Consider the following 56,249-nt stretch of genomic DNA (forward strand, 5'->3'; position numbering starts at 1 on the left):
ATCGCCACCGTGTGCTCCGCGTGGGCCGCGCGGGAACCGTCGTTCGTGGACAGGGTCCAGCCGTCCGGGGCCGCGTGGTAGTCGTCCGTGCCGCCCGCGATGAGCATCGGCTCGATGGCGAGGACCAGGCCGTGCCGCAGCGGCATGCCGCGGCCGAGAGGGCCCTCGTTCGGTACCGAAGGGTCCTCGTGCATCTTGCGGCCGATCCCGTGCCCGCCGAAGCCGTCCGGGATGCCGTATCCGGCCGCCCGGCACACCGAGCCGATCGCGTGGGCGATGTCGCCGATACGGTTGCCGACGACGGCCGCTTCGATGCCCGCCGCCAACGCCCGTTCCGCGGTCTCGATCAGGCGTACGTCCGCCGGGCGCGCCCGGCCGACCGTGAAGCTGATCGCCGAGTCGCCCGCCCAGCCGCCCAGTTCGGCGCCGCAGTCGATGGAGACCAGGTCGCCGTCGCGCAGGCGGTAGCCGGTCGGGATGCCGTGCACGATCGCGTCGTTCACCGAGGCGCAGATGACCGCGGGGAAGGGGACGGGGGCGAAGGAGGGGCGGTAGCCGAGGAAGGGTGACGTCGCCCCCGCGTCGCGCAGCACCTCCCGCGCCACCTCGTCCAGCTCCAGCAGGGAAACCCCCACGTCGGCGGCCTTGCGTACGGCGGTGAGGGCCTGGCCCACGACCTGCCCCGCCTCGTACATCGCATCGATCGACTCGTTCGTCTTCAGCTCCACCATGCCAATTACTATACCGGTATTAGAATGGTGTCATGGTGCGCACCCCTCTCACCCCCGAAGAGCGTGAACGCGGCGAGCGGCTCGGCCGGCTGCTGCGTGAGGCTCGCGGCGGCCGCAGCATGACGGATGTCGCGGCGAGCGCCGGTATCTCCGCGGAGACGCTCCGCAAGATCGAGACCGGGCGGGCGCCCACGCCGGCCTTCTTCACGGTGGCGGCGGTGGCGGATGCCCTCGGCCTGTCGATGGACGACCTGGTCGGACGCTGTGCACCGGTTACCGAAGTGGCCGCCTGAACGCGCTGTTGGCCTCACCGCGAGAGGGTGCGCACGTCACGCTCCGGCAGCCACGGCGTACTCTGCGTTCGGACGGAAAACTCCCCGTAGCACGTTCGTAACATCACTGGTGTTGCCTAACGGACCGGAGTGCTCCGGTCTGGCGGGAGTTGGGCGATGTCAGTGGATCAACTCCCGGCTCGGATGCGGGAGTTCGTGAACTACCTGGACGGCCTTGTGGCGCGCCTGGATCAGGGCGGCGGCTGGTGCGGGGTGTTCTGGCAGCGCGACCCGGAGGGCATGCATGCCTGCCTCGACGGACGCGAAGTGCCGCCCTGGGACGTCGTGGAGTCACTCCTGCACGACCTCGCCGGCCAGTACGGCCCCGGCGGTGCCGTTCCCGAGACCGAACGCGCCCGCGCCCTGCATGCCGGCGCCCTCGCCACGTACGACGCCCGGCCCGGCGGCCGTGACGCCCTCGGGGACCGCCTCGACGTCATGCTCCGCGAACAGCGCTACGCCGCGGAACGGCAGGCGGAACTGAACCGGTTGCTGGCCTCGGCCACCGACCCCCAGGACGCCGCCACCATCCGCCTCGACCTCGCCTGGGCCCGCGACGACCACGAACGTGCCACCGCCCGATGCGCCGAACTCCGATTGCGGATGGCCGGTTTGGATCACCGGGCGGCCGGCGCACAGGGGCAGGCGATACGGCGGGAGCGGTCGGGGGAGGAGGGGTTCTTCCAGGCCGACGGGTTCGAGGACGAGGGGGGCGGCGGGTTCGGTGACGCCCGCGTCGGGCGCCCGCGGTTCGGGGAGGAGGCGTTCGGGGACGCCGGAGCCGGAGGCGACCGACCCGGGGGCCACGGCCGGGAGCGGGGTCGGTCCGGAGGCGGCGGGTCCAGTGAGGGCGGGCCCGGAAGCGGCCCGTTCGGACATGAGGGCGTCGGGGGTCACCGCCGGGAAAGCGGGCCCGGACGCGACCTCCATGCGGGTGGCGGCACCGGCGGCGAGGGCTTCGGCGACGAAGGGCCCGCGGCCGTCGACCCTACGCAGCGCGGGAGGGCGTCTGCGTCGCCGGAAACCTGGGGCGGAGGTCGCGGAGAGGCTTCCTCCGCCCGATCGGCGGCCCAGCCGGTGGCCGACGCGGCGCGCCCGGCCGAGCAACAGGGGAACGCCACCGTCCGCGAAACCGGTCGGCCCGACGAGCGACCGGCGCCGCGCAAACGCCGCCGAGGCGGCGCCCGCTTCGCCGGGATCGTGGAGGAGGCGGCCGCCCCCGTGGCCGTACCGCCGACCGACCTGCCCAGCCTTCCCGCGCAGCCCGTCAGCACCCGCCGCACCCCGCGCGGAGCCCGATTCGCCGGTGCCGGCGAAGAAGCGCCCGCGCCCCCGGACCCGCGGTCGCACGCCGAGCCGACCGACACCGAGGAGCTGCGGGAGGTCGTCGGTGTCGTGGCGACGCTGCTGCGGATGCGCGGCGCGGGGCGTAGTGGTGAGGCGCATGCGCTGCTCGTCGAGGCCGCGTACTGGCCCGCCCGCCGCATCCCACTGCTGGCCGCCGAGATGCAGCGCGCCGGGCTCGGAGCCGACTGGGCGTCCCTGCTGTGGGAGGCCGCCTCGCTGCCCGCGGAGCGGCTCGTGGCCGCGGCCGACGCACTGACCGCGGCGGGCCGTGCCGACGACGGGGAGCAGATCCTGCGCCAGGGCGTGGTGCGGCCCGCGGACGAGATCGGGCAGGCCGTCGTGGGGCTGGCCGGCGCGGGGCGGCACCGTGAGGTCCGTGCCCTGCTGGACGCGTACGTCCGCGTCCGCACCCCCGAGGAGGCCGCCCGCAGCGCCGCCCCCGCCCCGAAGACGCTGGTCCCGCTGCTGGTGGCAGCCGCCCAGGGCGTCTCGGACGAGTGCCGGTGGGACCTCGTCCACGCCCTGCGCGTGGCCGGCTTCACGGCATGACGCCCCGGCACCGAACCTGGCGCCACTCCCGTCACACCCACCCCACCGGCCCCATCCATCACCCACAGGAGTGTGAAACGTGATCGACTCAGCGGGTTAACGACGATGGTCTTGGCAAGGCTGTTCCAGGGGCTTACTTTCGAGCCTCTACGGCCCCCCTCTACGGGCGTAGAGGCTCTGACGTCCCGTCGAAGGAGCAGCTCATGGCCAACGTCGTACGCGCCGCTCTGGTTCAGGCCACCTGGACCGGCGACACCGAGTCCATGGTGGCGAAACACGAGGAGCACGCCCGTGAGGCGGCCCGGCAGGGCGCCAGGATCATCGGCTTCCAGGAAGTCTTCAACGCTCCCTACTTCTGCCAGGTCCAGGATCCGGAGCACTACTCCTGGGCCGAGCCGGTCCCCGACGGGCCGACCGTGCGGCGTATGCAGGAGCTCGCCCGCGAGACGGGCATGGTGGTCGTCGTCCCCGTCTTCGAGGTCGAGCAGTCCGGCTTCTACTACAACACCGCCGCGGTGATCGACGCCGACGGCACCTTCCTCGGCAAGTACCGCAAGCACCACATCCCGCAGGTCAAAGGCTTCTGGGAGAAGTACTACTTCAAGCCCGGCAACATCGGCTGGCCCGTCTTCGACACGGCGGTGGGCAAGGTGGGTGTCTACATCTGCTACGACCGCCACTTCCCGGAGGGCTGGCGGCAACTCGGGCTCAACGGAGCCCAGTTGGTCTACAACCCGTCGGCCACCCACCGCGGTCTCTCCTCCTACCTCTGGCGCCTCGAACAGCCCGCCGCGGCCGTCGCCAACGAGTACTTCATCGCCGCGATCAACCGGGTCGGCGTCGAGGAGTACGGCGACAACGACTTCTACGGGACGTCGTACTTCGTGGACCCGCGCGGCCAGTTCGTCGGGGAGACCGCGAGCGACGAGGAGGAGGAACTGATCGTCCGCGACCTCGACTTCGACCTCATCGAGGAGGTGCGGCAGCAGTGGGCCTTCTACCGTGACCGCCGCCCCGACGCCTACGAAGGGCTGGTGCAGCCGTGACCAAGGACCTGCTGGGACGCCACCGCGCCGTCATGCCGGACTGGCTCGCCCTGTACTACGAGGAGCCGCTGGAGATCACCCACGGCGAGGGCCGCCACGTGTGGGACGCGGCCGGCAACCGGTACCTCGACTTCTTCGGCGGCATCCTGACGACGATGACCGCGCACGCGCTGCCCGAGGTGACGAAGGCGGTCAGCGAACAGGCCGGGCGGATCATCCACTCCTCGACCCTGTACCTCAACCGGCCGATGGTCGAACTCGCCGAACGCATCGCCCGGTTGAGCGGCATCCCGGACGCCCGTGTCTTCTTCACCACCTCCGGCACCGAGGCCAACGACACCGCTCTGCTGCTCGCGACGACCTACCGGCGCAGCAACACGATCCTCGCGATGCGCAACAGCTACCACGGCCGCTCCTTCAGCGCCGTCGGCATCACCGGCAACCGCGGCTGGTCCCCGACCTCGCTGTCGCCGCTGCAGACGCTCTACGTCCACGGCGGGGTGCGCACGCGTGGCCCGTACGCCGCACTCGGCGACGAGGACTTCATCGCCGCCTGCGTCGACGACCTGAACGACATCCTCGGCCACACCCGCCCGCCCGCGGCCCTGATCGCCGAGCCCATCCAGGGTGTCGGCGGTTTCACCTCCGGGCCCGACGGGCTGTACGCCGCCTTCCGCGAGGTGCTCGCCGAGCGCGAGATCCTGTGGATCGCCGACGAGGTGCAGACCGGCTGGGGCCGGACCGGGGACCACTTCTGGGGCTGGCAGGCGCACGGCCGCTCCGGCCCGCCGGACATGCTGACCTTCGCCAAGGGCATCGGCAACGGCATGTCCATCGGCGGTGTCGTCGCCCGCGCCGACATCATGAACTGCCTGGACTCCAACAGCATCTCCACCTTCGGCGGCACCCAGATCACCATGGCGGCCGGCCTCGCCAACCTGTCGTACCTGGTGGAACACGACCTCCAGGGCAACGCCCGGCGCGTCGGCGGACTGCTCCTCGAACGGCTGCGGGCCGTCGCGGCGCACGTGCCCCACGTCCGGGAGGTGCGCGGCCGGGGCCTGATGCTGGGCATCGAACTCACCCGGCCCGGCACCGACGAGGCCGACCCGGCCGCCGCGTCGGCGGTGCTGGAAGCCGCCCGTGAGGGCGGCCTCCTCATCGGCAAGGGCGGCGGACACAACACCACGTCCCTGCGCGTCGCCCCGCCCCTGTCCCTCACCGTCGCGGAGGCCGAGGAAGGCGCCGCGATCCTCGAGAACGCGCTGAGGAGCATCTAGCAGGAACCGGCTGAACATCTGTGAGTACCTGAAGCAAGGGAACGCCGCCATGACCATCACCTCGGAGCTTTGGGAGCCCTTGGAGCCTTCGGAACCCCTGGAACCCGCCCTGTCGGTCCGGCAGGTCCTCACCCTGGAGCGGGTCCTCGCCGGGGAGCCCGAGGTGGTGGCCGGCGCCGGTCAGCTGGACCGGCCGGTGCGCTGGGTGCATGTCGCCGAGGCGCCGGACGTCGGGGTGATGCTCAGCGGCGGCGAGATGGTCCTCACGACCGGGGTGCTGCTCGCCGGGGACGAGGACAAGCAGGCCGAGTACATCCGCTCCCTGCACCGGGCCGAGGCCGCGGCCGTCGTGCTGGGCCTCGGCCGGGCGTTCCCCGCACCGCCGGACGTGATGCGCCGGGCCGCCGAGCGGTGCGGGCTGCCCATGGTGGTCCTGCACCGGCCGTTCCCCTTCGCCGAGCTCACCGAGGAGGTCCAGTCCCGGCTCGTGCGGCGGAAGTTCGCCGCGGTCAGCCTCTCGGAGGCCGTACGGACAGCGCTCACCGGACTCATCACCGCGGGCGCCCCACTGCAACGGCTGCTCGACGAGGTCGCGTCGCACAGCGCCTGCCCCGTCGTCGTCACCAACCTCGCGCACCGCGTCCTCGCCACGGCGGGGGAGCGGTCGGCCGTGGACGACGTGCTGCGCGACTGGGAGCGCATCGCCCGGCAGGCCGGCGGCAACGAGGGCGACGGCTGGATCCGCGCCGAGCTCGGCGGGCGCGGGGAGCGGTGGGGCCAGATCATGCTGTGCGGGCATCGCGGCGACACCGCCACGGGGCGGCTGCTCGCCGAGCGCGCTGCCGAGGCCCTCGTCCTGCATCGCATGCTCGGCGGCAACTCCGCGCACAGCTGGGAGGAGCAGTCCGCGCAGAGCCTGCTCACCGACCTCGTCAGCGGGGTCGTACCGGCCCGGCAGTTGCTGCCACGCGCGCGTGCCGCCGGGCTGCCGGTCAACCGGCGCACCTTCGTGCCGCTGGTCGTGCGCGACGGTGAGGCGGCCCGACTGGAGCGCGTGCTGCGGATGCTGGGGCTGCCCGGGATCGCCGCCGAACTCACCGACGGCGCGACCGCCGTGCTGCTCAGCCTCGCCAGGGACCAGGACGCCGCCGTACTCGTCGGCAACTTCGCCGCCCGGGTGCGCTCCGAGTCCGGGGCCGAACAGACCGTCGTGGCCGCCGCCGACGCACGTACCGCCTGGGACGACGTGCCCGCCGGACTGCGCGAGGCCCAGCACGTCGCCGATGCCGTCGCCGACTCCTCCGCCGCCCTCGACCTCCCCGCCGTCGTACGCCTCAAGGACGTGCATCTGCGCGGCCTGATCCGGCTGTTGCGGGACGATCCGCAGGTGCAGTCGTTCGCGGAGCGGGAGTTGGACGGGCTGCTGTGCGTGGCCGACGACGACATGCTGGCCGTGCTGCGGACGTATCTCGCGACCGGCCGGAACAAGTCCCGCACCGCCCAGCTCCACCATGTCTCGCGGCCCGCGCTCTATCGCCGCCTGGAGGCGATACAGACGCGGCTCGGCGTCGACCTCGACGACTTCGAGCAGGCCGCATCCGTGCACATCGCACTCCTCGCGCACGACGCGCAACAGGCCTGAAACCTGCCACCAACTGGGAAAACGGCGGTGAAACATGGGATCACGACAGGGTGACACCGTGGCACGCCGCATGCCCCCAGACGTGACACCGTGCAACTCAAACCGGCGCCGGGGACTTCCTAGCCTTCTCGCACACCGAGCGACCGGAGGTCCCGATGAGCCGAGTGATCCGTGCCGCCCTCTTCCAGACCGCGTGGACGGGCGACAAGGAATCGATGATCCAGGTACACGAGCAGGCGGCCCGCGACGCGGCCGCGCAAGGCGCTCAAGTGCTGTGCTTCCAGGAGCTGTTCTACGGACCGTATTTCTGCCAGGTGCAGGACAAGGCGTTCTACGAGTACGCCGAGCAGATCCCCGAGGGCCCGACCGTCCGCCGCTTCCAGGCGCTGGCGAAGGAGCTCGGCATCGTCCTCGTGCTGCCGATGTACGAGGAGGAGCAGCCCGGGGTCCTCTACAACACCGCCGCCGTGATCGACGCGGACGGCTCCTACCTCGGCAAGTACCGCAAGACCCACATTCCCCAAGTGCAGGGATTCTGGGAGAAGTTCTACTTCCGCCCGGGCAACAGCGGCTGGCCGGTCTTCGAGACCGCCGTCGGGAAGATCGGCGTGTACATCTGCTACGACCGGCACTTCCCGGAGGGCTGGCGAGCGCTGGGCCTCGCCGGTGCCGAGATCGTGTTCAACCCCTCGGCCACCTCCCGCGGGCTCTCCCGCTATCTGTGGCAGCTGGAGCAGCCGGCGGCGGCCGTCGCCAACGAGTACTTCGTGGGCGCGATCAACCGGGTCGGCGTGGAGGACCTCGGCGACAACGACTTCTACGGCACCACGTACTTCGTGGACCCGGAGGCCCAGTTCGTCGGGGAGGTGGCGAGCGACAAGGAGACCGAGCTCGTCGTACGCGACCTGGACCTGGCCAAGCTCCGCGAGGTCCGCGACCGCTGGCAGTTCTACAGGGACCGCGCTCCGGGGGCGTACGGCCCGCTGACGGCCCCTTAGAGACGCCGTCAGCGTCGGCCGACCCAGGGGCGTGGGGCTGTATCGAATATGCGGCTCCGGCGCGCGAGCGCGACCAGCCACAACCGAGCTGCACGTGACCAACAAGGGAGAGGACCCATGACCGGCCGAACAGTAATCCGCGGCGGCCTCGTCATCACCGCGTCCGACGAGCTGCACGCCGACGTCCTGATCGAGGACGGCCGTATCGCCGCCCTCGCCGCCGCCGGAACGTCCGCCGCCGAGGCCTGGACGGCCGAGCGGACCATCGACGCCACCGGGAGGTACGTCATCCCGGGCGGCGTCGACGTCCACACCCACATGGAGCTGCCGTTCGGCGGCACCTTCGCCTCCGACACCTTCGAGACCGGCACCCGGGCCGCCGCCTGGGGCGGTACCACCACCATCGTCGACTTCGCCGTGCAGAGCCAGGGCCACTCGCTGCGCGAGGGCCTCGACACCTGGCACGCCAAGGCGGAGGGCAACTGCGCGATCGACTACGGCTTCCACATGATCGTCTCCGATGTGAACCAGGAGACGCTGAAGGAGATGGACCTGCTGGTGGAGGAGGGGGTGACCTCCTTCAAGCAGTTCATGGCCTACCCGGGCGTCTTCTACTCCGACGACGGCCAGATCCTGCGCGCCATGCAGCGCTCAGCCGAGAACGGCGGGCTGATCATGATGCACGCCGAGAACGGCATCGCGATCGACGTGCTGGTCGAGCAGGCGCTGGCCCGGGGCGAGACCGATCCCCGCTATCACGGCGAGGTCCGCAAGGCGCTCCTCGAAGCCGAGGCGACCCACCGGGCCATCAGGCTCGCCCAGGTCGCCGGTGCTCCCCTGTACGTCGTGCACGTCTCGGCCATGGAGGCGGTGGCCGAGCTGACGCGGGCGCGCGACGAGGGGCTGAACGTCTTCGGGGAGACCTGCCCGCAGTACCTGTTCCTGTCCACCGACAACCTCGCCGAGCCCGACTTCGAGGGCTCGAAGTACGTGTGCTCGACGCCGCTTCGGCCCAAGGAGCACCAGGCCGAGCTGTGGAAGGGGCTGCGGACGAACGACCTCCAGGTCGTCTCCACCGACCACTGCCCCTTCTGCTTCGTCGGCCAGAAGGAGCTGGGCCGGGGCGACTTCTCCAAGATCCCCAACGGGCTGCCGGGCGTCGAGAACCGGATGGACCTGCTCCATCAGGCCGTCGTCGACGGTCACATCTCGCGCCGCCGCTGGATCGAGATCGCCTGCGCGACCCCGGCCCGGATGTTCGGCATGTACCCGAAGAAGGGCACCATCGCGCCGGGTGCGGACGCCGACGTCGTGATCTACGACCCGCAGGCGGAGCAGGTCATGTCCGCGGTCACCCACCACATGAACGTCGACTACTCGGCGTACGAGGGCAAGCAGACCGTCGGCCGGGTCGAGACGGTCCTCTCGCGCGGCGAACTCGTCATCACCGAGCGGGAGTACACCGGGCACGCCGGGCACGGCGTCTACACCCCCCGCTCCACCTGTCAGTACCTCAACTAGGAGCGGAGCACATGGACTTCGGACTCGTCCTGCAGACCGACCCGCCGGCCTCGCGGGTCGTCAGCCTGATGAAACGCGCAGAGCGCAGCGGCTTCAGCTACGGCTGGACCTTCGACTCGGCCGTGCTGTGGCAGGAGCCGTTCGTCATCTACAGCCAGATCCTGGCGAACACCCAGAAGCTGACGGTCGGCCCGATGGTGACCAACCCGGGCACCCGCACCTGGGAGGTCACCGCCTCCACGTTCGCCACCCTCAACGACATGTTCGGCAACCGCACGGTCTGCGGCATCGGCCGCGGCGACTCGGCCATGCGCGTCGCCGGCCGCAAGCCGAACACCCTGGCCCGCATCAGCGAGGCCATGAAGGTCATCCGCGCGCTCGGCAGCGGCCAGGAGGCCGACCTCGGCGGCGGCACGGCCGTCAGGTTCCCGTGGATCAAGCCCGGCGCCCAACTCCCCGTCTGGATGGCGGCGTACGGCCCGAAGGCCCTGAAGATGACCGGTGAGGAGGCCGACGGGTTCATCCTGCAGCTCTCCGACCTCTATCTGACCGAGTACATGGTCAAGGCGGTGAAGCAGGCCGCGGTCGAGGCCGGCCGTGACCCGTCCGAGGTGAAGATCTGCGTGGCCGCCCCGGCGTACGTCACGGAGGACGACTCTCCCGAGAAGCTTGCCCACGCCCGCGAGCAGTGCCGCTGGTTCGGCGGAATGGTCGGCAACCACGTGGCCGACCTGGTGTCCAAGTACGGCGAGCACTCCGCCGCCGTGCCCGACGAACTCACCGAGTACATCAAGGCCCGTGAGGGGTACGACTACTCCCACCACGGACGCGCCGACAACCCCGACACCGCGTTCGTGCCCGACGAGATCGTCGACCGGTTCTGCGTCATCGGCCCGGTCGAGAAGCACATCGAGAAGCTGAACGCACTGCGTGAGCTGGGCGTCGACCAGTTCGCCGTCTACGACATGCACGACGCGCAGGAAGCCGTGATCGACGCGTACGGTGCGTCGGTCATCCCCGCGCTCAACCCCTAGTTTCTCCACCCTGGTGCTCAACTCCAGTTCTGCGCCTGTGAGTTCGCGGCACCACCGCTCCACCCGACCCCCCACCCTTGTCTCCCTCCCCGCGGCCCAGGCCTCCCCGCCGCCCCGGGGAGGGGCCCAAGGCCCGCCCGCACGGCCTTTCCCGTCCCGTTCTGATCGATTGGCCTGCCCATGACCGAAACAGTCCCCACGGGGTCACCGATATCGCAGTCCGCCGACGCCGGCGGACGGATCGAGCTCGCCCCCGAGGCATTCCCCGCCAACAGCCCGTTCGCCAACGAGGACCTGCGTCCCGTCCCGGTCGCCGAGCGCAAGTGGACGACGTACAACTTCGCGGCCCTGTGGATCTCCATGGCCCACTGCATCCCCAGCTGGACGCTGGCCTCCGGCCTCGTCGCCCTCGGCATGGACTGGAAGCAGGCCGTCTTCACCATCGCCCTGGCCAACGTCATCGTGCTGCTGCCGATGCTGGCCACCGGGCACGCCGGGCCCAAGTACGGCATCCCCTTCCCGGTGCTGGCGCGGGCCTCCTTCGGGCTGCGGGGCGCCAACATCCCGGCGTTGATCCGGGCGGCCGTGGCCTGCGGCTGGTTCGGCATCCAGACCTGGATCGGCGGCAGCGGCATCTTCGCGCTGGGCTCCAAGCTCACCGGCGGCGGATGGGAGAACGCCGGGAAGATCGCGGGCAACCCATGGCCCCTGTGGCTGTGCTTCATCCTCTTCTGGGCGCTGCAGATCGCGATCATCTACCGCGGCATGGACTTCCTGCGGCACTTCGAGAACTGGGCCGCGCCCTTCGTGATCGTCGGCGCGCTCGTGCTGCTGGTCTGGATCGCGGTCAAGGCGGACGGGTTCGGCGCGCTGCTCGACCAGCCGTCGAAGCTGGGCTGGGGCCCCGACTTCTGGCCGGTCTTCTTCCCGTCCCTGATGGGGATGATCGGTTTCTGGGCGACCCTGTCCCTCAACATCCCTGACTTCACCCGCTTCGGCGCGAGCCAGAAGGCACAGACCTGGGGGCAGTCACTGGGCCTGCCCACCACCATGACCCTGTTCGCGATCCTCGCCGTGCTCGTCACCTCCGGCTCCGAGGTCGTCTACGGCGAGGCGATCTGGGACCCGGTCACCCTCGCCGCCAAGGCCGACAACGCCTTCGGTCTGCTCTTCGCGCTGATCGTCGTCCTCGTCGCCACCGTCTCCGTGAACATCGCGGCCAACGTCGTCTCCCCGGCGTACGACCTGGCGAACCTGGCGCCGAAGCTCATCAACTTCCGTACCGGCGCGCTGATCACCGGTGTCGTCGGCATCCTGATCTTCCCGTGGAAGCTGATCTCCACGCCGGAGTTCTACATCTTCACCTGGCTCGGCGTGGTCGGCGGCCTGCTGGGCACGGTCGCGGGCATCCTGATCGCCGACTACTGGATCGTCCGCCGTACGGTCCTGCACCTCGCGGACCTGTACACGCCCGGCGGGCGCTACTGGTACCGGTCCGGCTGGAACTGGCGCGCGATCCTGGCGTTCCTGGTCGGCGGTGTCCTGGCGGTCGGTGGCTCGTACTCGGGCGTCGGCGCCGACGGTTCGAAGACCGGACCGTTCCCGGCCGACGGACTGATTCCGTTCCTCAAGCCGCTGGCCGACTACGGCTGGGCGGTGGGCCTGGGTGCCTCGCTGGTGCTGTACGTGGTCCTGATGGCCGGCCACAAGGAACGCGTCGAGGCCTGATCCGAGGAGGACGGTCAGCCCTTCTGGCCGTCCTCCAAGGCGGCCACCGCCTCCTTGGCAGCCTTGATCGCGCCCTTGTTGATCTCGGCCGTGGCCGGTGCCTTGTTCGACTCGAAGTCGCTGCCGCTGTAGGTGATGGAGACGAGCGCGTTGGCCGCGCGGACCAGCACCACGCCCTCGCGGGTCTGCTGCTTGTCCTCGGTGGTGAGGTTCACGACGGAATACCCCGCGTCGCCGACACCGGGGACCTCGCCGCCGCCGCTCTTGTCCGCGACGCGCTCCTTGTAGGACTTCTCCGCCGCCTCGTCGGACTCCGTGACCTCGTAGGACACGTCCAGCCACCGGTAGTCGAAGCCCTGGAGCGCGTTCCACGAGCAGGTGCGCCGCACCTTCGCGTCGGTCGACGGGATCTCCTTGCCGGCCGGCTTGGCGCCCGGGACGAGCTCCTTGACCGACTTCGAGCCCAGGCTGTCGCAGGGTGCGGGCGCGGCGGCGTACGTCTTCGACACGGCGGCCGTCGCGGGGGCCGAGGGTGACTCGTCCCCGCTCTTCTGCGTCGCCGTGTCTTCGGCGGCCGGTGTCGCTGGTCCGGACGACAGCGCCCAGCCCGCCGCGGCGAGCACGACGACGGGCGACAGGCGCGCGGTGAGGGCGAGCGGCAAGGGAAGAGAACGCACGGCGCACATTTCGTGGGGGACGGTGCGGAGGGAGTCCGCACTGCGGACGGGACGCCAGTGTCACATGACTCCCTGTGGGGCGGAAGGGCCAACTCGCTCCGTGCTGACGTGGTTACCGCCGGGTCGCCGGCCGGCCGTAATTACGGGGTGCCCTGGGCCACTTGCTTGGCTTCCCGGCCGATTTGCGTGGAAAGCGAGCTTTCGATGCGGTCCACGGCCGTGAAGGCGCCGTACGCGACGAGGTGCACCAGGCAGTGATCGGTGTGCTCCGGCCTGCGCCTGCGCCACGCCTGCACGTCCTCCTCCGTGATGCGGTACGGCGCGAGAGCGGCAAGCAGCGCCAGCCGCGCCCCCGGTCGCTCCCTGCGGTCCGGGAACCCGTCCAGGGTGAGCGGCGGATGGGAGCCGTCCCAGTCCTGCAGGGTCGCCTCCACGAGGTCGTGGTCGTCGGCGTCGAGGAGACCGGCGCCCGACATGGCCGCCCTGAGCAGCGCCGCGTACGCGAGACCGACGGGTGTACCGGCCGCCCATGCGGGGGCCTCGCCGGGGTCGATCGGGTCGAGCAGGGGCAGGGACACGCCGGGCCGGGCCGGGCGGCGTACGGTCCGGGCGAGGGTGCGGCCCGCGAGGCTGCGTACCGCCCGGAACCGCTGGGCTCCGGCCGGGAGCAGGTTCTCGGTCAGCAGGGCCGACGCGATGCGGTTGATGAAGTGGAAGGTGAGCGCGGTCCCGAGGTAGGCCGGGGCGTGCTCGCGAGGGAAGGGGTACGGCGTGAGGTCGGCGCCGGGCACGCGCGTGTGCCGCCCCCAGGCCAGCACGCGTGCGTGCTCCTCGTTCTCCGGTTGCTCCCCGCGGGCCAGCCGCTCGGCGAGCGCGTGGTCTCCGGTGGCGTGCAGGAGCACGGTGTGCGCGTCCACGCAGAACGGGCACTTGTTGGCGAGCGACACCCCGAGGGCCGCCAGTTCCTTGCCGGTGCGGCTGCCGGCCCCCGCGATCAGGGACTCGCGCATCAACGCCCAGGCGGGGGCGAGAAGTTCGGGCGCGGAGGACAGGACCACGAAGGTGACGGGTTCGGCGATGCCGAAGTCGAGGGCGATCTGCGCGTACACCTCGGCGACGGTGCCGGTGGCCGACTTGGGCGGGAGGGGCTCGGTGTGACGGAAAGGTGTGGGCATGGGCAGTAGCCTGCGCCGCCGGGGCGGGCCGGGTCGTCGTACCGGGGGCGGCAGTCGGCGCTGCGACGACGGGGCGGGCCGGTGCCGGGCACTACTGCGTGGGGAGTAGTCGCAGAGCCGTCCACAGGGGTGACGTCGCTGTCGGTGGCGCCGTCTAGTGTGCGGGCATGAGCGGGCACAGGGTCACACGCGAGCGGTTCGTCGACGCGGCCGTCGGAGTCGTGGTCGGCGTGATCGTGCTGCTCGCCGCCGTGGCGGACGACCGTGCCGGGCTCCTCGACTGCGCGCTGATCGCGGTCGGTTCGCTGGCCCTGGCCGCACACCGCGTCGCCCCGCGCGTGGTCCTCGCCGTCACCACCGCCGCTCTGCTCGCCGAAGTGCTCCATGCCGGGCCCGCCGCCACCCTGGCCATCCCCGTCGTGGGCGCGGTGCACACGGCGTCGCGGACCGGACACCGGGGCACGGCGGCGGCGACGGCCGCGCTGTTCCTCGGCGGCTATGTGGCGGCGGGCTCGGCGAGCGCGGACATCGCTCAGGAGGCGCTGCTGCTGGCCGGCTGGTTCCTGTGCGCGGTGGTGACGGGCCTCGCCGACCGCAACTGGCAGGCATATCTGCGCCAGACGGAACAGCGCGCCCTGGAGGCCGAACGCACCAGAGAGGAGGCGGCATTGCGCAGGGCGGGCGAGGAGCGTCTGCGGATCGCGAGGGAGTTGCACGACTCCCTCACGCACAGCATCTCGATCGTCAAGCTCCAGGCGGGCGTCGCCGTGCACCTCGCCCGCAAGCGCCGCGAGGATGTGCCGCCCGCGCTGCTCGCCATCCAGGAGGCGAGCGGTGAGGCCATGCGCGAGCTGCGCGCCACGCTGGAAGTACTGCGCACCGACGAGTCGACCGGCACCCCGGCGCTGCTCGTGGAGCGGGCGCGGGCCGCGGGACTCGCCGTCGAACTGACGGTGACCGGGGAGGAGCGGTCCCTGCCGGCGACGGTCGACCGGGCCATGTACCGCATCGTCCAGGAGGCACTGACGAACGCGGCCCGGCACGCGGGACCGGCGAAGGTGAGCGTGCAACTCGCTTATGGCGAGGGTGACTTGACGATATGCGTCGAGGACGACGGCGCCGCCGACCCGTCCCGTCCGCCCACCCCCGGCATCGGCCTGACCGGCATGCGCGAACGCGTCACGGCCCTGGGCGGCACGCTGGACGCCGCCCCGCGCGAGGGCGGCGGGTTCGCGGTGCGGGCACGGCTGCCCGTGGGGGAGGCGGGATGACGGACGGCGTGATCAGGGTCGTGCTCGTCGACGACCAGGCGCTGATGCGGGCCGGTTTCCGGGCCCTGCTGGACGCCGAGGACGGCATCGAGGTCGTCGGTGAGGCGGCGGACGGTGAGCAGGGTCTGGCGCTGATCCGCGCGCAGGTGCCCGACATCGCGCTGATCGACGTACAGATGCCGGTGATGACGGGCATCGAGGCGACCCGCCACATCGCCGCCGACCCGGCCCTGTCGGGGGTCCGCGTCGTGATCCTCACCAACTACGGCCACGACGAGTACGTCTTCGAGGCGCTGCGGGCCGGTGCGAGCGGGTTCCTGCTGAAGGACACCGAACCCGCCGACCTGCTGCAGGCGATCGAGGTGGTGGCGGGCGGGGAGGCACTGCTGTCGCCGTCGGTGACGCGCACCCTGATCGGTGAGTTCGTCGCACGTCCTCCCGACCGGGCCACGGCACCCGGCCTGGAGTGCCTGACCCGCCGCGAGCGTGAGGTGACGGCGCTGGCGGCCCGCGGGCTCACCAACGAGGAGATCGCCGCGCACATGGTGATCAGCCCGTTCACGGCGAAGACCCACATCAGCAGGGCGATGACGAAGCTCGGGGCGCGGGACCGGGCCCAACTCGTCGTGTTCGCCTACGAGTCGGGGCTGGTGGCGCCGCGAAGTTCCGACGCGTCGGCGTGCTGAGCGTCCGGGCTCGACGGGCGACCTGACGACTTGGCCTCGAATGCCGCGAGGATCCCCTCGGCGGCCAGCGTCGCCGTCAACTCGCCGTTCCTGACCTGCTGTTCCAGCGTCGGTGCGAGCGCCCGTACCGCCGGGTCCGAGTGCAGGCGGCCGAGGAGCTCGTCGCGGACCATGGTCCACGTCCAGTCGACCTGCTGGTCCCGGCGCTTGGCGGCCAGCCGGCCGGTGGAGTCGAGCAGGGTCCGGTGCTGTTCGAGGCGGTCCCACACGCCGTCCAGGCCGATCGACTCGCGTCCGCTGCAATGCAGGACGGGCGGCGTCCAGGCGGCGTCCTTGCCGTGCATCAGCCTGAGGGCGCCCGCCAGTTCGCGCGCGGCGGCCCGGGCGTCGCGCTCATGGGGGCCGTCCGCCTTGTTGACGGCGAGCACGTCGGCCAGTTCCAGGACGCCCTTCTTGATGCCCTGCAACTGGTCGCCCGTGCGGGCCAGCGTGAGCAGCAGGAAGGAGTCGACCATGTTCGCGACCGCGGTCTCGGACTGGCCGACACCGACCGTCTCCACCAGCACCACGTCGTAGCCCGCGGCCTCCATCACCACGATCGACTCGCGGGTGGCCTTGGCGACCCCGCCCAGCGTGCCCGCGGTGGGGGAAGGGCGGATGAAGGCGGCCGGGTCGACCGACAGACGCTCCATCCGCGTCTTGTCGCCCAGGATCGAACCGCCCGTACGACTGGACGACGGATCGACGGCCAGCACCGCCACCCGGTGGCCGAGCGCGGTGAGCATCGTGCCGAACGCGTCGATGAACGTCGACTTCCCGACCCCCGGCACCCCGCTGACCCCGATCCGCCGGGCCTTCCCGCTGTGCGGCAGCAGCTCGGTCAGCAACTGCTGGGCCAGCACCCGGTGCCCGGGCCGGGTGGACTCGACGAGCGTGATGGCGCGCGCGACTATGGCCCGCTTCCCGTCGAGGACACCCTTCACATACGTGTCGAGATCGATCACAGCTCGTGCCCGAGGTCGGCTCCCAGCCGCTTGACGAGGTCGTACGCGGCGTCCGGGATCACCGTCCCGGGCGGGAAGACGGCCGCCGCGCCCATCTCCAGGAGCGTGGGCACGTCCTGCGGCGGGATCACGCCGCCGACCACGATCATGATGTCCTCGCGGCCCTCCTCGGCCAGCGCCTCCTTGAGCGCCGGTACGAGGGTGAGGTGACCGGCGGCCAGGGACGAGACCCCGACGATGTGCACGTCCGCCTCGACGGCCTGGCGGGCCACCTCGGCCGGGGTCTGGAACAGCGGGCCGACGTCCACGTCGAAGCCGAGGTCGGCGAAGGCGGTGGCGATCACCTTCTGGCCGCGGTCGTGGCCGTCCTGGCCCATCTTGGCGACCAGGATGCGCGGGCGGCGGCCTTCGGCCTCCTCGAAGTCGGACACGAGGGTGCGGGTGCGGTCCACGGACGGCGACTCCCCGGCTTCGTTGCGGTACACGCCGGTGATGGTACGGATCTGGCTCGCGTGCCGGCCGTACACCTTCTCCAAGGCGTCCGAGATCTCCCCGACGGTGGCCTTCGCGCGGGCCGCGTTCACCGCCAGCTCCAGCAGGTTGCCCTCGCCGCCCGCGGCCCGGGTGAGTGCGTCCAGCGCGTCCTGGCAGACCTGCTCGTCGCGCTCCGCCCGCAGCCGCCGCAGCTTCTCGATCTGCTGGGCGCGCACGGAGGAGTTGTCGACCTTGAGCACGTCGATCTGCTCGTCGCTGTCGACGCGGTACTTGTTGACGCCGATGACGGGCTGGCGTCCGGAGTCGATCCGGGCCTGGGTGCGGGCCGCGGCCTCCTCGATGCGCAGCTTGGGGATGCCGGCGTCGATCGCCTTGGCCATGCCGCCCGCCGCCTCGACCTCCTGGATGTGCTGCCAGGCACGGCGGGCGAGGTCGTACGTCAGCTTCTCCACATAGGCACTGCCGCCCCACGGGTCGATGACCCGGGTCGTGCCCGACTCCTGCTGGATCATCAGCTGCGTGTTGCGGGCGATGCGTGCGGAGAAGTCGGTCGGCAGCGCGAGCGCCTCGTCGAGGGCGTTGGTGTGCAGCGACTGGGTGTGGCCCTGCGTCGCGGCCATCGCCTCGACACACGTGCGCGTGACGTTGTTGAACACGTCCTGCGCGGTCAGCGACCAGCCCGAGGTCTGCGAATGGGTGCGCAGCGACAGCGACTTGGAGTTCTTCGGGTCGAACTGCTTCACCAGCTTCGCCCACAGCAGCCGCGCCGCCCGCAGCTTGGCGACCTCCATGAAGAAGTTCATGCCGATCGCCCAGAAGAACGACAGCCGGGGCGCGAACGCGTCCACGTCCAGGCCGGCCTCCCGGCCCGCGCGGATGTACTCGACGCCGTCCGCGAGCGTGTACGCCAGCTCCAGGTCGGCCGTCGCGCCGGCCTCCTGGATGTGGTATCCGGAGATGGAGATGGAGTTGTAGCGCGGCATCCGCTGCGAGGTGAAGGCGAAGATGTCGGAGATGATCCGCATCGACGGCGTCGGCGGATAGATGTAGGTGTTGCGGACCATGAACTCCTTGAGGATGTCGTTCTGGATGGTCCCGGCCAGCTTCTCGGGCGGTACGCCCTGTTCCTCCGCCGCCACGATGTACAGCGCGAGCACCGGCAGCACGGCGCCGTTCATCGTCATCGACACGGTCATCTTGTCCAGCGGAATGCCGTCGAAGAGCTGCCGCATGTCGTAGATCGAGTCGATCGCCACGCCCGCCATGCCGACGTCGCCCGTCACGCGCGGGTGGTCGCTGTCGTAACCCCGGTGCGTGGGCAGGTCGAAGGCGATCGACAGGCCCTTCTGGCCGGCCGCCAGGTTACGCCGGTAGAAGGCGTTGGACTCCTCGGCGGTGGAGAAGCCCGCGTACTGGCGGATCGTCCAGGGCTGGTTGACGTACATCGACGGGTACGGGCCGCGCAGATACGGCGCCATGCCCGGGTAGGTGCCCAGGAAGTCCAGGCCCTCCAGGTCACGGCCGGTGTAGAGCGGCTTGACCGCGATGCCTTCCGGGGTCTCCCACAGGAGCTCGTCCCCGCCCGTGGCCTGCTTGACGGCCGTGCGCCACTCGTCGGCGCCGCCGCCGGCTGCCGGGGTGCCCAGCTCGATCCCGGTGAAGTCGGGGATTCCCATCAGGACACTCCCATGCGGTCGAGGGTCGCGGACAGTACGGCGACGGCGTCACAGCCCGCGAAGACGTAACTGTCGACATCGGTGTACTGCCCGGGGCGGCCCGCGAGGAACACGTGCGTGGCGCCCGCCGACCTGAACTCGGCGGCCACCGTCTCGGCCTGCTCCTCGTAGAGGGCGTCACTGGAGCACAGGCACACCTCCGTGGCACCGCTGTCCTCGAAGGTGCCCTCGGTGACCGGCTCGACGCCGCCCGCCTGGAAGAGGTTCGAGGCGAAGGTGAGGCGCGCGGTGTGGGCGGCGGCCGGGCCGAGCGCGGCCAGGAAGATCCGGGGCCGGGCGCCGGTGGCGGCCAGGTGGGCGTCGGAGCGGGCGCGCAGGGCCTCGTAGGCCTCGTCGCGGCGGACCCGGGGAAGGCCCCCGGACCGGGGCGCTGGCGCGGGCGCACGCTCCACGGGCGGCTCGGTGAGGTTCGGGAACTCGCTGACGCCGGTGATGGGTTCGCGCCGCTTGGCGAGCTTGCCCGTGCGGGCCTCCCACGTCTGTGCCAGGTCCTGGCCCAGCTGCCCGGTGCGCAACGCGGCCGCCTGGCCGCCTGCCCGCTCGATCCGCTGGAAGAACTCCCAGCCCGCGCGGGCCAGTTCGTCGGTGAGGGTCTCCACATACCAGGAGCCGCCCGCCGGGTCGATCACCCGGGCCAGGTGCGACTCCTCGATGAGGATGGTCGAGGTGTTGCGGGCGATGCGCCGGGCGAAGGCGTCCGGCAGGCCGAGCGCGTGGTCGAAGGGCAGCACGGTCACGGAGTCGGCGCCGCCGACCCCGGCGGCCAGCGTGGCGACCGTAGTGCGCAGCATGTTCACCCAGGGGTCCCGGCGCGTCATCATCACCGGCGAGGTGACGGCATGCTGAACCTGAGCGCTGGGCGCCCCGCAGACCTCGGTCACCCGCGCCCACAGCCGGCGCGCGGCGCGCAGCTTGGCGATCGTCAGGAACTGGTCGGCGGTGGCCGCGTAACGGAACTCCAGCTGCGCACACGCCTGTTCGGCGGTCAGCCCCGCCTCGGTGAGCTCACGCAGATACGCGACGCCGGTCGCCAGCGAGGAGCCCAGCTCCTGGGCGGCCGAGCCGCCGGCCTCGTGGTACGGCAGCGCGTCCACGGTCAGCGCCCGCAGCCCCGCGTACTCCTCGGCGCACAGCCGCGCCAGGGAGGCGACCGGCGCGAACTCCGAGGACGTGCCCGTGCGGGCCTCGTGGCCGAGCGGGTCGGCGCCGAGGTTGCCGCGCGCCGCCTCCTTGGCGACGCCCCGCTCCTCGTACTGCCGCAGCAGCTCCCGCGCGGCGGGCTCCACGTCGGCGCCGGCGTCGAGAACGACAGGGGCCAGGTCGAGGTAGACGCCCTCCAGGGCGCGACCGAGCGACGACACCGGGATGCCGCCCTCGCCGAGGACAAGCCAGAGCGAGGTGACGCCGTTCTCCAGGTCCGCGAGCACCAGGCCGTCCGTCAGCGCCGTGTGCCGCTGCCGCAGATCCCAGCCGCCCACCGTGTTGCCCTCGGCGCGACCGCCGCGGACGAAGGGGGCGAATCCGGGCAGACCGGAGTCGGACGCGGCATCGCGCGAGGTGTACAGGGGGCGGGTGCGCAGCCCGTCCTCCAGCGCAGTGGACAGAGCGTCTTCCGCAGCCGGGCCCGAGACGTCCTTGCCCGACTTGCGCAGCACGCCTTCCACCAGGCGTTGCCATTGCTCATGGGTTGCGTCAGGGAACTCGGCGGCCAGCGAGAGCCCGTCGTCAGGCAGGACCGTCATGCTCGGATGCTAGGTCAGATCATCAAAGGAGCAGCAGAGGGCACGGCTGTGACCTTGCCCTCTTCCAGATTGTGACCTGGGTCTCCGCGGTCTGTCGGGCCCTCCGGGCGCCCGCTCGAACGACCCGGCCTTGATAGCCTCTGAGGGCCAGTCGAGCCACACCCGAGGCCAGGGAATCCGGTGCGAATCCGGAGCTGACGCGCAGCGGTGAGGGGGACCGGCGGGGCACAGACGCACGCCACTGGGAGACCGGGAAGGCGCCCCGTCGGGACGAACCCGAGTCCGAAGACCTGCTGGCACCTCCACGCCCGCGCGCGGAGGACGTCCGAAGGCCAGGCTCCGCGTACGAGCCCCGACAACCGAGGCACGCCTGTGTACCGTTCTGCCCTCCGTCCCGCTGCCCTGCTGCTGGCGCCCGCCCTCCTGCTCACCGCGTGCGGTGGCTCGGGAAGCGGCAGTACCGAGGACTCCGGGAAGTCCGCCGCCGCGGGCTACCCCGTCACCCTCGACAACTGCGGCCACAAGGTCACCCTGAAGGCGCCCCCGAAGCGGGCCGTGTCCCTCAACCAGGGCACCACGGAGATCCTGCTCTCCCTCGGCCTCGCCGACCGTGTGGCCGGCACGGCGACCTGGACCGACCCGGTGATGAAGGGCCTGGAGAAGGCGAACGCCTCCGTGCCGCGGCTCGCGGACAACGCGCCCTCCTTCGAGAAGGTCCTGGACGCCGAACCCGACTTCGTGACCTCCTCCTTCGTCTCCACCCTCGGCAAGGGCGGCGTCGCCACCCGCGAGCAGTTCGAGAAGCTGGGCGTGCCCACCTACGTCTCGCCCTCCGACTGCTCGGCGGGCAAGGACAACGACAGCGGCGGCGACGGCTCGCGTTCCACCCCGCTCACCCTCGACACCGTGTACGGCGAGATACGCGACCTGGCCCGCGCCTTCGGTGTCGCCGAGCGCGGCGACAAGCTCGTCGCCGAGCTGAAGGAGCGGGTGCGCAAGTCCACCGCAGGGCTGGACGCCTCCGATGTCACCCTCATGTACTGGTTCGCCAACTCCCAGTCGCCCTACCTCGCCGGCTGCTGCGGCGCGCCGGGTGCCGTCACCCGTGCCGTCGGCGCGCGGAACTCCTTCTCCGACACCCACGACGAGTGGCCCCAGATCGGCTGGGAGACCGTCGCCGACCGTGACCCCGACGTCCTCGTGATCGGCGACCTCACGCGCAAGCAGCAGACCGCGGAGACCGCCGAGGCCAAGATCCGCTTCCTGGAGACCAATCCCGCCACCCGCAATCTGACCGCCGTGAAGAAGAAGCGGTACGTCCTGCTCAGCGGGCAGGCGATGAACCCGTCCATCCGCACGGTCGAAGGGATCGAGAAGGTCGCCGCGAGCCTGCGCGACTTCGGGCTCGCCGGGCCCGCCGAGTGAGCGTCCGTACGCCGCTGCTGACCTTCGGCGGCCTGGCCGCGCTGCTCGCGTCGGTCGCAGTCGCCGTGACGATCGGGCCGGCCGACATCTCCACGGCGGACGTGTGGGCGTCCGTGGCCGCCCATCTCGGCCTCGGCGAGGGCACGTTGGCGCCGCTGCGGGACGGCATCGTGTGGAACCTGCGCATGCCGCGCACGCTGCTCGCCGCGGTGTGCGGCGCCGGACTCGCCGTGTGCGGGGCGGTCATGCAGTCGCTGCTGCGCAATCCGCTGGCCGATCCGTTCGTCCTCGGGGTGTCGTCCGGCGCGTCCACGGGAGCAGTCGCCGTGGTCGTGCTGGGGGTCGGCGGGGGAGTGGTGTCGCTGTCGGCGGGCGCCTTCCTCGGCGCGCTGCTCTCCTTCGCCATGGTGCTGCTGCTCAGCCACGTCCTCGGCGGCAGCACGGACCGGGTCGTGCTGTCCGGGGTCGCGGCCATGCAGCTGTTCTCCGCGCTGACCTCGTTCATCGTGCTGACCTCCGCCGACGCCGACACCACCCGGGCCGTGCTGTTCTGGCTGCTGGGCTCGCTCACCGGCGCCGACTGGGGACAGGTGCTGCTGTGCACCGCCGTACTGGCCGTCGTCCTCGCCGTCTGCCTCGGGTACGCCCGCACCCTGGACGCCTTCGCCTTCGGGGACGACGCCGCCGCCGGGCTCGGCGTCCGCGTCGCCCGTACCCGGCTGGTCCTGCTCTGCGCGACCGCGCTGCTCACCGCCGCCCTGGTCAGCTGCGCCGGCGCGATCGGCTTCGTCGGCCTGGTCCTGCCGCACGCCACCCGCGCCCTCACCGGCTGTGGTCACGCCCGCCTGCTGCCGGTCACGGCACTGACCGGGGCCGTCTTCCTGGTGTGGGTGGACACCGCCGCCCGCACCGTCCTCGACCCCCAGGAGGTCCCCGTGGGCGTCGTCACGTCCCTCATCGGCGTACCTGCCTTCATCGCCGTGCTCTACCGAGGACGGAGGACGGCGGCATGACCAGCCTGCGCACGGACCGTGTCGTACGGCGCCTCGCCGACAAGGTCGTCGTCGACGGCGTCACCCTCACCCTGAGTCCCGGCGAGACCGTCGGCCTGCTCGGCCCCAACGGCTCGGGCAAGTCGACCCTGTTGAGACTCCTCGCCGGGGTTCTCGCCCCCACCGCCGGGGTCGTCACCCTGGACGGACGTCCGCTGCCCGAGGTCGGCCGCCGCGCCACCGCCCGCCGTGTCGCCACCGTCGAACAGCACGCCCACACCCAGACCGAACTGACCGTCCGCGACGTCGTCGCCCTCGGCCGCATCCCGCACCGCCGTGCCTGGACACCGCCCACCGCGGCCGACGCCGAGGCCATCACCGCGGCCCTGGCCCGCACCGGACTCACCGACCGGGCCGCCCAGTCCTGGCACACCCTCTCCGGCGGTGAACGCCAGCGCACCCAGATCGCCCGCGCCCTCGCCCAGGAACCCCGCGAGCTGCTCCTCGACGAACCCACCAACCACCTCGACATCCAGCACCAACTCGATCTGCTGGCCCTCGTCGCGAGCCTCCCGGTCACCACCGTGATCGCCCTGCACGACCTCAACCTCGCCGCGATGTACTGCGACCGCCTGCTCGTGCTGCGCGCCGGCCGCGCCGTCGCCGAGGGCGCCCCGGCCGAGGTCCTGACACCGGCGCTGATCGAGCAGGTCTACGGCGTCCGCGCCGAGGTCACCGACGACCCCGGCCACCCGGTGATCCGCTTCCTGCGGCCGGCCGGCCCCGTGGGGCGGTGCTGACGTGCGGACACCCCCGGAACAACCGGTGCCCAGCCGGATCGTGGTGTGCAGGGACTGCTGCTGCGGGACCCCGAAGGTGCCCGGAGTCGATCACGCGCAGCAGACCGCGCGACTCGCCGAGAACGCCCCGGTGCGCGTCTCCGAGTGCCTCGGCGTGTGCGAACACGCCAACGTGATCGTCGTCCAGCCCTCCGCCGCGGGCCGCGCCGCGGGCGGCCGCCCCGTCTGGCTCGGCCTCGTCAACGACCCGGAAGCCACCGAGGACATCGTCACCTGGGTCCGGGCCGGCGGCCCCGGCGTCGCTCCCTGCCCCGACGTGCTCGACCTCTACACCTTCACTCCGCCGAGGCGCGCACGATGAAGCGGAGGACCGCTCACGGGCCACTCACCATTCACCACTCACACCGAACCGGCCCCGGCCGCAAGGTTGAACCCTGAACGGGTAGTCCCTGAAGATCGGATGGACCGATCCGCGCGACAGCGAGGTGTCAGACCCGATGTTCACCACCCGCCCCACGCTCCAAGGCACGTTCGGCATGGCGTCCTCCACCCACTGGCTCGCCTCGCAGTCGGCGATGGCAGTGCTGGAGGGCGGGGGCAACGCGTACGACGCCGCCGTGGCGGGCGCGTTCGTGCTGCATGTCGTCGAGCCGCATCTCAACGGCCCGGCCGGTGAGGTGCCGATCCTGATCGCCCCGGCGGGCGGCGAGGTACGGGTGGTGTGCGGGCAGGGCGTGGCGCCCGCCGGTGCGACCGTCGCGCACTATCGGGGGCTCGGGCTGGACCTCGTACCCGGGACCGGACCGCTCGCCGCCGCCGTGCCCGGCGCGTTCGACGCCTGGATGCTCCTGCTGCGGGACCACGGCACCAGGACGCTCGCCGACGTGCTCAAGTACGCCATCGGCTACGCCGAACACGGGCACGCGCCCGTGGAGCGGGTCGGCGAGACCGTCGAGACCGTGCGCGAGCTGTTCGAGACGGAGTGGACGTCGTCGGCCGAGGTGTACCTGCGGGACGGGAAGGCGCCCCGGCCCGGGGAGCTGTTCCGCAATCCCGCCCTCGCCGCCACCTGGAAGCGCCTGCTCGACGAGGTCTCCGGCGCCGGGGACCGGGTCGCGCAGATCGAGGCGGCGCGGGAGGTGTGGCGGCGCGGTTTCATCGCCGAGGCCCTCGTACGGCAGGCCGGGCGCCCCACGATGGACACCAGCGGCGAACGGCACTCCGGCACGCTCACGGCCGCCGACCTCGCCGGCTGGTCCGCGACCTACGAGGCGCCGGCGACGTACGACTGGAACGGCTGGACCGTGTGCAAGGCCGGCCCCTGGAGCCAGGGCCCGGTCCTCCTCCAGCAACTCGCGCTGCTCCCGCCCGAGCTGCCCCGGTACGGGTCCGCCGACTATGTCCATCTGCTGATCGAGGGCTGCAAGCTGGCCATGGCCGACCGGGAGGCCTGGTACGGCGACGCGGCCGACGTACCACTGGCCGAGCTGCTGTCCGAGGGGTACAACGCGGGCCGGCGGGAGCTGGTCGGCGAGAAGGCCTCCCTCGAGCTGCGGCCCGGCAGTCCGGGCGGTCTCGCCCCGCGACTGTGCGCGCACGCGCGCGTGGCCGCCGCCGTGGGGCCCGGCCTCGAAGCGCTGGGGGGCGGGGAACCGACCGTCGCCAAGCGGCCGACCTCCCCGGTGCCGGGCGAGCCCGAGGTCTCCGCCGACGGCGGCACCCGCGGCGACACCTGCCACATCGACGTCGTCGACCGCTGGGGCAACATGATCGCGGCCACGCCCAGCGGCGGCTGGCTCCAGTCCAACCCCGTCGTGCCCGAACTGGGCTTCCCGCTCGGCACCCGGCTGCAGATGACCTGGCTGGAGGAGGGACTGCCGAACTCGCTCGCCCCCGGCCGTCGGCCCCGCACCACCCTCACACCCTCCATCGCCCTGCGCGACGGCGTGCCCGTCATGGCCTTCGGCACGCCCGGCGGGGACCAGCAGGACCAGTGGCAGCTGCACTTCCTCCTCGCGGTCGCCCTGCGCTCCCCGGTCCGTGGCGGCCTCGACCTCCAGGGTGCGATCGACGCCCCGAACTGGCACAACGACAGCTTCCCGGGCTCCTTCCATCCGCGCGGGATGCGACCCGGGAGCGTCACGGTCGAGTCCCGGACGGACGCCGAAGTGGTGGAGGAGCTGCGGCGGCGTGGTCACGAGGTGACCGTCGGTGAGGACTGGTCGGAGGGCCGGCTGTGCGCCGTGGCGAGGGACCCGGAGACCGGTGTCCTGTCGGCGGCGGCGAATCCACGGGGGATGCAGGGGTACGCGGTCGGCCGCTGAGGACGTGCCCGCGCCGGCGAACCGCCCGAGAACAGGCCTCTGACCTGCCGTTACCGGCACCACGAGTTCACGTCGATGCCATCCTGTGTCCATCCGGCGGGCGGGGGTTGTCAGTGGGACGTGCTCTCATGGAGGGGTGATCGTAAACAACGAAACCATCGACGAGTTTCTCGCACAGCACGCGGCAGACGTGGAAGAAGCGGTCCGCAAGGCGGCCGCGACCGAGATCATGCCCCGCTTCCGGCAGCTCGCCGCACACGAGGTCGACCAGAAGAACGGTCCGCACGACCTGGTGACCGACGCCGACCGGCTCGCCGAGCAGTACCTCACCGAGACACTCGGCGCACTCCTGCCCGGCTCGGTCGTGGTCGGCGAGGAGGCGGTGCACGCGAACCCCGCGTCGTACGAGGCGATACGTGGCGACGCCCCGGTCTGGATCGTCGACCCCGTCGACGGCACCCGCCAGTTCGTGCACGGGGACGACGGCTTCTGCACCCTGGTCGCGCTCGCCCGGCACGGAGTCCTGCTCGCCTCCTGGACCTACGCCCCGGCCCGCGATCAACTGGCCACGGCGGTCAGGGGCAAGGGCGCCTTCCTCGACGGCGGGCGACTGCACGCCGGCACCCCGGATCCCGGCCGCGACCTGCGGGTGGCCACGTCCCACCCGGACTACACGACCGACGAGCAGAAGCAGGCGTTGTTGGGCCTGTGGACCGAGGGCGTGCGGCCCCGTGCCTGCGGTTCGGCGGGACTGGAGTATCTCGCCGTCGCCCGGGGCGAGTTGGACGCGACCGCGTTCAGCTGGGAGGCCGCCTGGGACCACGCGGCGGGCATCCTCCTGGTCGAGGAGGCGGGCGGCGCCCACCTGACCCGCACGGGCGAACCGTTCCGCATCACTGGCGGCAACGCACTGCCGTTCACCGCGGCCCGGGACGCGGGCACGGCGCGCCGGGTCGTGGGACTGCTGTCGGCGGAAAACTGATCGTTCAAGCGCTCGCTCCAGCCGCACTTCGGTACAGTCCCGTGCTCCTGAGTGGGCCACCGCACCCTGCGCTGTCAGTGCCCCGGCATATCCTGAACCTTCAAGGCCATCGGCTGACGAAGGAGTCCGAAGGTGCCGTCGATGCTCGATGCGGTCGTGGTGGGTGCGGGGCCGAACGGACTGACCGCTGCCGTGGAGCTGGCCCGTCGCGGCTTCTCCGTGGCCGTGTTCGAGGCACGTGACACGGTCGGCGGAGGAGCCCGCACCGAGGAGCTGACCCTCCCCGGCTTCCGGCACGACCCGTGCTCCGCCGCACACCCCCTCGGTGTCAACTCGCCCGTGTTCCGGACCATGCCGCTCGACCGCTACGGCCTGGAGTGGCTGCACGCCGAGCTGCCCATGGCCCACCCCTTCGCCGACGGCACCGCGGCCGTGCTGGCCCGGTCGGTCGCCGAGACCGCCGCCTCCTTCGGCCCGCGCGACGCGGGCGCGTACCGCAGGCTGGTGAATCCGTTCTTGAGCAAGTGGGACACCCTGGCCCGTGACTTCATGTCCCTGCCCCTCACCGCGCTCCCCAGGGACCCGGTCACGCTCGCCCGGTTCGGCCTGGTCGGACTGCCTCCGTCGACCTGGCTGATGCGGCGCTTCCGCGACGAGCGGGCCAGGACGCTGTTCGCCGGCCTCGTCGCGCACGTCATGGCGCCGCTGGGCGGCTTCGCCACCGGCGCCATCGGCCTGGTCTTCGCCCTCGCCGCCCATGCCCGCGGCTGGCCCGTCGCCCGCGGCGGCTCCCAGTCCATCTCCGACGCCCTCACCGCCTACCTCAAGGATCTCGGCGGCACCGTCCACACCGACTACGAGGTCAAGCGGCTCGACGATCTGCCGCCCGCGCGCGCCTACGTCTTCGACACCTCGCCCACGGCCCTGGCGCGTATCGCCGGCTTCGGCCGCTACTACGAGGGCTTTCGCTACGGCCCCGGCGTCTTCAAGATCGACTACGCGCTGGACGGCCCGGTGCCGTGGACCTCACCGGAGGCCCGCCGCGCGGGCACCGTACAGATCGGCGGGAACAGCGCGGAGATCGCCACCGCGCTGCGCGCCGCGTCCCGGGAGGGCCGGGCCCCCGGCAAGCCGTTCATGATCACGGTGCAGCCCAGCGTCGTCGACCCCACCCGGGCCCCCGCGGGCAAGCAGGTCTTCTGGGCGTACGGGCACGTGCCGAGCGGCTGGACCGGAGACCTCACGGACGCCCTCGAACGTCAACTGGAGCGCTTCGCCCCGGGGTTCCGCGACCGCGTCCTCGCCCGCGCGACGGCCGGCCCGGCCGAACTCGTCGCCCGCAACGCCAACTACATCGGCGGCGACATCGGCTCCGGCGCGGCCTCCGGACTCCAACTCCTGCTCCGGCCCAAGCTGTCGCTCTTCCCCTACCGCACCCCGCACCCGGCGGTCTTCCTCTGCTCGTCGTCGACCCCGCCCGGTCCCGGAGTGCACGGCATGTCCGGGCACAACGCGGCCAAGGCGGTGTGGCGCCGGCTGCGGCAGGAGCCCTGAGACCGAGCCTGCTCAAACGACCCAGCTGTACCGGTAGTTCGGGCCGTGATGTAAGAGAAATCCGTGTTCTCTTTGTCACTTCTCTTACCGGAGGGTAGGTACCTGAAGGGTCAACAGCCCCCGAGTAGGGTGCGGCCATGAAAGATCGGAAAGCGGTTGTCCGCTTCGGATCCCGGTCTGCCGTGCGCCTCACCGATCTCGCGCAGCTTGTCAGGGCGCCGGCCGCGCTGAGTGTCCCCGGTGACGTGATCGCGGGAGCGACCGCCGCCGGACGTCCGCTGGGCGCCCGTACGTTCGGCGTGATCGGTTCCTCCGTCTGCCTCTACTGGGCCGGGATGGCCCTCAACGACTACGCCGACGCCACGGTCGACTCCGTCGAGAGGCCCGAACGACCGGTGCCGTCGGGCCGGATTCCCCGGCGTACCGCCCTCGCCGTGGCCGGCGGGCTCACCGCGGCGGGGCTCGGTCTTGCGGCCGCCGCGGGGGGTCGTCGCAGCGTGGGCGCTGCGCTGCCCTTGGCCGGGCTGGTGTGGGCGTACGACCTGAAGCTCAAGTCCACCTCGGCGCGCGGCGTCGTGATGGCGGGGGCCCGGGTTCTGGACGTTCTGGCGGGAGCGGTTGTGCCGGGGGCCGGTGCGGAATCGGTCGGCGTCGCGCTTCGTCGGGCCGCCGTGCCTGCCGGGCTGGTCGGCGTCCATACCGGCACGTTGATGGCGCTCAGCCGGCACGAGATCGGTGGGGCGCCGGTGCGGGTTCCTGTCGGGACTCTTGCTGTGTCGGCGGTGACTGCGATTGCCACGTCTGTTCCAGTGGCCCGAGGCGAAGCCGGGAGTGCCGCGAAGAGTTGTGTGTCGTCTGCCGCGCCGTCGGGGCTGGTCGCGCAGTTCCCCGCGCCCCTGAAGGGCGTTGCCGTTGCCGCCCGTTCCACGATGGTCCGCACCGCCCTCACCGCCGCCGCCTCCGGAAAGTTCCGGATCGCCGTCACCGCCGCCGGTGCTCTTGCCTATCTCGGCACCTACGGCGTCGCCCAGGCCCGCGCCGTACAGAACCCCTCGGCCGAAAACGTACGGCGGGCCGTCGGGGCCGGGATCATCGGGCTGATGCCCCTTCAGGCGGCGCTGACCGCGCGCGGCGGGGCACCGGCCGTCGCCGCGGCCCTCGGCGTCGTCCACCCCCTCGCGCGGCGGCTGGCCCGGCGCATATCCCCCACCTGAGACCCACCACCCTCCGTGTGAGGAACCGGCACATGAGACGTCCCCCCACGCCCCTCCAGTTCGGCTACGGCACCAACGGCTTCACCCACCACCGACTGACCGATGTCCTCGTCGTCCTCGCCGACCTCGGCTACGACGGCGTCGCGCTCACTCTCGACCACAACCATCTCGACCCGTACGCCGACGACCTGCCCCGCCGTGTCACCACCCTCGCCCGCCAGTTGGACCGGCACGGCCTCGGCGTCACGGTGGAGACCGGCGCGCCCTACTTCCTCGATCCGTGGGGCAAGCATCTGCCCACGCTGATGTCGGACGGCTCCGAGCCCAGGATCGACCTCTTGCGCCGCGCCCTGCGTATCGCGGCCGACCTCGGCTCGCCGACCGTCCACCTGTGCAGCGGCCCGGCGCCCGCGGAGCTGTCGGAGCGGGACGCGTGGCAGCGGCTCGCGGACGGTGTGCGGACGGTGCTGGAGACGGCGGAGACGTACGGCGTGGCGCTGGCCTTCGAACCGGAGCCGTACATGTTCGTCGACAGTGTGGAGCGCTGTCTGCGCCTGGCCGAACTGGTCGACGGGCACCCGCTGTTCGGGGTCACGCTGGACATCGGTCACGCGCATTGCGTGGAGGAACTGCCCGTGCTGGACTGCGTGCACCGGGCCGCGCCGCTCCTGCGCAACGTGCAGATCGAGGACATGCGGCGTGGCGTCCATCAGCATCTCGAATTCGGCGCCGGGGAGATCGACTTCCCGCCCGTACTGGATGCGCTGCGCGATCTGAACCACCGCGGCCTGGTCTCCGTGGAGATCCAGGGCGGCTCGCTCGACGCGCCCGAGGTCGCCCGCCGCTCCATCGAGTTCCTGCGCGCCGCCGAACGGGCCGGCGCGCGCGTCTAGCCCCCACATGCCTCTTTCACACGGCTCGACTCGTCCCATCCTCCCGGAAGTTGTCCCCCCATGGATGTCACAACCGACTCCTCCACGGCCCCGCCGGACCACCCCCACCCCGCCCTGACCGCCGTACTGGACCCCACGGCCCGCACCTGGCTGGACGACGGCGCCGCCCAGGTAGCTGCCGAACCCGCCGCCGTACGACGCCTCTTCCCCGCCGCCCGAAGGCGCTGCGGACACGCTCGCCTCACCGACCACTGGACCGTCGACGAGGCCGCCCGGGCCGTCCTGCTCACCGCGCTGCCCCTGCGCGGCCAGGCCCTCGCCGACGAGGTCACCCGCCTGCACCGGCACGGCGACCCGGCTGAGCAGCGCGCCATCCTGCGCACCCTGCCCCTGCTCGACCTGGGCGACCTCGCGCTGCCCCTCGTACGGGAATCCCTGCGCGGCAACGACACCACCCTGATCGAGGCCGCTCTCGGCCCGTACACCGCCGCGCGCCTTCCGGACGCCGAGTACCGCCAGGCGGTACTGAAGTGCGTCTTCTGCGAGATCCCGCTCGACCGCGTCGCCGGCCTCGGCGCACGCGCGGACTGTGAACTGGCCCGCATGCTCGCCGACTTCGCCCATGAGCGGATCGTCGCTGGGCGGGACGTACCCCAGGACATCGTGCCCGTCGTCCGTGCCTTCCCGGACGTCATCGGCGCAGAACTCAACCAGGCACTCGAGGAAGAGGGCTGACCTTGCGCATCTTCGACCCCCACATCCACATGACCTCCCGGACGACCGACGACTACGAGGCGATGTACGCCGCCGGGGTGCGCGCGGTCGTCGAGCCCGCCTTCTGGCTGGGGCAGCCCCGCACCTCGCCCGAGAGCTTCTACGACTACTTCGACGGGCTGCTGGGCTGGGAGCCGCACCGCGCCGCACAGTTCGGCATCCAGCACTTCTGCACGATCGCGCTCAACCCGAAGGAGGCGAACGACCCCCGTTGCCTCCCGGTCCTCGACGAACTGGATCGCTACCTCGCCAAGGACCGGGTCGTCGCCGTCGGTGAGATCGGCTACGACTCGATGACCCCGCAGGAGGACGAGGCGCTCGCCCGGCAACTGCAGCTCGCCATCGAGCACGAGCTGCCCGCCCTCGTGCACACCCCGCACCGCGACAAGGCCGCCGGCACCCGGCGCACCCTGGACGTCGTACGGGAGTCGGGCATCGCCCCCGAACTCGTCGTCCTCGACCACCTCAACGAGCTCACCGTCGGCATGGTCCTCGACAGCGGCTGCTGGGCCGGGTTCTCGATCTACCCGAAGACCAAGATGAGCGAGGACCGGATGGTCGAGATCCTCAAGGAGCACGGGACGCAGCGGGTGCTGGTCAACTCGGCCGCCGACTGGGGGCGTTCGGACCCGCTGAAGACGCGGAAGACCGCCGACGCCATGCTCGCCGCCGGGTTCGACGACGACGCCGTCGACGAGGTGCTGTGGCGCAACCCGGTCGCCTTCTACGGCCGGAGCGGGCGGCTGGAGCTGGAGGAGCCCAAGCCGGACGAGGCGGCCACCTTCCAGGGCAACTCCATACGCCGCGGGGGAGCGTGAGCATCGCATGCGCTTCCTGCATCCCGACGGTACGACCGTCCACCTCGGCTACTGCAGCAACGTCCACCAGGCGGAGGACCTCCAGGGTGTGATCGCCCAGCTCGGCCAGTACGCCGAGCCCGTGCGTGAGCGTCTCGGCGCCGACCGGCTCGGGATCGGGCTGTGGCTGGCGCGCCCCGTGGTCACCGAACTCGCCGACGACGACGGGGCGTTGGGGCGGCTGAAGGCGGAGCTGCGGGCGCGCGGCCTGGAGACCGTCACCCTCAACGCCTTTCCGTACGCCGGTTTCCACCGCGAGATCGTCAAGAAGGACGTCTACCTGCCCGACTGGGCCGACGAGGCCCGGCTGAAGTACACCCTGGACTGCGCCCGCGTCCTCGCCGCCCTCCTCCCGGACGACGTCGACCACGGCAGCGTCTCCACGCTGCCGCTGGCATGGCGCACCCCGTGGACGCCGCCCTGCGCCGACGAGGCCCGCCACGCCCTGGGCCGGCTGGCCACCGGGCTCGCCGCGCTGGAGGCGTGGACGGGCCGCCGTATCCGCGTCGGCTTCGAACCGGAACCCGGGTGCGTCGTCGAGACCACCACCCAGGCGGTACGGGAACTGGGCGGGCTGGACCCCGACCGGCTCGGCATCTGCCTCGACGCCTGCCATCTCGCCGTGCAGTTCGAGGAGCCGGCCGAGGCGCTGCGGCGGCTCGCGGAGGCCGGGCTGCCCGTGGTCAAGCTTCAGGCGTCCTGCGCGGTGGAGGCCGAGCACCCGGCCGACCCGGCCGCCCGCGCGGCCCTGCACCGCCTCGCCGAACCCCGGTTCCTGCACCAGACCCGCACGCCGGCCGACGGCGACGTCCTGGCCGTCGACGACCTCCCGGACGCCCTCGACGGCGACCTGCCCGACAACGGCGGCCCCTGGCGCGTCCACTTCCACGCCCCGCTGCACACCGAGCCCGAACCCCCGCTGCGCACCACCGCCTACCAGCTCGACCGAGTCCTCGCCGGGCTGCTGGGCGGGCCCTCGGCCGGCTGTGACCACATCGAGGTCGAGACCTACACGTGGTCCGTCCTCCCCGAACCGCCCACCGACCTGCCCGGCGGCATCGCCGCCGAACTCGCCTGGGCCGGGGACCGGTTGACCGGCCTCGGCCTCAAGGAGGACCCCTCATGACCGCACCGTCGAACCGCGTGGTCGTCCTCGACATCGTCGGCCTGACCCCGAGTCTCCTCAAGCACATGCCCGCGGTCGCCGCCCTCGGTGAGCGCGGCTTCCGGTCCCGCCTCGACACCGTGCTCCCCGCCGTGACCTGCACCGTCCAGTCCACCCTGCTCACCGGCGAACCCCCTGCCACGCACGGCGCCGTGGCCAACGGCTGGTACTTTCGCGACCTCGGCGAAGTCATGCTGTGGCGCCAGCACAACGCGCTCGTCGGAGGCGAGAAGATCTGGGAGACGGCCCGCAGGTCGAACCCCGACTACAAGGTCGCCAACATCTGCTGGTGGTACGCGATGGGCGCGGACGTCGACTGGACGGTCACCCCGCGCCCCGTCTACTACTCCGACGGCCGCAAGGAACCCGACTGCTACACCTGGCCGCCGTCCCTGCACGACGAACTCACCGACCGGCTCGGCCCGTTCCCCCTGTTCACCTACTGGGGCCCGAACGCGGGCATGCCCTCCACCCAGTGGATCCTGGCCGCCGCCCGCCAGGTCTTCGACGAACACCGCCCCGACCTCACGCTCGTCTACATCCCGCAGATGGACTACGAGCCCCAGCGCTCCGGCCCCGACTCGCCCGCCACCGTCGCCGCGGCCCGTCAACTGGACGACGCCCTGCGCCCGTTGATCGACCGCTTCCTGAGCGAGGGTGCCACCGTCGTCGCGCTCAGCGAGTACGGCATCACGCCCGTCTCCCGCCCGGTCGACATCAACCGCGCCCTGCGCCGGGCAGGCCTGCTGGAGGTGTACACGCAGGACGGCATGGAGTACCTCGATCCGTGGACCTCGCGCGCCTTCGCCGTCGCCGACCACCAGATCGCCCACGTCTACGTCCGCGACCCCGCCGACATCGACGCGGTCGCGAAACTGTTCGGTGAACTCGACGGCGTGGACCAGGTGCTGGACGCCGAGGGCAAGGCGGCCCACGGCCTGGACCACGAGCGCTCGGGCGAGCTCGTCGCACTCGCCGACCCCGACGCCTGGTTCACGTACTACTACTGGCTGGACGACGAACGCGCCCCCGACTTCGCCCGCCAGGTCGAGATCCACCGCAAGCCCGGCTACGACCCGGCCGAGCTGCTCTACGACGAGACCGTTCCGGCGGTGAAGCTGCGCGCCGTCGGGCAGGTCGCGCGTAAGAAGCTCGGCTTCCGCTACCGCCTCAAGACCGTCCCGCTGAACCCGTCCGGCGTCCGCGGCAGCCACGGCCGCCTGCCCGCCGACCCCGACCACGGCCCCGTACTGCTGTGTTCGGAGCCGGACCGGGCGAGGGAGGCGTACGCGGCGACGGAGGTCAAGTCGCTGCTGCTGGGCCTCGCGGGCCTGCCCACGGAAGGAACGCAGAAGTGACGATCCACCCGCCCCTCCCCACCCTCCGACCCCTGCTCGACCCGGCCCCCGACTACGCCAAGTGGCAGTCCGAGGAGCCGATCCGCCGGGTGACGATCTGGGGCGACAACAGTCCTTGGCTGATCACCCGGTACGAGGACGCCCGTGCGGTCCTGGCCGACGAGCGTTTCAGCGCGGACGCCAACCACCCCGACTTCCCGCACACCCGCCCCGGCGCCCCGCCGCAGGCCCCCGGCCTCTTCCACCAGATGGACCCGCCGGACCACACCCGGCTGCGCCGCATGCTGATCCCGGACTTCACCTTCCGGCGCGTCGAGCAGCTGGACGGCGCCATCCGGCGGATCTGCGACGTCCTCCTGGACGCGATGACCCACGGCGACGTGACGGAGGCCGACCTGGTCGCCTCGTACGCCCTGCCCCTGCCCACCCTCGCCATCTGCGAACTGCTCGGCGTCCCCTACGAGGACCACGGCTTCTTCCGCGCGAAGTCCAACGCCCTCACCAGCGTCGCCGGCGATCCGGCCGAGGCGATGGCCGCCCGCATGGCGCTCTACGGCTATCTGCGCGCCCTCATCGAGCGGCGCGCCCACGACCCCGCCGACGACCTGATCTCCCGTCTGGCGACGGAACGCGTCGCGACCGGCGAGGCCTCGCTCGACGAGGCGACGGGCATGGTCTCCCTGCTCCTCCTGGCCGGCCACGAGACCACGGCGAACATGTTCCCGCTGGCCGTGATCGCCCTGCTGCACAACCCCGCCGAGCTGGAAGCACTGCGCGCCGACGACTCGCTGTGGCCGGACGCTGTGGAGGAACTCCTGCGCCATCTGACGGTCATCCACTCCGGGATACGGCGGGTCGCCACCGAGGACGTCGAGCTGTCCGGCGTCCGTATCCGCGCGGGAGAGGGCGTGGTGGTGGCGTTGCAGTCCGCCAACCGCGACCCGTCCGTGTACGCCGACCCCGACGCCCTCGACGTCCACCGGGACGCGAGCGGCCACGTCGCCTTCGGGCACGGCCTGCACCAGTGCCTCGGCCAGTCGCTGGCCCGCACCGAACTCCGCCTCGGCCTGTCCACCCTGTTCCGCAGGCTCCCGAACCTGCGCATGACCTCCCCGCCCGAGTCGCTCGCCCTGTCGACGAGCACGGTCCACGGGGTGCGGTCGCTGCCGGTCGCTTGGTAATGACAGGCCAAAGGTGACCATGGCTGCTATAGAGGCAGTCATGACCACCATCAGGCTCGTGCAGGGCGACATCACGCGAGAGTCCGTCGACGCGATCGTCAACGCCGCGAACTCCTCCCTCCTCGGCGGGGGAGGGGTCGACGGTGCGATCCACCGCCGCGGCGGCCCGGCGATCCTTGCCGAGTGCCGCAAGCTGCGCGGCTCCCGGTACGGCAAGGGCCTGCCGACCGGGCAGGCGGTCGCCACGACGGCGGGGGAACTGGACGCCCGTTGGGTGATCCATACGGTGGGCCCGGTCTGGTCGGCCACCGAGGACCGCTCCGAGCTGCTGGCCTCCTGCTACCGGGAGTCGCTGCGGGTCGCCGACGAGCTGGGCGCTCGTACCGTCGCCTTCCCCGCCATCTCCACCGGCGTCTACGGCTGGCCGATGGACGACGGGGCCCGGATCGCGGTGGCGACCGTGCGGGTCGCGCAGACGGCGGTCGAGGAGGTCAGGTTCGTACTCTTCGACAAGGCGGCCTACGACGAGTTCGCCCGGCAGGCCGGGTGAGCGCGGGCCGCCGTCAGAGGTCCAGCAGATCCCCCGTCCGCACCGGCAGGCCCGTCTCGAAGGAACGGTTCGCGGCCAGCCCGGTGACCAGGGAGCGGGCGCCGTCGGCCGCGTCCGCGGCGCGGCTCAGGGGGTCCGGGGCCCGAGTGCCGAAGAGGTCAGCCAGCATGCGTACGTCACCGCCGCCGTGCCCGCCCTCGCCGGTCGCGACCTTGATCTCGCGCGGTTTCTCCCAGGAGCGGCGCAGCAGCAACTCGGTGCGCCCGGCGGTGTCCTCCACCCCGGCGCCGTGCAGTACGGGGTCGGAGGCGTTCGTGCGGGGCCGGGGGCGGGTCCACGTCGACTCCTCCACCAGCAGCTCCAGGCGCCCTTCGCTGCCGTTGAAGGCGATTCGGTAGCCCTCCCAGGGGGAGTATGCGGTCAGGTGGTAGGTCAGAGTGGCGCCGGTGGTGTAGCGGACCAGGACCGCCATGTCGTCCTCGATGCTCACGCCGGGCGCGAACACGTTCCGGTCGCGGTGGTAGCCGTCCTCGGCCTCCCCGTCCAGGTACAGGGCACTGAGCACGGGCGAGTCGGCCAGATGCAGGGCGAACGGGTCGGTGTCGGCGGCGGGGGAGCCGTGGGCGCGGTCGTAGTCGCGGGCGAGACCGCGGCGCCGGCCGGCCTCGTCACCGTAGAAGAACAGGTCGCCCTGCGCGTAGACGGTCTCGGGCCGGGCGGCCAGCCACCAGTTGACCAGGTCGAAGTGGTGCGTGGACTTGTGCACCATCAGGCCGCCGGAGTTGGCCTTGTCGCGGTGCCAGCGGCGGAAGTAGTCGGCTCCGTGCCGCAGATCGAGCAGCCACTCGAAGTGCACCGAGCCGACCTCGCCGATCTCACCGGCCGCGATGATCTCCCGTACGGCCGAATGCACCGGGTTGTACCGGTAGTTGAAGGCGACCCGGACCTCACGGCCGGTGCGCTGCCGTGCGTCCAGGATGCGGCGCGCCTTGTCGGCGTCCGTGGTCATGGGCTTCTCGGTGACCACATCGCAGCCCGCTTCGAGAGCCCGCACGATGTAGTCGTCGTGCGTGTGGTCCACCGTGCACACCACGACCAGGTCGATCCGCTCGCGTCGCAGCATCTCGTCGAAGTCCTCGGCACCGTACGACGGTACGGGCGCCCGGCCCGGGTGCGCCTCCGCGAGCCAGGCGTTGTGGACGGCCATCCGCCGGGAGTTGACATCGCAGAATCCGGCCAGGTCGAACCGGTCCGCGTAGGGACCGGCCAGGGCCTCGGTGAACAGCCGGGCACGGGCACCCAGACCGACCACGGCGGCGCGGCGGTGTGCGGTGTCGGGGGTCATGCAGGTCTCCGTTCGAGTGTTCGGTATACCGGACATGGTCCGTAGTTGCGGCCAGAAGATAGGGGTGAGTGCTGACCCCGTCAATGAAACCGACAAGCTGTCTGTCTACCGTGGACCCATGACGGCATCGCTGGACGTGCTGGTGGTCGGTGCCGGGCCCACGGGGCTCGCGCTCGCCGCGCAACTGCGTTCCTACGGAACCAGGTTCCGCATCGTCGACCGCTCCCTCGACCGGGTGCGCGAGTCCAGGGCGCTCGGCATCCAGCCCCGCACCCTGGAGGCGCTGGCGGGGTTCGGCGTGAGCGACCGGCTCGTGGCCCGGGGCAATCCCGCGGTGCGGTTGAGCCTGCACCTGGCCCGGCGCACCGTGTCGGTGCCGCTCTTCGACATCGGGGTGACCGACACGCCGTACCCCTTCCTGCTGTTCCTCTCGCAGGCCGAGACGGAGAGCGTGCTCGGCGAGCACCTGGCGGCGGGGGAGGTGTCCGTCGAGCGTGGCACCGAGCTGGTTCGGCTGGAACGGCAGGGCTCCCACGTCGTCTGCCGACTGCGCGGCCGGGACGGGACGGAGGAAGTCGTGACGGCGCGCTACGTCGTGGGCTGCGACGGCGCCCACAGCACCGTACGCGCCCAGGCGGGCATCGGCTTCGAGGGCCACGCCTATCCGCAGACGTACCTGCTCGCCGACCTGGAGGTGGACGGGCTGGAGCCGGGCTCCGTGCACTCGTACCTGACCGGGGGCGGAATGGTGTTCTTCTTCCCGCTGGTCACGCCGGCATCCTGGCGGATGCTCGCCGTGCGCCCGGCCGACGCGGCGGCCGGCGAGGTGACGGTGCCGCTGCTGCAACGGATCGCCGAGCGGTACGGCGCGAAGGGCCTGGTCCTGCGGGATCCCGTCTGGATGACCGACTTCCGGCTGCACAACCGCGGCGCCACCCACTACCGCTCCGGACCCTTCTTCCTGGCGGGCGACGCCGCCCACATCCACAGCCCGGCCGGGGCGCAGGGCATGAACACCGGCATTCAGGACGCCCTCAACCTGGGCTGGAAGCTCGCCCTCGGGTGCCGGGGCGCCGCACCGCAGGAGCTGCTGGAGACGTATGCGAGCGAGCGTGCCCCGGTCGGCCGCGAGGTACGGCGGTTCACCGACCGCGCGTTCGCCATCGGCACCGGCCCCCGTCCCGTCCTGAGGTTCGCCCGGGAGCAACTCGTCCCGCGCCTCGCCCCGTTGGCGGTGCGCGCGACGTTGCCCCGCCGCCGGGTCTTCCGTACCGTCTCCGAACTCGGCATCCACTACCGCCGCAGCCCCGCCTCGATGACGGGTACCCGAGCGCCCCGCCGCGGCCCACGTGCCGGGGACCGCCTGCCCGACCGGCCGCACGGTCTCCAGGCCCGGATCGCCGCCCCCGGCTGGCATCTGCTCCTGACCGGACCCCCGCACCTCTGGGCCGACCAGCGGCTCGCACCGCTCCTGGACGGCCGGGCCGACCTGATCACCGTCCACCGCCTCGGCGACCGTAGCCCCTGGCCGGGCGTCGCCCAGGCACTCGTACGACCCGACGGCCACCTCGGCTACGTCGCGCGCGGTGCCGAACTGGCGGGGCTGCGCGCCTACGCCGCCCGCTGGCTGCCGATCGCGACCGAGTGACACCACAGGTGAACGGCTCGCGGCGCTGATCCGTACCACTCTGCGCGCCGTCACACCGAGGAAGCACCGGGGAAGAATCGTGCAGTCACACCGAGGAAGCATCGGCCGTACCGCGACGGTCGGCAGTCTGGCCCTCCTGCTCCTGACCACCGCGTGCGGCGGAGGTGAGGACGACGGAGCCGCAGCGAAGAGCACTCCGGCGAAGGTCTCCGCCACCGTCGCCGGAGTCGTGGCACCGGCGAAGATCGAGGTGATCGCCGACCTGACGGGCTGCAAGGTCAAGATCCGGACCGAGGCGGACGAACTGCGCGAGGGTGTCTGCCGCACGAAGAAGGGTGACTACCTCATCACCACGTTCCCGCAGGAGAAGTTCAAACTCACCTGGCTGGACGCGGCCGCCGTCTACGGCGGCAAGTACCTCGTGGGCACCCGCTGGGTGGTCAGCGCGAAGCCGGAGGTGCTGGACCGGCTGCGGCCCCAACTGGGCGGGAAGATCCAGCAGTTGCAGGGTGTGGGCCCGAAGCCCGCGCCGAGCGCGTCCTAGCGGCGCCGTCGGCGGAGGCCGGCCCCGGACGACCGGCGCGGCTCACTCCGCCGTGTCGCTGATGCCCAGGCGCAGATGCTCCACGTGGTAGACGGCCTGGTCGAGCAGCTCGGCGACATGGTGGTCGTGCAGCGCGTAGACGACCGAACGACCGCGCCGCTCGCCCACCACCAGACCCAGGTTGCGCAGCAGCCGCAGCTGGTGCGAGCAGGCGGACTGCTCCATGCCCACCTCCGCCGCCAGCTCCGTGGCGGGCAGCGGACCCTCGCGCAGTCGCGCCAGGATCAGCAGGCGGGAGGGGGTGGAGAGGGCCTGGAGGGTGGTGGCCACCTTGGCGACGTTGGCCGCGTCCAGGCGTACGCGCTCGTCGGCGTCCTGCGTGGCGGTGACGGCTCCATGACCCATGCCGGGTATCTTACTCATCGTACATGAACACATGAATGCTTCTTCATGCGTATCGGAATGCGTCTAGGGATGCGCCTAGCGGCGCGGGTGATCCGGCGGCTCCCAGCCCAGCCGAGGTCGATGTCGGATTCTCGCCAGCCCGCCCCGCCTGCTTGGACGATGCTGGACACATGCAGAAGGGGATGCACACCGACACCGAGCGCTGCGTGCGCGCCGTCCGGTCCAAGGACGCCCGTTTCGACGGCTGGTTCTTCACCGCGGTCGTCACGACCGGGATCTACTGCCGGCCCAGCTGCCCGGTGGTCCCGCCCAAGCCGGAGAACATGCGGTTCCATCCGAGCGCCGCCGCCTGCCAGCAGGCCGGGTTCCGGGCCTGCAAGCGTTGCCGACCGGACACCAGCCCCGGCTCACCGGAATGGAACCAGCGCGCCGACCTCGTGGCCCGCGCGATGCGGCTGATCGCCGACGGAGTCGTGGACCGCGAGGGCGTCCCCGGCCTCGCGGCCCGGCTCGGCTACAGCACCCGGCAGATCGAACGCCAGCTCCTCGCCGAACTCGGCGCCGGCCCACTCGCCCTGGCCCGGGCCCAGCGCGCCCAGGCGGCCCGCCTCCTCATCGAGACGACGCCCCTGCCCATGGCGGACATCGCCTTCGCGGCCGGGTTCGCGTCCATCCGCACCTTCAACGACACCGTGCGCGAGGTCTACGCCCTCGCCCCGACCGACCTGCGCACCCGCGCGGCACCGCGCAGCAACCCGGTGGCTTCGGGAACTTCGCAGATCCCGGGAATCCCGGCGGACACCGCCGGCGCCCTGACCCTGCGGCTGCCGTTCCGCACCCCCCTCAACCCCGACAACCTCTTCGGCCACCTCGCGGCGACCGCCGTCCCCGGCGTCGAGGAGTGGCGGGACGGCGCGTATCGGCGCACACTCAGGCTGCCGTACGGACACGGCATCGTGTCCCTGACCCCACAGCCCGACCACATCGCCTGCCGCCTCACCCTCAGTGACCTGCGCGATCTGACCGTCGCGATCAGCCGGTGCCGGCGGATGCTGGACCTGGACGCCGATCCGGTCGCGATCGACGACCAGTTGCGCACGGATCCGCTGCTGGCGCCCCTGGTCGACAAGGCCCCCGGCCGACGGGTGCCGCGCACGGCCGACGAGGCGGAGTTCGCCGTACGGGCCGTGCTCGGCCAACAGGTCTCCACGGCGGCCGCCCGCACCCACGCGGCCCGCCTGGTCACCGCCCACGGCGAGCAGGTCGACGACCCCGAGGGCGGCCTCACCCACCTCTTCCCGGCCCCCGAGGCCCTGGCCGCGGTGGACCCGGAGTCATTGGCGATGCCCCGCTCCCGCCGTACGACGTTCACCACCCTGGTGCGCCAACTCGCCGACGGCGACGTCCGTCTGGGCCCGGACAGCGACTGGCCGCAGACCCGGGCCCGGCTCCTGGACCTCCCCGGCTTCGGCCCCTGGACGGTCGACGTCATCGCGATGCGCGCCCTCGGTGACCCCGACGCCTTCCTCCCCACCGACCTCGGCATCCGCCGCGCCGCCCAGGAGTTGGGCCTGCCGTCCACCCCCGCGGCCCTCACGGCCCGGGCGGCCGCGTGGCGTCCCTGGCGGGCCTACGCCGTCCAGTACCTGTGGGCGACGGACAGCCACCCGATCAACTTCCTCCCCGTGTAAGCACGTCAAAGGAACGCCTGATGAAGCAGCACACCCTCATCGACAGCCCGTACGGCCCCCTCACGCTCGTCGCCGAGGAGGGCGTCCTGTGCGGCCTCTACATGACCGACCAACGCCACCGACCGGCCGAGGAGACCTTCGGCACCCGCGACGAGTCCCTCTTCCGGGACGCCGAGGACCAGCTGAAGGCCTATTTCGCGGGCGAGTTGAAGGAGTTCACCCTCGAACTGCGCCTGAGCGGAACCCCGTTCCAGCGCAGCGTCTGGGAGCAACTGCGGAAGATCCCGTACGGCGAGACCCGCTCCTACGGCGAACTCGCCGACACCGTCGGCAACTCCGGCGCCTCCCGCGCGGTCGGCCTCGCCAACGGCAAGAACCCGATCGGCATCATCGTCCCCTGTCACCGCGTCGTCGGCGCGAACGGCAGCCTCACGGGCTACGGCGGCGGCCTGGACCGCAAGCAGCGCCTGCTGGACTTCGAGAACGGAAGGGTGGGAACGGCGCTGTTCTAGCGCCTGCCCGGCAAAATCTGGCCTGCCCGGGAGAGACTTGACGTGGTCTCCGGCATGACCGGCCCGCCCTTGTGGCTCCGCCCCACTCCTGCCTTCGCTGCTCGGCGGGGCACGCCATCCCCGCCGACCGGGTCCGCCGGGCCCGCCGGCCTGGCGGACGAGGGGAATGGCCGTACGGGGGCCCTAGACCGCCTCCGCCTCACCGGCCCGCTCCGCAGCCCCGCGTTCCACGCAGAACTCGTTGCCCTCCGGGTCGGCGAGGACCGCCCAGCCCTTGCCGTCCAGGGTGCGGCGGTCGTCGACCAGGGCGGCGCCGAGGTCCAGGAGCCGCTCGACCTCCTCGTCACGGGTGCGGTCCTGCGGCTGAAGGTCCACATGGATCCGGTTCTTGAGGGTCTTGCGCTCCGGGACGGTGACGAACAGCAGGCCGGCGCCCTCGATCAGCACCTCCTCGGTCCCGGGCTTGTCGTCCTCGTGCACGGGGAGGCCCAGCACCTGGGACCAGAAGCCGGCGAGGGCGTAGGCGTCGGCGGAGTCGATCGTCACATGGCGGATCCGAGAAGTCATGATCGCATTCTGAGCTACTCGCCCAGCCCGCGCAGCAGCTTCGGCAGCGCGGTGCCGATCGGCTCGCGGATCACCTCGTCGGCGCGGTCGTCGTACGGCGTCGGCTCGGCGTTGACGATGACGAGCCGGGCGCCGTGGTCGGCGGCGACCCCCGCGAGGCCGGCGGCGGGCTGGACCTGGAGGGTGGTGCCGACGGCGATGAACACCTGGCACGCCTTGGTGATCGCGACCGCCTCACCGAGGACCACGGGGTCGAGCCGCTCGCCGAACATGACGGTCGCCGACTTGAGGACGCCGCCGCACTCCAGGCACGGCGGGTCGTCCTCGCCCGCCTCGACCCGCGCGATCGCGTCCTCCATCGGCCCGCGGGCATGGCACTTCGTGCAGACCACACTCCGCGCGCTGCCGTGCAGTTCGAGCACCTTGCGCGCGGGCATCCCGGCGAGCTGGTGCAGCCCGTCCACGTTCTGCGTGATCACCCGCACCGGCACCCCGGACCGCTCCAGCTCGGCCACCGCCCGGTGCGCGTCGTTGGGTTCGGCCTTCAGCGTCCGGTTCTTGCGCCGCATCTGCCACGAGCGCCGCCGGATCTCCGGGTCGCCCATGTAGTACTCGTACGTCACGAGCTTCTCGGCCTCGGGATCGCGCCGCCACAGCCCGTTCGGCCCGCGGTAGTCGGGGATGCCCGAGTCGGTCGAGATACCGGCGCCGCTGAGGAGGGCGACGAGGGGCTTGGTCATGCTGCCGAGGGTAGGACGGGCGTCGTCCGGGCCGCGAATGGATATTCGAGGTGGTCGGACCGCCGTCGGTCGGCCTGTCCGGTGGGCCCGGCGCCGGTCAGGCCACCCGGTGACCGTTCTCCAGCTCCGCCGTTCCGCCGCCGTCCGCGAGCACGTCCAGTGCGGCCAGGACGCGGCGGCCCAGGGCGCCCGGCAGATGAGCGGTGATCTCCGCGCGCGGGACCAGCCGCCAGGACAGCAGCTCCTCCTCCTGCAAGCGGATCGCCTTGAAGTCGTCCTCGCCGAGGACCCCGCCGTCGTACAGATACGCCACCAGCGGCGGCCGCCCCGTGCCGTGCACCCAGTCCACCGCGAGCAGCCGGCCCAGGTCACGGTCCAGGCCGATCTCCTCGGCGGTCTCGCGGGCCGCACCCTGGCGGGGCGTCTCGCCGTCGTCGGACTCGATCGTGCCGCCCGGAAGCGCCCAGCCCTCCCGGTAGTTGGGCTCTACAAGCAGCACCCGGCCCTCGGTGTCCCGGAACAGGGCGGCGGCACCGGCGAGGACACGGGGCAGACTGGCGATGTACGCGGCGAAGTCAGGCGTGGTGGTCATCGGGGAAGCGTAACCAGCCCGGGCAACCGGCCCCACCCGTCGCCAGGCCCTAGGTGTATTGACCCGGAGCGTTGTCGACGCGGCGGATCGGCGGGTGGCCGCCGAGTGCGGTGTGGCAGCGATGGTGGTTGTAGGCGTACAGGAAGCTGTCGAGGGCCTCCGCCCGGCACGCCGAGACCACGCACCAGACGCCGCGGGGCCCGCCCTCCGGGCGAACGACGGGACTTTGCGGACCCGACCTAGCCCTCCGCCTCCGCCAGCCGCACCGTCCGCTCCGCCAGCTCGCTGATCCGCATCCCGTCGAATCCGAACACCGCACTGCGGACCGTGTCCTCAAGCGGCCCCGTCCACTGGTCGGGGATCGCCTCCGCCCCGGTCAGGACACCCGCCACCGAGCCGGCCGTCGCCCCGTTGGAGTCGGTGTCCAGGCCGCCGCGCACGGTGAGGGTGATGCTGCGGGTGAAGTCCCCGTCGCCGTACAGGAGCCCGGCGGTGAGCACGGCCGCGTTCGGGACGGTGTGGATCCAGCCGAGCCCGGCGGTCTCCTCGGCGACCGTGGTGAGCGTGTCCTCCCAGGTCATCCGGGTGTCGTGGAGCGAGACCACGCGGCGTACGGTGCGGGCGAGACGGCTGCTCGCCGGGATGACGGCGAGTGCCTGGTCGACCGCGTGGCGGACCGTGGACGCCGTGAACGCCGCCGCGACCAGCGCCGCCGCCCACATCGCGCCGTACACACCGTTGCCGGTGTGCGACAGCACCGCGTCCCTGCGGGCGAGGGCGGCGGCGCGGCGCGGGTCGCCGGGGCACGTCCAGCCGTAGATGTCGGCGCGGATGAGAGCGCCGATCCACTCCTGGTAGGGGTTGTCGTACGTGGCGGTCAGCGGCGGTTTCAGACCGTTCGCAAGGTTGCGGTACGCGGCCCGCTCCGCCGTGAAGGTCTGAAGGTACGGCAGCCGCAGCAGCCACAGGTCGCCGACCTGCTCGGTGCTGAAGCCGAAGCCGTGGGTCTCCAGCAGATCGAGGCCGAGGATGGCGTAGTCGACGTCGTCGTCGCGGCAGCTGCCGTGGATACGGCCGCGCACGCACTGGCGCCACTCGGGGCGCAGCTCGAAGCCGTCGTCCTCGCTGACCGGCTCGGGGAGATAGTCGGTGAGCGGCAGGGCCGCGGCCTGCCGCAGATAGCGGTCGATACGGTCCCGCGTCCACAGGTCGCCCTGCTCGACCGGCTTGCCGAGCATGTTGCCCGCGATCCGGCCGAGCCAGCCTCCGAGTACACGGTCGGCGAGCTCTGGCTCAGTGCCCACAGGGGTCATAGGACCGGTTTACCCAATTCCGGGGGCGTCCGCTCCGGGTTCGGGCAGTACGCACAGCGGGTTCGCAGGGCGTTCTCAGGCTCCGGGCAGGGCATGACGTCATGGGCCTCCTCCGGTTAAGGTCGCAGCGGCGCGACTGGCCTTGACGTGCGCGAGGCCCGGAGAGCAAGGGGAAAACAGGTGACACAGCGCGTGCTCATCGCCGCGGACAAGTTCAAGGGGTCGCTGACGGCCGTGCAGGTCGCCGAGCGTGTGACGGCCGGTCTGCGCCGGGTCGTGCCGGCCGTCCAGGTCGAGGCCATGCCCGTGGCCGACGGTGGCGACGGGACCGTGGACGCGGCGGTCGCGGCCGGTTTCGAGCGCCGGGAAGTACGGGTCGCCGGGCCCCTCGGGCACGAGGTGACGGCGGCGTTCGCGCTGCGCGGCGACACGGCGGTCGTGGAGATGGCCGAGGCGAGCGGCCTGCAGCGGCTGCCCGCCGGCGTCTTCGCGCCGCTCACGGCGTCCACCTACGGCTCGGGCGAGCTGCTGCGGGCCGCTCTGAACGCGGGCGCCCGCACGATCGTGTTCGGCGTCGGCGGCAGCGCCACCACCGACGGCGGCGCCGGGATGCTGAGCGCGCTGGGTGCGCGGTTCCTGGACGCGGACGGGGAGCCGGTGCCGCCGGGCGGCGGAGGCCTGGGCGACCTGGCCGGTGCCGATCTCTCCGGCCTCGACCCGAGGCTGGCCTCGGTCGAACTGGTGCTCGCCAGCGACGTCGACAATCCGCTGACCGGTCCGAAGGGCGCACCGGCGGTGTACGGCCCGCAGAAGGGCGCCTCGCCGGACGACGTGGCGACCCTGGACGCGGCGCTCGCGCACTTCGCGAAGGTGCTGGAGGAGTCGGTAGGCGCCAAGGCCGCCGAGCACGCCGCCGCACCGGGCGCCGGCGCGGCCGGTGGCATCGGCTACGGCGCGCTCCTCCTCGGCGCCGGCTTCCGCCCCGGCATCGAGGTCATGCTCGACGTCCTGGGCTTCGCGCCCGCGCTGGAGCGGGCGGAGCTGGTCATCACCGGCGAGGGCTCCCTGGACGAGCAGACCCTGCACGGCAAGGCCCCGGCGGGCGTCGCCGCCGCCGCCCGCGCGGCCGGCAAGGAGGTCGTCGCGGTGTGCGGCCGCCTCGCGCTCGCGCCGGAGGCGCTGGGCCGGGCCGGGATCCGGCGGGCGTACCCCCTGACGGAGGTCGAGCCGGACGTGGCGAAGTGCATCGCGGACGCGGGACCGATTCTGGAGCGGGTGGCGGAGCGGATCGCCGGGGACTTCCTGAGCTGAGCCGACGCGGCCGACGCACGATACGACGAAGGGCCCCCAGCCGACCGGCTGGGGGCCCTTCCTGGTGTCGTACGGCCGCGTACGGCTTCGGCACGGCTGCTTACGGGAGCTGTGCCGCCCGTGCCTCACGCCGGTTGTCGCGGAAGTTGTTCACCCGGCGGGCCGTGGCGAACAGCGGGATGACCGCGCCCATGACCAGCTGCAGCGCGCAGCCCGTCTGGAGCAGGAGCTGGCCGCTGGGGGCTTCGAAGGCCCAGGCGGCGAGCAGACCCATGCTGACCACGATCCAGCCCAGCATCGCCACCGCGAGGCGGCCACGCGGCTTCGGGTACTCGACGCGGCTCACCATCAGCCAGGCCGTGCCCAGGATCGCCAGCAGGGTCGCCACGAAGGGCAGCTCCAGCAGGACGATCGAGACCACCGTCAGCGCGCCGAACGGCGACGGCATGCCCTGGAACATGCCGTTCGGTGGGGTCACGCAGGAGAAGCGCGCGAGTCTCAGCACCACCGCGAGCAGCACGACGATCGCGCCGACCGCCGCCACCCGCTGGTGCGCGTCGTCGGCGACCATGCCGTAGACCAGGACGAAGTACGCCGGGGCCAGACCGAAGCTGATCAGGTCGGAGAGGTTGTCCAGCTCCGCGCCCATCGGGGAGGAGCGGAGCTTCCTCGCGACCAGGCCGTCGAACAGGTCGAAGACCGCCGCGCAGAGCATCAGGATGACCGCCGTGGCCGCGCTGTGGCGGGCCATGCCGGTTTCCTGGCTGCCGGTGAGGTGCGGGATCAGGATGCCGGTGGTGGTGAAGTACACCGCCATGAAGCCACACGTGGCGTTGCCGAGCGTGAGGGTGTCCGCTATCGACAGGCGGAGAGAAAGAGGCATCTCCTCCTCTTCGTCGACCTCGTCGGCCTCGGGCACCCAGCCCGGCTGTGTCTCAGGATCAATCACGGTCAATGCGAGTCACCCCAGCCACGGTCTTCTGCCCGACCTCGACCGCGACCTCCACGCCCTCGGGCAGGTAGATGTCGACACGCGAGCCGAAGCGGATCAGACCGATACGGTCGCCCTGCTCGACCTTCGTGCCCTGCGGGATGTAGGGGACGATGCGTCGGGCCACCGCGCCGGCGATCTGGATCATTTCGATGTCGCCGAGTTCGGTGTCGAAATGCCAGACTACGCGCTCGTTGTTCTCGCTCTCCTTGTTGAACGCCGGAACGAACCCGCCAGGGATGTGCTCCACGGACGTGACCGTGCCGGAGAGCGGCGCACGGTTGACGTGGACGTTGAGCGGGCTCATGAAGATCGCGACGCGGGTGCGGCCGTCCTTCCACGGCATGATGCTCTGCACCACACCGTCGGCGGGAGAGATGACCCGGCCCTGCGCGATCTCGCGCTCGGGGTCGCGGAAGAACCACAGCATGCCCGCCGCGAGCGCGGTGGCGGGCACGGCCACGGCCTTGGCGACGCCGGAGCGGCGTGCGCGGGCCAGGCTGAGGGCTGCGGTGGCGACGGTCGGGAGAAGCCACGGCGATGCTCCGCGCGCGAGGCGTACGCCGGCCCGGCTGTCGCGAGGTGCAGAGGTTTGGCTGTGGGGCATGGATGACCTTCGTAGCGGATGATGCCGCGCTTCGACGGGGGACGGCGGCTTTCCCGGGATCGTACCGGTCGCGGGCCACAACTGGGCAAGCCAGGAAGCCGAGTCGGCGGCTGAAGAGTATTGACGGGGTGTGATCTTCTTCTCGAAGAAAACACCCCGAACCCGTACATCTATCCCTGGAACCGATACTCTTCGAGCAGCCTGCGACCGATGATCATTTTCTGGATCTCGGCGGTACCTTCACCGATAAGCAGCATCGGAGCCTCTCGGTAGAGGCGCTCGATCTCGTACTCCTTGGAGAAGCCGTAGCCGCCGTGGATCCGGAAGGCATCTTCGACGACCTCCTTGCAGTACTCGGAGGCGAGGTACTTCGCCATCCCAGCCTCGAGGTCGTTTCGCTCCCCGGAGTCCTTTTTGCGTGCCGCGTTCACCATCATGGCATGCGCCGCCTCGACCTTGGTAGCCATCTCGGCCAGCTTGAACTGGATGGCCTGGTGCTGGGCGATCGGCTTGCCGAAGGTGTGACGCTGCTGGGCGTACTGGACACCGAGTTCGAAAGCACGCTGAGCGACGCCACAGCCACGCGCCGCCACGTTGACGCGGCCGACCTCGACGCCGTCCATCATTTGGTAAAAACCTCGGCCGGTGACGCCGCCGAGCACCCGATTGGCCGGAATGCGCAGGCCGTCCATGATGAGCTCGGTCGTGTCGACGCCCTTGTAGCCCATCTTGTCGATCTTGCCGGGGATGGTGAGGCCGGGGCGGACCTCTCCGAAGCCGGGCTCCTTCTCGACAAGGAAGGTCGTCATCGACTTGTGGGGCGCGGTGCCCTCGGGGTGTCCTTCGTCACTTCGGACGAGAACGGCGACCAAAGAGGACGTTCCGCCGTTCGTGAGCCACATCTTCTGGCCGTTGAGGACGTACTCCTCGCCGTCCTTCACCGCCTTCGACGTGATGGCCGACACGTCGGAGCCCAGGCCCGGCTCCGACATCGAGAAGGCGCCGCGGATGTCGCCGGCCGCCATGCGCGGCAGGAAGTGGTCCTTCTGCTCCTGCGTGCCGTGCTGCTTGAGCATGTACGCCACGATGAAGTGGGTGTTGATGATGCCGGACACCGACATCCAGCCGCGGGCGATCTCCTCGACGCACAGCGCGTACGTCAGGAGCGACTCGCCCAGACCGCCGTACTCCTCGGGAATCATCAGGCCGAACAGGCCCAACTCCTTCAGACCGTCGACGATCTGCTGGGGGTACTCGTCGCGGTGCTCCAGCTCGGTGGCGACCGGGATGATCTCCTTGTCCACGAAGTCGCGGACGGTGGAGAGGATCTCCTGCTGGATGTCGGTCAGACCGGCGGTCTGGGCGAGTCGCGCCATGGCTACTTCTCCTGCTCCTTGAGCTCGGGGCGGCCGGGCTGCTCGCCGCCGCGCTCCTTGATGTACGTCTCGGTCGGCACCATCACCTTGCGGCGGAACACGCACACGAGCGTGCCGTCCTGCTTGTAGCCCTTGGTCTCGACATAGACGATGCCGCGGTCGTTCTTCGACTTCGACGGCCACTTGTCGAGCACCGTCGTCTGGCCGTAGATCGTGTCGCCGTGGAAGGTCGGCGCCACGTGCTTGAGCGACTCGATCTCCAGGTTGGCGATGGCCTTGCCGGAGATGTCCGGCACGCTCATGCCGAGCAGCAGCGAGTAGATGTAGTTGCCCACGACGACGTTCTTGCCGAAGTCCGTCGTCTTCTCCGCATAGTTGGTGTCCATGTGGAGCGGGTGGTGGTTCATGGTGAGGAGACAGAACAGGTGGTCGTCGTACTCGGTGACCGTTTTGCCCGGCCAGTGCTTGTACGTCGCCCCGACCTCGAACTCCTCGTAGGTGCGTCCGAACTGCATCGCGCTCAGGCCTCCGGGATCTCGAACTTGCTGGTGCGCTGCATGCCCGCCGCGCGGCCCTTGCCGGAGATGACCAGCGCCATCTTGCGGCTGGCCTCGTCGATCATCTCGTCGCCGAGCATCGCGGAGCCCTTCTTGCCGCCCGCCTCGGAGGTGTAGTAGTCGTACGCGTCCAGGATCAGCTCGGCGTGGTCGTAGTCCTCCTGCGAGGGCGAGAAGATCTCGTTGGACGCCTCGACCTGGCCCGGGTGCAGCACCCACTTGCCGTCGAAGCCGAGGGCCGCGGCGCGCTGGGCGACCTCGCGGTAGCCGTCGATGTTGCGGATCTGGAGGTAGGGGCCGTCGATCGCCTGGAGGTTGTTGGCGCGGGCGGCCATCAGGATCTTCATCAGGATGTAGTGGTAGGCGTCCGCCGGGTAGCCGGGCGGCTGCTCGCCCACGACCAGCGACTTCATGTTGATGGACGCCATGAAGTCGGCCGGGCCGAAGATGATGGTCTCGACGCGCTGGGAGGCCGTCGCGATCTCGTTGACGTTGTTCAGGCCCTGGGCGTTCTCGATCTGCGCCTCGATGCCGATCTTGCCGACCTCGAAGCCCATCGTCTTCTCGATCTGCGTCAGCAGCAGGTCGAGGGCGACGATCTGCTCGGCGGTCTGCACCTTCGGCAGCATGATGCAGTCGAGGTTCTGGCCGGCCCCCTCGACGACGGTCACGACGTCGCGGTACGTCCACTCGGTCGTCCAGTCGTTGACGCGCACGACCCTCGTCTTGCCCGTCCAGTCGCCCTCGTTGAGGAACTTGACGATGGTGTGCCGCGCCTCGGGCTTGGCGAGCGGGGCGCACGCGTCCTCCAGGTCGAGGAAGACCTGGTCCGCCGGCAGGCCCTGCGCCTTCTCCAGGAAGCGGGGGTTGCTTCCCGGGACCGCGAGACACGAGCGGCGGGGACGCAGACGGTTGACGGTCATGCGGGGACCTCCAGGGGGTCGAGCTTGTTCGCTTTCCGGATCTCGTCGACGATGCGGCCGATGATTCCGGTGATGTCGAAGTCCTTCGGGGTGAAGACGGCGGCCACACCCGCGGCCCTCAGCTGCTCGGCGTCGCCATTGGGGATGATCCCACCGGCGATGACAGGTATCTCTGTGGCACCGGCCACACGAAGGCGCTCCAGCACGTCCGGCACGAGCTGGGCGTGCGAGCCGGACAGGATGGACAGGCCGACCGCGTGCACGTCCTCCGCGAGGGCCGCGTCCACGATCTGCTCGGGCGTCAGGCGGATGCCCTGGTAGACCACCTCGAAGCCGGCGTCACGCGCCCGTACGGCGATCTGCTCGGCGCCGTTGGAGTGCCCGTCCAGGCCGGGCTTGCCGACCAGGAACCGCAGCTTGCCGACGCCCATGTCCTTCGCCGTCAGGTCGACCCTGCGGCGGACGTCGGCCATGGCCGAGCCCTCCTCCGCGGGGACGGCAACCGGCGCAGACGACACGCCCGTCGGCGCCCGGAACTCCCCGAACACCTCGCGCAGCGCCCCCGCCCACTCGCCGGTCGTGACCCCGGCGCGGGCGCACTCCAGGGTGGCCTCCATGAGGTTGTCGGTGCCCTTGGCGGCCTCCTTCAGCCGGTCCAGCGCCTTGCAGGGGCGCGGGTGGTTGAAGGGCGGCTGGTAGCGGGTGTCGCGCCAGTGCTCCAGGCCCGCGATGACCCGGGCCTCGACCGCCGGGTCGACCGTCTGGATCGCGGTGTCCAGGTCGGCCGTCAGCGGGTTCGGCTCGGTCGTCTCGAAGATGTTGACACCGATGATCTTCTCCTGCCCGGACTCGATCCGGGCCCGGCGCTCGGCGTGCGAGGAGACCAGCTGCGACTTGAGGTAGCCGGACTCGACGGCGGCCATCGCGCCGCCCATCTCCTGGATCCGCTCGATCTCCGCGAGGGACTCCTCGACGAGCTTGCTCACCTTCGCCTCGATGACGTGCGAGCCGTCGAAGATGTCCTCGTACTCCAGCAGATCGCTCTCGTGCGCCAGCACCTGCTGGATACGCAGCGACCACTGCTGGTCCCAGGGCCGGGGCAGACCCAGCGCCTCGTTCCAGGCGGGCAGCTGCACGGCACGCGCGCGTGCGTCCTTCGAGAGGGTCACGGCCAGCATCTCGAGGACGATCCGCTGGACGTTGTTCTCCGGCTGCGCCTCGGTCAGACCGAGGGAGTTGACCTGGACGCCGTACCGGAAGCGGCGCTGCTTGGGGTTCTCGATGCCGTAACGCTCGCGCGTGACCTGATCCCAGATCCGCCCGAACGCCCGCATCTTGCACATCTCCTCGACGAAGCGGACGCCCGCGTTCACGAAGAAGGAGATACGGGCCACGACGTCCCCGAACTTCTCGGCGGGGACCTGCCCCGAGTCGCGTACGGCATCGAGAACCGCGATCGCGGTGGACATCGCGTACGCGATCTCCTGGACCGGCGTGGCGCCCGCCTCCTGCAGGTGGTAGCTGCAGATGTTGATCGGGTTCCACTTCGGGATGTGGGAGACCGTGTACGTGATCATGTCCGTCGTCAGCCGGAGTGAGGGCCCCGGCGGGAAGACATGGGTCCCCCGCGACAGGTACTCCTTGACGATGTCGTTCTGGGTCGTGCCCTGGAGCTTGGTGATGTCCGCGCCCTGCTCCTCGGCGACGACCTGGTAGAGCGCCAGCAGCCACATGGCGGTGGCGTTGATCGTCATCGAGGTGTTCATCTGCTCCAGGGGGATGTCCTGGAACAGCCGGCGCATGTCACCGAGATGGGCCACCGGTACGCCGACCCGGCCGACCTCGCCGCGGGCGAGGATGTGGTCGGAGTCGTAGCCGGTCTGCGTCGGCAGGTCGAACGCGACCGACAGACCGGTCTGGCCCTTGGCGAGGTTGCGCCGGTACAACTCGTTGGACGCCTCGGCCGTGGAGTGACCGGCGTACGTGCGCATGAGCCACGGCCGGTCCTTCTCCCGCTTGCCTTCGGCGGGCTGACGCTCAGTCATCTATGACCTCGGGTGTCTCAGATGTTGCGGAAGCGGTTGATGGCGTCGATGTGCTGGGCGCGCATCTCCTCGTCGCGCACGCCGAGGCCCTCCTCGGGGGCGAGGCACAGGACGCCGACCTTGCCCTGGTGGAGGTTGCGGTGCACGTCGTAGGCCGCCTGGCCGGTGTCCTCCAGCGAGTACACCTTCGACAGCGTCGGGTGGATCTTGCCCTTCGCGATGAGCCGGTTGGCCTCCCAGGCCTCGCGGTAGTTGGCGAAGTGCGAGCCGATGATCCGCTTCAGCGACATCCACAGGTAGCGGTTGTCGTACTCGTGCATGTAGCCCGAGGTCGAAGCACAGGTGGTGATGGTGCCGCCCTTGCGGGTGACGAAGACCGAGGCGCCGAAGGTCTCGCGGCCGGGGTGCTCGAAGACGATGTCGATGTCCTCGCCGCCGGTCAGCTCGCGGATGCGCTTGCCGAAGCGCTTCCACTCCTTCGGGTCCTGGGTCTGCTCGTCCTTCCAGAACTTGTAGCCCTCGGCGTTGCGGTCGATGATCGCCTCGGCGCCCATCGAGCGGCAGATGTCCGCCTTCTGGTCGCTGGAGACGACACAGATCGGGTTGGCGCCACCGGCCAGTGCGAACTGCGTGGCGTACGACCCGAGTCCGCCGCTCGCGCCCCAGATCAGGACGTTGTCGCCCTGCTTCATGCCGGCGCCGTTGCGGGAGACCAGCTGGCGGTACGCGGTGGAGTTGACCAGGCCCGGAGCGGCGGCCTCCTCCCAGCTGAGGTGACCCGGCTTGGGCATCAGCTGGTTGGACTTGACCAGCGCGATCTCCGCGAGGCCACCGAAGTTGGTCTCGAAGCCCCAGATCCGCTGCTCGGGGTCGAGCATCGTGTCGTTGTGGCCGTCGGACGACTCCATCTCGACGGACAGACAGTGCGCGACGACCTCGTCACCGGGGTTCCAGGCGTTGACGCCCGGGCCGGTGCGCAGGACGACGCCCGCGAGGTCGGAGCCGATGATGTGGTACGGCAGGTCGTGGCGCTTGGCCAGCTCGTTGCTGCGGCCGTAGCGCTCCAGGAACCCGAAGGTCGACAGCGGCTCGAAGATCGACGTCCACACCGAGTTGTAGTTGACCGAGGAGGCCATGACGGCGACCAGGGCCTCGCCCGGGCCGAGCTCGGGCAGCGGGACGTCGTCCAGGTGGATCGACTTGCGCGGGTCCTTGTCGCGGGTCTCCAGGCCCGCGAACATCTCCGTCTCGTCCTTGTGCACGGTGATCGCGCGGTACGACTCGGGGAGCGGCATGGCGGCGAAGTCGGCGGGCGTGGAGTCCGGCGACTGGATCGCGTCGAGGATGTCCTTCACGGTCACGGTGTTGCCTCCGGCGGTACGCACCCTGAGGGAGGGGTGCTGAGGGTTACGTCGATGCTGCTGAGGGATGTGGTGGTTGCCGTCGGTTCGGCTGTTGTGCTGTTCGGCAGCGCTTTGTGGCGCGGGAGGTTGCCTGTGACGCAGGCGCCGGGCGCGCAGGCCCCGGGGGGAGCTTGCGGGGACAGCCGACGTACGAAAGGTCTCTGCACGCCGGCCGCCCGGACTCTTTCAACGTATGGCACGGCGTGTCACGTGGCAAGGCACTGGGTGCCAGAACTTGCTCTCAGATGAAATCTTTACGTAACAAATGAGCGATGATCGATCAAAGCTACCGACGAGTAGGTGTTAATCGGGCGCTATCGGTCACCAGTCGTCGTCAGTCCGTGGAGCAGGGTGTTGCGGTGGACGACGAGGCGCTCGGCGGTCCGGGCGAGCGGGAAGCCGCACTCCGCCCCGGGTGATCAGAGTCTCCCGCCCGCGGCTCCAGCCATGGACCGGCACGCGGTGCCAGGGCGGCGCCCCGGTGCGAGTCGTGCATGTCGGCGACGTCCCGGGCCCGGCTCCTCGCATGTCGTACCAGGGTGCGGCGCACGGGCGGCAGGCTTCCGTCGGCTCGGCTCGGCTCGGCTCGGCTCGGCGCGGCGGTCGCGCTGGAGCG

The 56,249-nt window shown here is 71.2% G+C and carries 50 protein-coding genes, 1 pseudogene and 1 riboswitch (1 of these 52 cut by a window edge); of the genes and pseudogenes, 31 read left to right on the plus strand and 20 right to left on the minus strand.

Going from position 1 to position 56,249, the window contains the following annotated elements:
* Positions 1-731 carry the 5' portion of a type I methionyl aminopeptidase gene (map, locus tag ACWGDB_RS14285; RefSeq protein ID WP_453822701.1) on the minus strand. It extends 37 nt beyond the left edge of the window, so only the first 731 of its 768 coding nucleotides appear in the window; it begins with the start codon at positions 729-731; its stop codon lies beyond the left edge, outside the window.
* A 32-nt stretch (positions 732-763) separates the two neighbouring features.
* Here map and ACWGDB_RS14290 point away from each other — a divergent pair, with 32 nt between their 5' ends.
* The 9 genes from ACWGDB_RS14290 (at position 764) to ACWGDB_RS14330 (ending at position 12,208) form a co-directional block, all read left to right on the plus strand.
* Positions 764-1,024, plus strand: a complete 261-nt coding sequence (locus ACWGDB_RS14290; protein WP_453822702.1) for a helix-turn-helix domain-containing protein — start codon at positions 764-766, stop codon at positions 1,022-1,024.
* Between the two features lie 156 nt (positions 1,025-1,180).
* The gene (locus ACWGDB_RS14295) at positions 1,181-2,959 is read left to right on the plus strand and encodes a hypothetical protein (RefSeq protein ID WP_453822703.1); all 1,779 of its coding nucleotides are present in this window, start codon (positions 1,181-1,183) and stop codon (positions 2,957-2,959) included.
* 203 nt (positions 2,960-3,162) lie between these two features.
* Complete coding sequence (locus ACWGDB_RS14300) at positions 3,163-4,005, plus strand: nitrilase-related carbon-nitrogen hydrolase (protein ID WP_453822704.1); 843 nt, start codon at positions 3,163-3,165, stop codon at positions 4,003-4,005.
* Positions 4,002-5,285 carry an aspartate aminotransferase family protein gene (locus ACWGDB_RS14305; protein WP_453822705.1) on the plus strand — a complete coding sequence of 428 codons (1,284 nt, stop codon included), beginning with the start codon at positions 4,002-4,004 and terminating at the stop codon, positions 5,283-5,285. Before ACWGDB_RS14300 ends, ACWGDB_RS14305 begins: the two co-directional genes overlap by 4 nt.
* A gap of 49 nt (positions 5,286-5,334) precedes the next feature.
* Positions 5,335-6,927 (plus strand): PucR family transcriptional regulator, encoded by a 1,593-nt coding sequence (locus ACWGDB_RS14310; RefSeq protein ID WP_453822706.1) that lies wholly within the window; start codon positions 5,335-5,337, stop codon positions 6,925-6,927.
* Between the two features lie 155 nt (positions 6,928-7,082).
* Complete coding sequence (locus ACWGDB_RS14315) at positions 7,083-7,925, plus strand: nitrilase-related carbon-nitrogen hydrolase (RefSeq protein WP_062716579.1); 843 nt, start codon at positions 7,083-7,085, stop codon at positions 7,923-7,925.
* 117 nt (positions 7,926-8,042) lie between these two features.
* Complete coding sequence (gene hydA, locus ACWGDB_RS14320; RefSeq protein ID WP_453822707.1) at positions 8,043-9,446, plus strand: dihydropyrimidinase; 1,404 nt, start codon at positions 8,043-8,045, stop codon at positions 9,444-9,446.
* 11 nt (positions 9,447-9,457) lie between these two features.
* The gene (locus ACWGDB_RS14325; RefSeq protein ID WP_453822708.1) at positions 9,458-10,480 is read left to right on the plus strand and encodes a TIGR03842 family LLM class F420-dependent oxidoreductase; all 1,023 of its coding nucleotides are present in this window, start codon (positions 9,458-9,460) and stop codon (positions 10,478-10,480) included.
* 180 nt (positions 10,481-10,660) lie between these two features.
* Entirely contained in the window at positions 10,661-12,208 is a 1,548-nt protein-coding gene (locus ACWGDB_RS14330; RefSeq protein WP_453822709.1) for an NCS1 family nucleobase:cation symporter-1, read from the plus strand.
* Between the two features lie 14 nt (positions 12,209-12,222).
* On the opposite strand, the gene ACWGDB_RS14335 is transcribed toward ACWGDB_RS14330, so the two are convergent.
* A complete protein-coding gene (locus ACWGDB_RS14335) occupies positions 12,223-12,885 on the minus strand; it encodes a hypothetical protein (RefSeq protein WP_453822710.1) in 663 nt (220 codons plus the stop codon).
* A 140-nt stretch (positions 12,886-13,025) separates the two neighbouring features.
* Positions 13,026-14,060, minus strand: coding sequence for a carboxymuconolactone decarboxylase family protein (locus tag ACWGDB_RS14340; protein WP_453822711.1), 1,035 nt, complete (start codon positions 14,058-14,060; stop codon positions 13,026-13,028).
* A gap of 167 nt (positions 14,061-14,227) precedes the next feature.
* Between ACWGDB_RS14340 and ACWGDB_RS14345 the strand changes: the two genes are divergently transcribed.
* Both ACWGDB_RS14345 and ACWGDB_RS14350 read left to right on the plus strand, forming a co-directional pair.
* Positions 14,228-15,331, plus strand: coding sequence for a sensor histidine kinase (locus ACWGDB_RS14345; protein ID WP_453822712.1), 1,104 nt, complete (start codon positions 14,228-14,230; stop codon positions 15,329-15,331).
* Complete coding sequence (locus ACWGDB_RS14350; RefSeq protein ID WP_453822713.1) at positions 15,328-16,017, plus strand: response regulator; 690 nt, start codon at positions 15,328-15,330, stop codon at positions 16,015-16,017. Before ACWGDB_RS14345 ends, ACWGDB_RS14350 begins: the two co-directional genes overlap by 4 nt.
* Here ACWGDB_RS14350 and meaB read toward each other — a convergent pair.
* The 3 genes from meaB to ACWGDB_RS14365 are packed head-to-tail and all read right to left on the minus strand — an operon-like array spanning position 15,966 to position 20,994.
* Positions 15,966-17,021, minus strand: a complete 1,056-nt coding sequence (gene meaB, locus ACWGDB_RS14355; RefSeq protein ID WP_453822714.1) for a methylmalonyl Co-A mutase-associated GTPase MeaB — start codon at positions 17,019-17,021, stop codon at positions 15,966-15,968. The genes ACWGDB_RS14350 and meaB overlap by 52 nt on opposite strands.
* A complete protein-coding gene (gene scpA / locus ACWGDB_RS14360) occupies positions 17,018-19,192 on the minus strand; it encodes a methylmalonyl-CoA mutase (RefSeq protein WP_453822715.1) in 2,175 nt (724 codons plus the stop codon). The genes meaB and scpA overlap by 4 nt, the downstream gene beginning before the upstream one ends.
* Positions 19,192-20,994: a methylmalonyl-CoA mutase family protein gene (locus ACWGDB_RS14365; protein ID WP_453822716.1), complete on the minus strand. Its 1,803-nt coding sequence runs from the start codon at positions 20,992-20,994 to the stop codon at positions 19,192-19,194. The genes scpA and ACWGDB_RS14365 overlap by 1 nt, the downstream gene beginning before the upstream one ends.
* Before the next feature lie 131 nt (positions 20,995-21,125).
* Positions 21,126-21,306: riboswitch (cobalamin riboswitch) on the plus strand.
* Between the two features lie 60 nt (positions 21,307-21,366).
* Between ACWGDB_RS14365 and ACWGDB_RS14370 the strand changes: the two genes are divergently transcribed.
* From ACWGDB_RS14370 to ACWGDB_RS14440, 15 genes are all read left to right on the plus strand, one after another.
* Entirely contained in the window at positions 21,367-22,419 is a 1,053-nt protein-coding gene (locus ACWGDB_RS14370; protein WP_453822717.1) for an ABC transporter substrate-binding protein, read from the plus strand.
* Positions 22,416-23,432, plus strand: coding sequence for a FecCD family ABC transporter permease (locus ACWGDB_RS14375; RefSeq protein ID WP_453822718.1), 1,017 nt, complete (start codon positions 22,416-22,418; stop codon positions 23,430-23,432). The genes ACWGDB_RS14370 and ACWGDB_RS14375 overlap by 4 nt, the downstream gene beginning before the upstream one ends.
* Positions 23,429-24,211: an ABC transporter ATP-binding protein gene (locus ACWGDB_RS14380; protein ID WP_453822719.1), complete on the plus strand. Its 783-nt coding sequence runs from the start codon at positions 23,429-23,431 to the stop codon at positions 24,209-24,211. Before ACWGDB_RS14375 ends, ACWGDB_RS14380 begins: the two co-directional genes overlap by 4 nt.
* A 1-nt stretch (position 24,212) precedes the next feature.
* On the plus strand, positions 24,213-24,572 hold the full coding sequence (locus ACWGDB_RS14385; RefSeq protein WP_453822720.1) for a (2Fe-2S) ferredoxin domain-containing protein: 360 nt from the start codon (positions 24,213-24,215) through the stop codon (positions 24,570-24,572).
* 136 nt (positions 24,573-24,708) lie between these two features.
* Positions 24,709-26,535, plus strand: coding sequence for a gamma-glutamyltransferase family protein (locus ACWGDB_RS14390; RefSeq protein ID WP_453822721.1), 1,827 nt, complete (start codon positions 24,709-24,711; stop codon positions 26,533-26,535).
* A 136-nt stretch (positions 26,536-26,671) separates the two neighbouring features.
* Positions 26,672-27,517, plus strand: a complete 846-nt coding sequence (locus ACWGDB_RS14395; RefSeq protein ID WP_453822722.1) for an inositol monophosphatase family protein — start codon at positions 26,672-26,674, stop codon at positions 27,515-27,517.
* A 141-nt stretch (positions 27,518-27,658) separates the two neighbouring features.
* Complete coding sequence (locus tag ACWGDB_RS14400) at positions 27,659-29,071, plus strand: phytoene desaturase family protein (protein ID WP_453822820.1); 1,413 nt, start codon at positions 27,659-27,661, stop codon at positions 29,069-29,071.
* A gap of 137 nt (positions 29,072-29,208) precedes the next feature.
* On the plus strand, positions 29,209-30,285 hold the full coding sequence (locus tag ACWGDB_RS14405) for an SCO3242 family prenyltransferase (protein ID WP_453822723.1): 1,077 nt from the start codon (positions 29,209-29,211) through the stop codon (positions 30,283-30,285).
* A gap of 32 nt (positions 30,286-30,317) precedes the next feature.
* On the plus strand, positions 30,318-31,178 hold the full coding sequence (locus ACWGDB_RS14410) for a sugar phosphate isomerase/epimerase family protein (RefSeq protein WP_453822724.1): 861 nt from the start codon (positions 30,318-30,320) through the stop codon (positions 31,176-31,178).
* Between the two features lie 60 nt (positions 31,179-31,238).
* Positions 31,239-31,913, plus strand: a complete 675-nt coding sequence (locus tag ACWGDB_RS14415; RefSeq protein WP_453822725.1) for an EboA domain-containing protein — start codon at positions 31,239-31,241, stop codon at positions 31,911-31,913.
* A gap of 2 nt (positions 31,914-31,915) precedes the next feature.
* Positions 31,916-32,770 carry a TatD family hydrolase gene (locus tag ACWGDB_RS14420; protein ID WP_453822726.1) on the plus strand — a complete coding sequence of 285 codons (855 nt, stop codon included), beginning with the start codon at positions 31,916-31,918 and terminating at the stop codon, positions 32,768-32,770.
* A 7-nt stretch (positions 32,771-32,777) separates the two neighbouring features.
* A complete protein-coding gene (eboE, locus tag ACWGDB_RS14425) occupies positions 32,778-33,935 on the plus strand; it encodes a metabolite traffic protein EboE (RefSeq protein ID WP_453822727.1) in 1,158 nt (385 codons plus the stop codon).
* Positions 33,932-35,332 carry an alkaline phosphatase family protein gene (locus ACWGDB_RS14430; protein WP_453822728.1) on the plus strand — a complete coding sequence of 467 codons (1,401 nt, stop codon included), beginning with the start codon at positions 33,932-33,934 and terminating at the stop codon, positions 35,330-35,332. Before eboE ends, ACWGDB_RS14430 begins: the two co-directional genes overlap by 4 nt.
* Positions 35,329-36,513 carry a cytochrome P450 gene (locus ACWGDB_RS14435; protein WP_453822729.1) on the plus strand — a complete coding sequence of 395 codons (1,185 nt, stop codon included), beginning with the start codon at positions 35,329-35,331 and terminating at the stop codon, positions 36,511-36,513. The genes ACWGDB_RS14430 and ACWGDB_RS14435 overlap by 4 nt, the downstream gene beginning before the upstream one ends.
* 40 nt (positions 36,514-36,553) lie before the next feature.
* The gene (locus tag ACWGDB_RS14440) at positions 36,554-37,063 is read left to right on the plus strand and encodes an O-acetyl-ADP-ribose deacetylase (protein ID WP_453822730.1); all 510 of its coding nucleotides are present in this window, start codon (positions 36,554-36,556) and stop codon (positions 37,061-37,063) included.
* Positions 37,064-37,076: 13 nt separating this feature from the next.
* Here the strand turns inward: ACWGDB_RS14440 and ACWGDB_RS14445 are convergent, their stop codons facing one another.
* Entirely contained in the window at positions 37,077-38,408 is a 1,332-nt protein-coding gene (locus tag ACWGDB_RS14445; RefSeq protein ID WP_453822731.1) for a Gfo/Idh/MocA family protein, read from the minus strand.
* A gap of 118 nt (positions 38,409-38,526) precedes the next feature.
* Here ACWGDB_RS14445 and ACWGDB_RS14450 point away from each other — a divergent pair, with 118 nt between their 5' ends.
* The gene (locus ACWGDB_RS14450) at positions 38,527-40,056 is read left to right on the plus strand and encodes an FAD-dependent monooxygenase (RefSeq protein ID WP_453822732.1); all 1,530 of its coding nucleotides are present in this window, start codon (positions 38,527-38,529) and stop codon (positions 40,054-40,056) included.
* A 79-nt stretch (positions 40,057-40,135) separates the two neighbouring features.
* Entirely contained in the window at positions 40,136-40,600 is a 465-nt protein-coding gene (locus ACWGDB_RS14455) for a hypothetical protein (protein ID WP_453822733.1), read from the plus strand.
* Between the two features lie 42 nt (positions 40,601-40,642).
* Here the strand turns inward: ACWGDB_RS14455 and ACWGDB_RS14460 are convergent, their stop codons facing one another.
* Positions 40,643-41,005, minus strand: coding sequence for an ArsR/SmtB family transcription factor (locus tag ACWGDB_RS14460; RefSeq protein WP_453822734.1), 363 nt, complete (start codon positions 41,003-41,005; stop codon positions 40,643-40,645).
* Between the two features lie 170 nt (positions 41,006-41,175).
* Between ACWGDB_RS14460 and ACWGDB_RS14465 the strand changes: the two genes are divergently transcribed.
* Positions 41,176-42,696, plus strand: coding sequence for an AlkA N-terminal domain-containing protein (locus tag ACWGDB_RS14465; RefSeq protein ID WP_453822735.1), 1,521 nt, complete (start codon positions 41,176-41,178; stop codon positions 42,694-42,696).
* A 20-nt stretch (positions 42,697-42,716) separates the two neighbouring features.
* On the plus strand, positions 42,717-43,208 hold the full coding sequence (locus ACWGDB_RS14470; protein WP_453822736.1) for a methylated-DNA--[protein]-cysteine S-methyltransferase: 492 nt from the start codon (positions 42,717-42,719) through the stop codon (positions 43,206-43,208).
* A gap of 183 nt (positions 43,209-43,391) precedes the next feature.
* On the opposite strand, the gene ACWGDB_RS14475 is transcribed toward ACWGDB_RS14470, so the two are convergent.
* From ACWGDB_RS14475 to ACWGDB_RS14495, 5 genes and pseudogenes are all read right to left on the minus strand, one after another.
* The gene (locus ACWGDB_RS14475; protein WP_453822737.1) at positions 43,392-43,775 is read right to left on the minus strand and encodes a VOC family protein; all 384 of its coding nucleotides are present in this window, start codon (positions 43,773-43,775) and stop codon (positions 43,392-43,394) included.
* A 14-nt stretch (positions 43,776-43,789) separates the two neighbouring features.
* Positions 43,790-44,515 carry an SIR2 family NAD-dependent protein deacylase gene (locus ACWGDB_RS14480; protein ID WP_453822738.1) on the minus strand — a complete coding sequence of 242 codons (726 nt, stop codon included), beginning with the start codon at positions 44,513-44,515 and terminating at the stop codon, positions 43,790-43,792.
* Between the two features lie 97 nt (positions 44,516-44,612).
* Complete coding sequence (locus ACWGDB_RS14485) at positions 44,613-45,107, minus strand: NUDIX domain-containing protein (RefSeq protein ID WP_453822739.1); 495 nt, start codon at positions 45,105-45,107, stop codon at positions 44,613-44,615.
* A 49-nt stretch (positions 45,108-45,156) separates the two neighbouring features.
* A pseudogene (locus tag ACWGDB_RS14490) lies at positions 45,157-45,273 on the minus strand (IS481 family transposase); the annotation flags it as partial.
* Between the two features lie 73 nt (positions 45,274-45,346).
* Positions 45,347-46,420: an ADP-ribosylglycohydrolase family protein gene (locus ACWGDB_RS14495; RefSeq protein ID WP_453822740.1), complete on the minus strand. Its 1,074-nt coding sequence runs from the start codon at positions 46,418-46,420 to the stop codon at positions 45,347-45,349.
* Positions 46,421-46,600: 180 nt separating this feature from the next.
* Between ACWGDB_RS14495 and ACWGDB_RS14500 the strand changes: the two genes are divergently transcribed.
* Complete coding sequence (locus ACWGDB_RS14500; RefSeq protein WP_453822741.1) at positions 46,601-47,731, plus strand: glycerate kinase; 1,131 nt, start codon at positions 46,601-46,603, stop codon at positions 47,729-47,731.
* Positions 47,732-47,831: 100 nt separating this feature from the next.
* On the opposite strand, the gene pssA is transcribed toward ACWGDB_RS14500, so the two are convergent.
* The 7 genes from pssA to ccrA form a co-directional block, all read right to left on the minus strand.
* Positions 47,832-48,650 (minus strand): CDP-diacylglycerol--serine O-phosphatidyltransferase, encoded by an 819-nt coding sequence (pssA, locus tag ACWGDB_RS14505; protein WP_453822821.1) that lies wholly within the window; start codon positions 48,648-48,650, stop codon positions 47,832-47,834.
* A gap of 22 nt (positions 48,651-48,672) precedes the next feature.
* Positions 48,673-49,329, minus strand: a complete 657-nt coding sequence (locus tag ACWGDB_RS14510) for a phosphatidylserine decarboxylase (RefSeq protein ID WP_048579466.1) — start codon at positions 49,327-49,329, stop codon at positions 48,673-48,675.
* Positions 49,330-49,499: 170 nt separating this feature from the next.
* On the minus strand, positions 49,500-50,705 hold the full coding sequence (locus ACWGDB_RS14515) for an acyl-CoA dehydrogenase family protein (protein ID WP_031475707.1): 1,206 nt from the start codon (positions 50,703-50,705) through the stop codon (positions 49,500-49,502).
* Positions 50,706-50,707: 2 nt separating this feature from the next.
* Complete coding sequence (locus ACWGDB_RS14520) at positions 50,708-51,220, minus strand: MaoC family dehydratase (protein WP_030948303.1); 513 nt, start codon at positions 51,218-51,220, stop codon at positions 50,708-50,710.
* Positions 51,221-51,225: 5 nt separating this feature from the next.
* Positions 51,226-52,185, minus strand: coding sequence for an HpcH/HpaI aldolase/citrate lyase family protein (locus ACWGDB_RS14525; protein ID WP_031475710.1), 960 nt, complete (start codon positions 52,183-52,185; stop codon positions 51,226-51,228).
* Entirely contained in the window at positions 52,182-54,230 is a 2,049-nt protein-coding gene (locus tag ACWGDB_RS14530; RefSeq protein ID WP_453822742.1) for a protein meaA, read from the minus strand. The genes ACWGDB_RS14525 and ACWGDB_RS14530 overlap by 4 nt, the downstream gene beginning before the upstream one ends.
* A gap of 17 nt (positions 54,231-54,247) precedes the next feature.
* Positions 54,248-55,585 (minus strand): crotonyl-CoA carboxylase/reductase, encoded by a 1,338-nt coding sequence (gene ccrA, locus ACWGDB_RS14535; protein WP_383623370.1) that lies wholly within the window; start codon positions 55,583-55,585, stop codon positions 54,248-54,250.
* Between the last annotated feature and the right edge of the window lie 664 nt (positions 55,586-56,249).

Source organism: Streptomyces sp. NPDC055013 (assembly GCF_053608645.1).

Excerpts from the sequence above, each read along its gene's own strand:
- ACWGDB_RS14290 (WP_453822702.1), top strand. The coding sequence starts at position 764 with ATGGTGCGCACCCCTCTCACCCCCGAAGAGCGTGAACGCGGCGAGCGG.
- ACWGDB_RS14295 (WP_453822703.1), top strand. The coding sequence starts at position 1,181 with ATGTCAGTGGATCAACTCCCGGCTCGGATGCGGGAGTTCGTGAACTAC.
- ACWGDB_RS14300 (WP_453822704.1), top strand. The coding sequence starts at position 3,163 with ATGGCCAACGTCGTACGCGCCGCTCTGGTTCAGGCCACCTGGACCGGC.
- ACWGDB_RS14310 (WP_453822706.1), top strand. The coding sequence starts at position 5,335 with ATGACCATCACCTCGGAGCTTTGGGAGCCCTTGGAGCCTTCGGAACCC.
- ACWGDB_RS14315 (WP_062716579.1), top strand. The coding sequence starts at position 7,083 with ATGAGCCGAGTGATCCGTGCCGCCCTCTTCCAGACCGCGTGGACGGGC.
- hydA (WP_453822707.1), top strand. The coding sequence starts at position 8,043 with ATGACCGGCCGAACAGTAATCCGCGGCGGCCTCGTCATCACCGCGTCC.
- ACWGDB_RS14325 (WP_453822708.1), top strand. The coding sequence starts at position 9,458 with ATGGACTTCGGACTCGTCCTGCAGACCGACCCGCCGGCCTCGCGGGTC.
- ACWGDB_RS14330 (WP_453822709.1), top strand. The coding sequence starts at position 10,661 with ATGACCGAAACAGTCCCCACGGGGTCACCGATATCGCAGTCCGCCGAC.
- ACWGDB_RS14340 (WP_453822711.1), bottom strand. The coding sequence starts at position 14,060 with ATGCCCACACCTTTCCGTCACACCGAGCCCCTCCCGCCCAAGTCGGCC.
- ACWGDB_RS14345 (WP_453822712.1), top strand. The coding sequence starts at position 14,228 with ATGAGCGGGCACAGGGTCACACGCGAGCGGTTCGTCGACGCGGCCGTC.
- ACWGDB_RS14350 (WP_453822713.1), top strand. The coding sequence starts at position 15,328 with ATGACGGACGGCGTGATCAGGGTCGTGCTCGTCGACGACCAGGCGCTG.
- scpA (WP_453822715.1), bottom strand. The coding sequence starts at position 19,192 with ATGGGAATCCCCGACTTCACCGGGATCGAGCTGGGCACCCCGGCAGCC.
- ACWGDB_RS14365 (WP_453822716.1), bottom strand. The coding sequence starts at position 20,994 with ATGACGGTCCTGCCTGACGACGGGCTCTCGCTGGCCGCCGAGTTCCCT.
- ACWGDB_RS14380 (WP_453822719.1), top strand. The coding sequence starts at position 23,429 with ATGACCAGCCTGCGCACGGACCGTGTCGTACGGCGCCTCGCCGACAAG.
- ACWGDB_RS14390 (WP_453822721.1), top strand. The coding sequence starts at position 24,709 with ATGTTCACCACCCGCCCCACGCTCCAAGGCACGTTCGGCATGGCGTCC.
- ACWGDB_RS14400 (WP_453822820.1), top strand. The coding sequence starts at position 27,659 with ATGCTCGATGCGGTCGTGGTGGGTGCGGGGCCGAACGGACTGACCGCT.
- ACWGDB_RS14405 (WP_453822723.1), top strand. The coding sequence starts at position 29,209 with ATGAAAGATCGGAAAGCGGTTGTCCGCTTCGGATCCCGGTCTGCCGTG.
- ACWGDB_RS14410 (WP_453822724.1), top strand. The coding sequence starts at position 30,318 with ATGAGACGTCCCCCCACGCCCCTCCAGTTCGGCTACGGCACCAACGGC.
- ACWGDB_RS14415 (WP_453822725.1), top strand. The coding sequence starts at position 31,239 with ATGGATGTCACAACCGACTCCTCCACGGCCCCGCCGGACCACCCCCAC.
- eboE (WP_453822727.1), top strand. The coding sequence starts at position 32,778 with ATGCGCTTCCTGCATCCCGACGGTACGACCGTCCACCTCGGCTACTGC.
- ACWGDB_RS14430 (WP_453822728.1), top strand. The coding sequence starts at position 33,932 with ATGACCGCACCGTCGAACCGCGTGGTCGTCCTCGACATCGTCGGCCTG.
- ACWGDB_RS14440 (WP_453822730.1), top strand. The coding sequence starts at position 36,554 with ATGACCACCATCAGGCTCGTGCAGGGCGACATCACGCGAGAGTCCGTC.
- ACWGDB_RS14445 (WP_453822731.1), bottom strand. The coding sequence starts at position 38,408 with ATGACCCCCGACACCGCACACCGCCGCGCCGCCGTGGTCGGTCTGGGT.
- ACWGDB_RS14450 (WP_453822732.1), top strand. The coding sequence starts at position 38,527 with ATGACGGCATCGCTGGACGTGCTGGTGGTCGGTGCCGGGCCCACGGGG.
- ACWGDB_RS14460 (WP_453822734.1), bottom strand. The coding sequence starts at position 41,005 with ATGGGTCATGGAGCCGTCACCGCCACGCAGGACGCCGACGAGCGCGTA.
- ACWGDB_RS14465 (WP_453822735.1), top strand. The coding sequence starts at position 41,176 with ATGCAGAAGGGGATGCACACCGACACCGAGCGCTGCGTGCGCGCCGTC.
- ACWGDB_RS14470 (WP_453822736.1), top strand. The coding sequence starts at position 42,717 with ATGAAGCAGCACACCCTCATCGACAGCCCGTACGGCCCCCTCACGCTC.
- ACWGDB_RS14475 (WP_453822737.1), bottom strand. The coding sequence starts at position 43,775 with ATGACTTCTCGGATCCGCCATGTGACGATCGACTCCGCCGACGCCTAC.
- ACWGDB_RS14480 (WP_453822738.1), bottom strand. The coding sequence starts at position 44,515 with ATGACCAAGCCCCTCGTCGCCCTCCTCAGCGGCGCCGGTATCTCGACC.
- ACWGDB_RS14485 (WP_453822739.1), bottom strand. The coding sequence starts at position 45,107 with ATGACCACCACGCCTGACTTCGCCGCGTACATCGCCAGTCTGCCCCGT.
- ACWGDB_RS14495 (WP_453822740.1), bottom strand. The coding sequence starts at position 46,420 with ATGACCCCTGTGGGCACTGAGCCAGAGCTCGCCGACCGTGTACTCGGA.
- ACWGDB_RS14510 (WP_048579466.1), bottom strand. The coding sequence starts at position 49,329 with ATGCCCCACAGCCAAACCTCTGCACCTCGCGACAGCCGGGCCGGCGTA.
- ACWGDB_RS14515 (WP_031475707.1), bottom strand. The coding sequence starts at position 50,705 with ATGGCGCGACTCGCCCAGACCGCCGGTCTGACCGACATCCAGCAGGAG.
- ACWGDB_RS14520 (WP_030948303.1), bottom strand. The coding sequence starts at position 51,220 with ATGCAGTTCGGACGCACCTACGAGGAGTTCGAGGTCGGGGCGACGTAC.
- ACWGDB_RS14525 (WP_031475710.1), bottom strand. The coding sequence starts at position 52,185 with ATGACCGTCAACCGTCTGCGTCCCCGCCGCTCGTGTCTCGCGGTCCCG.
- ACWGDB_RS14530 (WP_453822742.1), bottom strand. The coding sequence starts at position 54,230 with ATGACTGAGCGTCAGCCCGCCGAAGGCAAGCGGGAGAAGGACCGGCCG.